This is a genomic window from Streptomyces sp. NPDC046862, from assembly GCF_040704615.1.
Classification (GTDB): domain Bacteria; phylum Actinomycetota; class Actinomycetes; order Streptomycetales; family Streptomycetaceae; genus Streptomyces.
This window is the reverse complement of sequence record NZ_JBEYXP010000010.1, coordinates 172591-229468: the sequence shown is the minus strand read 5'-3', so window position 1 is coordinate 229468 and position 56878 is coordinate 172591. Positions and strand designations below refer to the sequence as shown.

Genomic DNA, 56878 nt, shown 5'->3' with positions numbered 1-56878 from the left:
GGTCAGCCCGAGCAGCACGGGCGGCCAGATCCGGTCGGGCGGCATCAACTGCTCGCCGGTGAACGGGAAGAACAGGGTCGTCACCCCCACGACCACGGCGGGCGGCGCCATCAGCGCGACGGCGCGCCCCCAGTCCCGTACGACGAGGAAGCCGGCGCCCACCACCGCCAGGAACAGCCCCGCGACCGGGCTCGCCGTCGTCGCGAGCGCCGCGTACGCCCCGGCGAGGACGACCCGCCGCTCCCGGGTCAGCAGCAGGCAGGCGGCGAGGCCGAACGCGGTGCCGAGCGCGAAGGTGGTGCGGCCGGAGGCGACGTTGCACCACAGCGCGAGCGACGCGAGGAGGGCCGGCCCCACGGGCCGCCGCACGCCCGCCCGTTCGATGAGGACGGCCGCCAGCCAGGAGGCGGCGAGACCGGACACCACGGTGACCGTGCGCACCCCGATCGCGGCCATCAAGTAGGGCGAGATCAGGCTGTAGTTGGCGGTGTGCATCCCGCCGTACCAGGAGAGGTTGTACGCCGAACCGCCGTGCCGTGACACGAACTCCGCCCACGCCTCCTGAGCCGCGAGGTCCCCTCCGCCGGTGGCGAGGAACAGGTACCACACCACGTACAGCGGGACCGTGGGGGCCGTCGCCAGGAACGGCACGCGGTAGCGCTCCCAGAGGGGGCGGAGGGGGCGAAGGGAGCGTGTCCAGCGCGTGGCCGCGGGGTCCGGCCGGACGACGGAGAGTTCGGCAGGAGCCACGGCTCGGGGTTTCCGTTCGGGGTCTTCGAGGTCGAGGGTGTGCGGGTGTCACAGTCGAAGACGCTGAGCGGAGGGGAAGCGTTCACCGACGTGGGTGTTTGGCGTGAACCCGGTGTTCTGGATGCCGCCGGGTCTGCCGGGTCTGCCGGGTCTGCCGGGTCTGTCGGGCCGCTTCATGACTCGGGGGAGGCAGGGGCGGGGCGTAGGGGGGATGCCCCTGCCTCCCACGGGACGGGCCGGCGGAGCCGGGAAGCCGTCGGCCCGAGTACGTGCCCCCTGGGGGGAGTTCAGCCCGCGCTGACCTGGAGTTCCTTGACGCCGTTGATCCAGGCGGAGCGCAGGCGCCGTGGGTCGCCCGCGAGGCGGAGGTTCGGCAGGGCGTCGGCGATCGCGTTGAAGATCAGGTCGATCTCCAGGACGGCCAGGGACTTGCCGAGGCAGAAGTGCGGGCCTCCGCCGCCGAAACCGAGGTGGGGGTTGGGGTCGCGGGTGATGTCGAGGACGTCCGGGTTCTCGAAGACCTCGGGGTCGTGGTTGGCGGCGGCGTAGAAGAGTCCGACCCGGTCGCCCTTCCTGATCCGCTGTCCGCCGAGTTCGGTGTCCTGGGTGGCGGTGCGCTGGAAGGAGTTGACCGGAGTGGCGAAGCGGACGATCTCCTCGGCGGCCGTCGCCGGGCGTTCCCGCTTGTAGAGTTCCCACTGGTCGGGGTGGGTGAGGAAGGCGTGCATGCCGTGGGTGATGGCGTTGCGGGTCGTCTCGTTGCCCGCGACCGCCAGCATCAGCACGAAGAACCCGAACTCGTCGGAGGCGAGGCTGCCTTCGTCCTCGGCGGCCACCAGCGTGGTGACGATGTCCTTGGCCGGGCACTGCTTGCGGTCGGCGGCCATGTTCATGGCGTACGCGATGAGTTCGGTGGCGGACTCCTGGCCGACCTCCTCGGTGATCGCGTACTCCGGGTCGTCGTACGAGATCATCTTGTTGGACCAGTCGAAGATCTTGGCGCGGTCGTCCTGCGGGATGCCGATGAGCTCGGCGATGGCCTGCAGGGGCAGTTCGCAGGCGACCTGGGTGACGAAGTCGAACGAGCCGGGCTGCGCCAGGGCCTCCTGGGCGATGTTCCGGGCGCGGGTGTGCAGGGCGTCCTCCAGGGCGCGGATGGCGCGCGGGGTGAAGACGCGCTGCACGATCTGGCGGACCCGGGTGTGCTCGGGCGGGTCCATGTTGAGCAGGATCAGTCGCTGGGCGTCGATGGCATCGCGTTCGATGTGCTCGCCGAAGCGGATGATCGCCGTGTTGAGGTACGAGGAGAAGAGTTCCGGGTGCGTGGAGACGTACTTGACGTCCGCGTGCCGGGTGACGGCCCAGTAGCCGTCGTCGTCGAAGCCGGCCAGGCCGTGCGGCTGGGCGATCCAGCGGACCGGTTCGGCCTTGCGCAGTTCCGCGTACTCCGGCAGCGGAACGCGGTGGTGCAGCAGATCCGGGTCGGTGAAGTCGAACCCGTCGGGCAGCGCTGGACAGGGCATGGGCGACTCCCGTCGTTCTGACGGTCCATCAGTTATGGGGAATTGCCGAGACGGTAGTAACGGGTTCTACAAGTCGCAAGAGGTGCGGGCGCCTCAATTACGTGTGGAACTCGTGCGGATCGGGCTCTCGGAGCCTGTTGGGGCGTGCTGGTGCCTGCACGACTCTTGCGGCGACGGACGCGCCGTCAGCACACTGCCAACAGAACTAGAACGCGTACTAGTTCTGCGTGGCGGGTCGGGCCGGGACGCCCCGCGCCGCGCGGGTAACCGAGCAGAGGAGCCCCCCATGGCCGCGGAACCCGTGATCGTCGAAGCCGTACGCACCCCCATCGGCAAGCGCGGTGGCGCGCTCGCCAACCTCCACCCCGCCTATCTCCTGGGCGAGACGTACCGTGAACTCCTCGGCCGCACCGGCATCCAGGCCGACTGCGTCGAGCAGATCGTCGGCGGCACCGTGACCCACGCCGGCGAGCAGTCCATGAACCCGGCCAGGACCGCCTGGCTGACCATGGGCCTGCCCTACGAGACCGCCGCCACGACCGTGGACTGCCAGTGCGGCTCGTCGCAGCAGGCCTCGCACATGGTGGCCAACATGGTCGCGGCCGGCGTCATCGACGTGGGGATCAGCTGCGGCGTCGAGGCGATGTCGCGGGTGCCGCTGGGATCGGGGTCCAAGCACGGGCCGGGCAAGCCCTTCCCGGACGAGTGGAACGTTGACCTGCCGAACCAGTTCGAGGCGGCGGAGCGGATCGCGCGGCATCGCGGCCTGACTCGGGAGAACGTGGACGCGCTGGGGCTCGCCTCCCAGGAGCGGGCGGCCGTGGCGTGGGCGGAGGAGCGGTTCAAGCGCGAGACGTTCGCCGTGCAGGTGCCGACCACGGAGGACGAGCAGCAGGCCGGGCACGGCATGTGGCGCCTGGTCGACCGGGACGAGGGGCTGCGCGACACGTCCGCGGAGGCACTGGCGCGGCTGAAGCCGATCATGCCGACGGCGGTGCACACGGCGGGCAACTCCTCGCAGATCAGCGACGGCGCCGCCGCCATCATGTGGGCCTCGAAGCGGATGGCTCGGGCACTGAAGCTGCGGCCACGGGCACGGATCGTCGCTCAGGCGCTGGTCGGTGCCGACCCCCACTTCCACCTCGACGGGCCGATCGACGCGACGCGGGCCGTGCTCGGCAAGGCGGGCATGTCCCTGAAGGACATCGACGTCGTGGAGATCAACGAGGCGTTCGCGTCCGTCGTGCTGAGCTGGGCGCAGGTCTTCGAGCAGGACCTGGCGAAGGTGAACGTGAACGGGGGCGCGATCGCGCTCGGCCACCCCGTGGGAGCGACGGGTGCCCGGCTCATCACGACCGCGCTGCACGAACTGGAGCGGGCGGACAAGGAGTTCGCGCTGATCACGATGTGCGCGGGCGGCGGGCTGGCCACCGGCACGATCATTCAGCGGCTGTAGTCGTTCTAGTCGTTCTAGTCGTTCTGGTTGTTTCAGTCGCTGTAGTCGCTGTAGTCGCTGTAGTCGCTGTCGTCCGGGTGAGGAACGTGGTGAACGCGGTGGGGCCCGATGGCCGGGTGGCCCCGCCGCGGTCCGGGCGGTGCGCGGGGGAGTGACCGAGTGCGCGTGCGGTCCGCTCAGCACGGCGGACGGTACTCCTGCTGAGTGAAGTACTGGCGCCATTCGGCGCGGGTGATGCCGGGGTCGGCGGTATCGCAGACCCGGGTGGCGACGCGCTGGACACCGGGGTCCCACAGCAGCGTCGTCCAGTCCTCGCTGCCGCTGGCCAGGGTGCGGCCGTCGGGACTGAAGGCGACGGTGTCCACCGGCTTGGTGTGACCGGTCAGCAGGGCCAGTTCCCGGGCGCCACCGCGACCGCTCAGCCCGTACAGCCGCACGGTGTGGTCGGAACTCGCGGTGGCCAGCGTTCGTCCGCCCGGCGCGAAGGCGACCGACATGACGCCGTCGGTGTAGCCGGACAGCCGGTCGCGAGAGACCGGGCGGCGCGGGTCGGCGATGTCCCACAGCCGTACGGTGCGGTCCTCGCTGCCGGTGGCGAGGGTGCGGCCGTCGGGGCTGAAGGCCACCGACTTCACCGCGCCGGTGTGACGGGCGAGGACGGCCAGACGGGTGGGATGCCGTCGCCCGGCCACGTTCCACAGGACGGCCGTACGGTTCCGGGCGGCCACCGCCAGGGTGCGGCCGTCGGGGGAGAACGCCACGGAGTCCACGGCGGCCGCCGCCCGGATCGCGGCCAGGGGACGCGGACGCCGCACGTCCGTCGTGTCCCACAGCCGCACACCGCCCTGCTCGCCACCCGTGGCGAGGGTGCGGCCGTCGGGACTGAACGCCACCGAGTTGACGTTGCCGACACGGCCGGGAACGGTACGCAGCAGACGGGGACGGGACGCCGTTCCCACACTCCACAGCCGCAGCGTGCCGTCGGCACTGCCACTGGCCAGGGTGCGCCCGTCCGGCCGGAAGGCCACGGAGTTGACGGGTCCCGTGTGCCCGGGGAGCACGGCGAGCCGCTGGGGACGGCGCACGTCCGTGAGGCTCCACAGGCGTACGTCCCGGTCGTAGCTGCCGGTCGCCAGCATGCGCCCGTCGGGGCTGAAGGCGACCGAGTAGACCGAACTGGTGTGGCCGGTCATGGCCGGCCCGGGAAGGTCCCACAGGCGTGCGGTCTGGTCCTCGCTGCCGGTGGCCAGGGTGCGGCCGTCGGGGCTGAACGCCAGCGAGCCGACGCTGCCGGTGTGGCCCGTGAGCACGGCATGCACACGGGTGGGTCCCGACACCTCCCAGAGCCGTACGGTGGCGTCGACGCCGACGGAGGCCAGGGTGCGGCCGTCGGGACCGAACCCCACGGCGTTGACCACGTCGGTGTGGCCCTTGAGCACCTTCGTCCCGCGAGCCCGGCGCAGCCCGGCCACGTCCCACAACCGCACCGTGAAGTCGGTGCCTCCGGTCGCCAGCGTGCGGCCGTCCGGAGCGAACGCGAGGGCCCTCACCTCACCGGTGTGACCCGGCGTGACCGACAGCTCCCGCAGCCCAGCGCCCGACGCGGTCACCTCCCACAACCGCACCGTACGGTCGGTGTGGCCCGTGGCCAGCGCCCGCCCGTCCCGCCGGAACGCCATCGCGGTCACGGCGGCGGACACACGCAGCGCGGCGAGGGCGCGCGGACGGCGGGGGTCCGACAACCGCCACAGCCGGATCCCACCGCGGGCGGCCGCCACCAGTGTCCGCCCGCCGGGGCCGAACCCCAGGCCCACGACCGCGCCCCCGTCGGCCGGCAGACGCGAGGCGAGCCGGGGGCGTCGGGCGTCGCCGATGTCCCACACCCCGACCGTCCCGGACTCGTCCCCCACGGCCACAAGACGGCTGTCGGTGCTGACGGCGACCGCGCGGACCGGACCGGCCGTACGCGGCAGCGCGCTCAGCTCGCGCGGCCGGTGGGGATCCACGGCCCGCCACACCCGCACGGTCCCCTCGCCGTCGCCCGTGACCAGCACACGGCCGTCGGCGCCGAACGCCATCGCCGTGACGGCGCTCTCCCGTCCGGGCAGCTGAGTGGCGTACTGGGTGGCGAAGGTGCTGAGCAGACTGCTCCGTGCCTCGGGGGTGGGCGACAGACGGTAGGCGGCCAGACTCAACTGGGCGGCCAGGGCGGGACTGGTCGCCCGCAGCGCCGCGGCCTTCTCGGCGACCCGCTGCGAACTGGCGGCGTCACGCTGGCGGTCCGCCGCCCGCTGCGCCCGCACGGCGATGACCGCGGTGGTGCTCGCCAGCACGAGGAGGACGGTCAGCAGGGCCACCGCTCCGCGCCGCAGCCGTACGCGGCGCCGTACCGCCGCGCGTTCGGCCACCCGGGCGGCCAGGCTCGCGTCGAGGAACTCCCGCTCCCGCACGGACAACGACGCACGGTCCAGAGCCACCGCCATGTCCAGGCGCGTACCGCGGTACAACGCGCCCGGATCGCGGCCCAGCACCTCCCAGGCCTGAGCCGCGCCGGTGAGCTGACGCAGGGTCCGGACGGCCTCACGGTCGTCGGTCAGCCATCCGTGCAGCCTGGGCCAGCACTGGATCAGAGCCTCATGGGCCAGCTCCACCCGCTCCTGGTCCAGCGTCAGCAGCCGCGCCCCGGCCGCACGATCGAGTACGGCACCGACGCCGCCGTGCTCGAACCCGGCCAGCCCGTCCAGCTCCTCCATGCCGGCCGGGCGCCGGGTGTCCTCCGTGCCCTCGCCCAGCGCGGTCAGCCGCACGAACACCCGCCGTGCCAGCTTCCGCTGCTCCGCGTCCAGCTGCTGGTAGAACTCCTCCGCGGTACGCGCCAGACCGCCCTCAAGCCCGCCCGCCCCCTCGAACGCCGCCAGCGTCAGCGCGTTGCCGCGCCGTCGCCGCCAGGTCTGCAGCAGCGCGTGCGACAGCAGCGGCAGCACCCCCGCCTGGCCGTGCGCCTGCGCCGTGAGTGACGCCAGCAGCGCGCCCTCGACGGTCAGTCCGGCCTGCTGGGCGGGCCTGACCACGGCCCGGCGCAGCTCGTCGAGGCTCATCGGCCCGACCGGCACCTGCGCGTCGCGCATAGCCTCCACCAGCGGCGAACTGTGGGTGCAGTGCGCGTAGAAGTCGGCACGCACCCCGAGGGCCACCCGGCACCGGCCACCGTCGTCCGAGGCGGCGGTCACCAGGGCCTCGATGAAACGGTCCCGCTCGACGTCGTCCGGACACAGGGTGAAGATCTCCTCGAACTGGTCGACGACCAGGACCAGACCGCCGTCAACAGCCCCGGACCGAGCGGCGACCTGACGCACCACGCGGCCGAGGTTCGCCGGATCCCGCCGCAACTCCTCGTACAACCCACCCGGAGTGACCCCCGCCAGCGCCCCCAGCCGCACGGCACACTCCTCCAGCGGCCGTGGCCCCGGCGTCAACACGACCACTGTCGTCGAAGCGGCCCGCAGACGCGGCACCAGACCCGCCCGCAACAGCGACGACTTGCCCGAGCCGGAAGCCCCGATCACCACCACGAACCGCTGCCGCTCCAGCCGTTCGGCCAGCTCCGCCACCAGTCGCTCCCGGCCGAAGAACCACTCCGCGTCCTGCTCCCGGAACGAGCGCAGACCCGCGTACGGCGGGGGCGTGCCCGACTCCTCCGCCGGGTCGAGGGCCGGGTGCACCGCGCCGAGCAGCTCCGCGGCCTGCCGCCAGCGGCGCTCCCACTCCTCCACGTCCCCGTCGCAGGCGCGCACGTACGCCAGCGTCACCGCCAGCGTGGGCAGGCGCTGCCCGGACGCCGCGGAGGACAGGGTGGAGATCGAGTAGTGCGCCTGCTCCGCCAGTTTTCGGTAGGGCGGATTGCCGGACTTCTGCCGCAGCTGCCTCAGCCCCGCGGCCAACTCCCGTAACGGACCGTCCCCCAAGTCCAGCGGTCTCTCTCTGCGCGGCACCGCCGCACCTCCCCCTTGTCGGTCCCCGTTCCCCCACGTCACCGCCCGCACGGTCTCGTCACATTTTTCAGGATTTGTTTGTTCGGCACCAGGCTCCGAACGCGAACAACGTGTGGGCCGCTAGACCTGGAGCGGACGGCCCGGCCGCACTCGTGGCGATGAGACGCCGTCACCGTGGACTCGTCCCTTCACATCCACGGATCAGCATCAGTGAGAACCAGGGGGAAAGACATGCAACAGCAGTCCAGGAGCAGAACGCTGCGGGCGACGTTCGCAGCGCTGGGGGCCGCGGCGGCCGTGGTGGCCCTGTCGACGGGCCCGGCGGCGGCTTCGGATGCCCCGTTCCAGGCACCGAAGGCGACCCAGGCCACAGCACGGTCCGTCACATCCGCGGCCGCGGGTTGTGCGGGCGCCGGTCCGACCGTGACGAACCACCTCGGCATCACGTACTCGACGACGTACTGCCACAACTACCAGGCGGGCTACGTCGTCCGTGCCGATCAGCCCTCCGTGACCAACTACAGCGGCTACCTGAACGCGGGCGACAACTGGTTCGTGTGCCAGCGGCAGATCACCGCCTGGGAGAACCCGCCCGTCGGCTCTGCCCGCAACAACTGGTGGCTCTACACCCAGGGCGACGACGGCTACGCCGACGCCGGCTGGGGCTGGTTCCCCGCGACCAAGGTCTCCGGCGGCGGCAACTACCAGCCCATTCCCGGTCTGCGGACCTGCTGACCGTCGTAGAGGGGTACGCATGCGCATCATCGCAAGGACACTCGTCAGTGTCACCGCCGTCGTCGGGATCGCCGCCGGGAGCCTGGCGGGGGCGGGAGCCGCCTCCGCGGCGTCCTCGCCGGCCTCGAAGCCGGTGGTCAGTTCCGAGGCCGCCGTTCCGCTCGCGGTGGTCAACCTGGGCCTCAGCACGGCGCAGGCCCAGGACGTCCAGCGCTGGCTGGCCCGGTACTGGGGGTACACCGGCGCGATCGACGGGCTGCTGGGCACCAACAGCTGGAAGGCGTTCCAGCGCAACCTCCAGGCGTACTGGGGCTACACCGGCGAGATCGACGGAATCGTCGGGAGCGGCACGATCAAGGCGCTGCAACGCCTGCTGGAGCACTGGGGCTACGCCGGTCCGGTCGACGGAATCGCCGGATCGGGCACCCAGGCCGCGTTCAAGGCGTTCGCGGAGGGCATCTGGCCCTGAACCGGGTGGCTTTGAACCGGGTGGCTTTGAACCGGGTGACCGCCCGGTGAGCCACATCCGCCGCTCCACCCGCGCCCTCGCCGTTCGTACTGCGGCGAGGGCGCGGGTGGGCAGCAGGTCGGGATCCGTACCGTGCCCGTAGAGGACAGGTCGGGATCAGTACAGGAAACGGTGCAGCGGAGCCGACTCCGTCAGGAGCATGGTGACCCGGTGGGCGAGCCGCTGCCACGCGTCCTCCTGTGCGTAGGTCAGCCGCACGTCCTCGCCCTCGGCCGCCTCCAGAACCGCGAACAGAGCGGTGGTGTCGGCGTCGGGGGCGAGGTCCACCAGCGAGAGCACGCGCGCCAGCGCACCGACCAGGCCGACCGCGGTGTCCTCACCCGGCCCGGTCGAGGGGAACATGCCGCGCAACGCCGTGACGGCACCTGAGGGACCGGCACCGGGCAGGCCCGGATCGGCCACCAGGGCCGCGGACAGCTCACGCAGCAGCGCGTACAGGACGTCCGTGTCCCTCGTGGATATCTCGGCGATGCGCAGACCCTCGTGTTCCCAGCGGCCGTTCGGTGTCCACACCCGTGGTCCTCGCGCCACGGCGTCGGTCAGTGCCGTACGGATCCGCCGGAAGGCCGCCAGTCCGTCCGCGCACAGGGCGTCGTCCCCGGTTTCCCGGGGCGACGCGGCCAAGGGCGCCAGCAGGCGTTCCTCGACCCGGTCGCACTGGGCGTCGAGGTCCGGGTCGACGACGGTGAGACGGACTGCCGTGCGCTGTTCCTGCTGCTCCATGCCGACCACCCTGCCAGCCGGCTCGGACAATCGAGCGGGGTGGCCCCGGGGTGGCCCCGGGGTGGCCCCGGGGTGGCCTCGGTGCGGCCTCAGTACCAGCCGTTGGCCTGCCAGAAGTTCCACGCGCCGCAGGGGCTGCTGTAGCGGTTGTTCATGTATCTCAGGCCCCATTTGATCTGGGTGGCCGCGTTGGTTCTCCAGTCCGGGCCGGCGGAGGCCATCTTCGAGCCGGGCAGGGCCTGCATGAGGCCGTAGGCGCCGCTGTAGGGGTTGCTCGCGGTCACACGCCAGTCGCTCTCGTGGTCGACGATCCTGGCGAAGCACCGGTACTGGGCCGAGTCGTCGATCATCTCCTTCGCGATCGACCGGGCCCGGTCGGGAGAGGCCTCCCGGGCGGCCTGCGCGGGTGTGGGCGCGAGCAGGGTGCCGAGGGCGGCGGCTGCCACGGCGGCACCCGCGAGGGTCTTCTTCGAGGCGAGGGTCTTCTTCGTGGTGGGGGTCTTCTTCGGGGTGGCGACGGTGCACAGGACGGTGTTGGCGGACATCAGCATGCCTTTCGTCGGGGACAGGACTGTCGCCGGCATGCCTGCGCCACGGGCCGGGTGCACCGGAGTGGCGCGGCATGCGCCGGCGCCGTGCCCGAGGTGGACGTGTTCGGCGCCGTGCGACGTCATCCAGAGAAGCGGGCCCGCCGGACATCCGTGATCTACGCCTATGGGCTAGTTACAGACGCGTGGTCAGTAACTGGCGGCATGTCATCCGGCTTCCGACGCGCAGGTCAGAGCGGGTGTCGCGGGTAGGTGCCGAGAGTTGGTGATTCCCGCTCCCGCTTCCTCCGGGCCCCCGATCCCCTGGGGCGGTTCATGCTTCGGGACCGCGGCCATTCGGCTCGAATGCGACCGGAGCCTCGAACGCCGCCCGTCGCGTGGCACGCCGCAGGGCCTTGAGGACGGGTGCGCCGAGCGTGAGGGTGAGGACGACGGTGACGGCGGCCCGGCCCAGGTCCCAACCGAGGGACGTGGCCAGGCAGTAGGCGAGGAAACGGGCCAGGTTGGTGCCGAGGCCCGCGTCCGGGGCAAAGGCGACGGAGGACGCCAGTTGGTGGAGGAAGGGCCAGCCCGCGAGGTTCATCACGGTGCCGTAGGCGAAGGCCGCCAGGAAGCCGTACGCGGAGAGGAGGACGAGCTCGGACCGGCCGCGGAGGCGCCCCGGCCCCGGCAGCAGCCCCGCGCCCATCGTGAACCAGCCCATGGCCAGCATCTGGAACGGCATCCAGGGGCCCACCCCGCCCGTGAGCAGCGCGGACGCGAACATCGTCACCGACCCGAGGACGAAGCCGAAACCCGGGCCGAGGACACGGCCGCTGAGCACCATCAGGAAGAACATCGGCTCGATCCCGGCGGTCCCGGCCCCGAGCGGCCGCAGCGCCGCCCCCGCCGCGGCCAGCACCCCGAGCATGGCCACCGCCTTCGGGCCCAGCCCCGACTCCGAGATCGTCGCGGCGACGACGGCCACCAGCAGGACCAGCAGGCCCGCGAAGAGCCAGGGGGCGTCCTGCGCGTGGGCGTTCAGCCCCGAGTCGGGCGGCGCGAGGAAGGGCCAGCCGAAGCCCACGACACCCACCGCGCTGACCAGGGCCAGGGCGGCCAGGGAGCGGGGGCCCAGGCGGACCGGGCGGACCGGGCGGACCGGGCGGGCACTCATGCCGGGTCCTCCGCCGCGGCGTGATCGGCCGGCTGCGCGTACGGGTCGCGCAGAGCGCTCCGTACCTGGGCGACCGTCAGCCACTTCTGCGGCGCCAGGACCTTGGCGACCTGCGGCGCGAAGGACGGCGAGGCGACCACCACGTCCGCCGCGGGGCCGTCGGCGATCACCTCGCCCTCGGCCAGCAGCACCACCCGGTGGGCGAGCTCGGCGGCCAGCTCCACGTCGTGCGTGGCCAGCACGATGGAGTGCCCCTCGGCCGCCAGGGCGCGCAGCACACCGACCAGGCGGGCCTTCGCCGCGTAGTCCAGGCCACGGGTCGGCTCGTCGAGCAGGAGCAGGGGCGGACGGGCCGTCAGGACCACCGCCAGGGCGAGGGTGAGACGCCCGCCCTCCGACAGGTCCCGCGGGTGCGTGTCGTCGCCGATGCCCGGAAGCAGCTCGGCCACCAGCGTCCGGCACGTGCCCGCGGCGGCGCCCGCGTCCCGGTCGGCCGCCGCGCACTCGGCGGCCACCGTGTCGGCGTACAGCAGGTCCCGGGGTTCCTGCGGTACGAGGCCGACGCGGCGGACGAGGTCGCGCGGGAGTGTGCGACTAGGGACCGCACCACCCACGCGCACGGTTCCGGCGGACGGCTCCACCAGGCCCACCAGCGCGCCGAGCAGCGTGGACTTTCCGGCTCCGTTACGGCCCATCAGAGCGATCGTCTCGCCGGGGGAGACGGTGAGATCGACGCGGTAGAGGGCCTGGACGCGGCCCCGGTGGACGGTCAGGGCACCGACCTCCGCCGTGCGGGCGGGAGCCGGGGCCGCATCCGGGGTCCGTGCGCGCCCGCGGAAGAGGCGGGGGCGGCGGGACAGCTTGGAGGCAGCCGGAGCCGTGACGGGGTCCGGCACCGTGCCGGCCGCCCCCGCGTTGGCCGCCCCCGCGCTCTCGACGCCCGACGCCGCCGCACCACCGAGCCGCTCCCGCAGCGCGCCCGCCCGCCGCCGCGCGTCCCGTACGGTCAGCGGCAGCGGCGCCCACCCCGCCAGCCGCCCCAGCCCCACCACCGGCGGGTACACCTCGGACACGGCCATCACCTCGGCCGGCGTGCCCAGCACCGGCGGGGCGCCCCGAGCGGGCAGCAGGGCCACCATGTCCGCGTACTGGATGACACGCTCCAGACGGTGCTCGGCCATCAGCACGGTCGTCCCCAGGTCGTGGACGAGCCGCTGGAGGACGGCCAGTACCTCCTCGGCGGCGGCCGGGTCCAGCGCCGAGGTCGGCTCGTCGAGGACCAGGACCCGGGGGTGCGGGGTGAGGACCGAGCCGATCGCGACGCGCTGCTGCTGGCCGCCGGAGAGGGAGGCGAGGGGGCGGTCGCGCAGACCGGCCAGACCGAGGAGGTCCAGGGTCTCCTCCACCCGCCTGCGCATCACGTCCGGGGCGAGGCCCAGCGACTCCATGCCGTAGGCGAGTTCGTCCTCGACCGTGTCGGTCACGAAGTGGGAGAGGGGGTCCTGGCCCACCGTGCCCACCACGTCGGCGAGTTCGCGCGGCTTGTGGGTACGGGTGTCGCGGCCCGCAACGCTGACGCGGCCCCGCAGCGTACCGCCCGTGAAGTGCGGCACGAGACCGCTCACCGCGCCCAGCACGGTCGACTTTCCGACCCCCGACGGACCGGCCATCAGGACGAGTTCGCCCTCGGGAACCTCGAAGTCCACGCCCCTGACGGCGGGTTCGGCCGCTCCCTCGTACGTCACGGAGACATCCTCGAAGCGGATCATGCGGGTTCCTCGGGCGTCGGCGTCGGGGTCGGGGTCGGAGTCGGGGGCGGGGGCGGCTTCAAGGGGCCCTGGAGCGGGCCCTTCAGCGGGGCCGGCACCGTGAACGCGGGCAGCAGGCCGAGCAGGACCGCCCCCGCGGGCCACAGCGGGAGCGACGGCGCCGTCAGGGGGACGACACCGGGGTGCAGCGCGGACGGTTCGTACACGGAGGCGGTGACCAGCAGCGCCGCCACCGCGACCCCGGAGGCGGACACCAGCCACGCCCGCGCACCCCACGCGTCGGGCCGGTAGCGGGTGCGCGGCGAGCGGCGGCCGCCCAGCCACAGCCCGGCCAGCGCCACGGCGAGCCCCGCCAGCAGGACGGGCAGACCGTAGCTCCCGCCCTCGGCGGTGAGCACGCCGTACGTTCCCGCGCAGACGCCGAGCAGACCGCCCAGCGTGAGCGCGGCCGTGGTGCGGCGCACGGCCGGCACCACCTCGGCGGTACGGCCGTACCCGCGCGCGTCCATCGCCGCCGAGAGAGCCACCGAACGCTCCAACGCGCCCTCCAGCACCGGCAGCACGACCTGCGCCAGCCCGCGCAGCCCCCGGTCCGGGCGCCCCCGCAGCCGCCGGGCCGCCCGCAGCCGCCGCACGTCCGCGACGAGATGCGGTGCGAACGTCATCGCCACGACCACGGCCACACCCACCTCGTACAGCGCGGCCGGCAACGACTTCAGCAGCCGCGCCGGGTTCGCCAGGGCGTTCGCCGCGCCCACGCAGACGAGCAGCGCGGCCAGCTTCAGGCCGTCGTACAGCGCGAAGACCAGACCTTCGGCGGTGACCCGGCCGCCGACGCGGACGCCCTGTGCCCAGTGGGGCAGCGGGAGTTCGGGGAGCGTGAGGACCGTGTGGCTGCCGGGGACCGGCGAACCGAGGACGGTGGCGAAGGCGAGACGGAAGAGGAGGACGGCCAGGGCGAGCTTGACGAAGGCGCTGTACGAGCGGGACCAGGGGGCGTCCGTGCGATGGGTGGCCACCACGTAACCCGCCACCGCGACGAGGAGGGTGAGTAGGAGGGGATTGGTGGTGCGGGAGGCGGCGGTGGCCAGGCCCAGGGCCCAGACCCACCAGGCGCCGGGGTGCGGGGTGGCCCGCCGGGACGTCCGCATCACGCTCAGCCCCTGCGGCGGCGCGCCTGCCACACCGCCGCCGCGCCCAGGAGCGCCACGACACCGACACCCGCGAACAGGCCGAGCGACGGGCCCTCTTCACCAGGGGCCCCCGGGACCTTGGGAGCCTCCGTGCCCGCGTCCCCCGGCGGCGCGCCCGCCCCGGTGTCCGACACCGGCTCGCCGCAGCCCTTCTCCGGGTAGCCCGCGATGCCGCACAGCAGGGCGTTCGTGTCGTAGCGCAGCGGTTTCGCCACCGCGGCCAGGGCGTCGGCGGCCGTGGCGTCCTCGGGTACGCGGGCGCAGGCCGTGCGTGGCGCCGGGGGCGTCTCACCGGAGGGCGCGTCCGCCGCCGTACCGAAGTCGATGACGAGGCCCACGCGCTTGTGGCCCTCGCGCGCGGGCGTCCGGGCGCAGAGGGAGGCGAAGTCCGGGGCACGGCGCGGCCGGGCCGAGTCCTTCGAGTCCTCGCTGACCGCGAAGCGGAAGCCCTGCACCTCACCGTCGGAGGGGCGGGTGGTCGAGGGGCCCTGCGTGGCGTACGTCCAGGCCGGGCCGCCGCCGTCCCGCTCCCAGAACGACCAGTAACGGTAGGAGGCGGCCTGCGCCGGGCCGGCGCCTGAGAGAACCAGGAGGACGAGTGCCAGGGCCACGAGCGTCGCGGCGGACACACGACGGCGGGTCACGGCTGCTGCCTCTTCCTACGGCCGCTGAGCAGGAACCCGACACCGATGCCGGCGACCAGGCAGGTCCCGACGACCCACCACACACCGAACACCGAGTCGTCGTCCTGTCCCTTCTCGTCCGCGTCGTCCCTCGCGACCGCGGTGGCGTGGTCGATCACGTCGGCGGCCGGACCGGTCGCGTTCAGCCGCTCGACGAGGTCGGCGCCGCCGAAGTCGCGCGGGTCGGTGCCGGTGGCGTGGGCGGCGAGGATGAGCTGGGCGTACGCGGCCGGGCCCGCCTTGGCCGCCCAGGTGCCGGAGTTCTTCTCCAGCCAGGCCAGGGGCTTCGCGGTGCTGTCCTTCCGGCCGGCGGCGGCGAGTGCGACGACCGCGTCGGCCGTGGTGCCGTGGTCGGGCTGGTCCTCGGCGCCCGCGAGGGAGGACTTCAGGTAACCGTCCTCGGCGAGGGCCTTGCTCAGGTAAAGGGCGCCATTGCGGGCCGCGTCCTCGGGTGAGAAGTCGTCACCGCCGGCGCACTCGGTGGCCGCACGGCCGTCCGCCGCACCGGCCCTCGCCACGAAACCCTGGCCGAGCGCGCCGAGCACTCCGGCAGCCGTGGCGTCGGCGTTCGCGGCGAGCCCGCCCTTCTTGTCGGGCTGGAAGGCGAAGGCGCCGCCGCCGTCCTCGTCGCACGGCACGGACAGGCCGCGCAGGGCCTCGTACGGGGAGTGCTCGCCCTTCCTCTGGTCCTCGGGCTTCTCACCGGCGGCCACGAAGGCGCCGATCACGACGGAGGTGGAGTTCGCGTCGCTGGCGCCGCCGGGCTGGTACCCCCACCCCCCGTCCTTGTTCTGTACGCCCTTCAGCCAGCGCACGGCCCGGCCGACCTCGCTGTCGTGCCCGCCGAGCGCGGCGAGGGCCTGGACGGCCACCGCGGTGCTGTTGGTGTCGACCGCTGTCTTGGCAGCGCACTTCGCGGGGGCGTCGGCACGGTAGGCCGCGAACGCCCCGCTGTCGCACTGCTGCCCCACCAGCCAGTCCACCGCCTTCGCCGCGGGCTTCACGCCCACCGTGTCCTGGGCGAGCAGGGTGAGGGACTGGCGCCAGACACCGTCGTACGTGGGGTCGGCTGAGCCGTACAGACCGCTGGGGACCCCCTGGGACGGGGCGGGCGCGGGCGAGGCGTCGTCGGCGAGGGCGACGGGTGCGGAGCCGGTGCCGAGGACGGCCACGGCTGTGGCGGCCAGCAGCGCGGCGCTGCGGCGAACGTTCATGATCGGCGGATCTCCCCCTGCGGGGAGCCGGACAGCACGGCACAGCCGGGCGGCTCGGCTCCGTATGCCTCGACGGTGCCGTCACCGACCGGTTGCCGGTGACGCGAGCCGGTCACGTCCGCACGGGGCGATCCGGCTCACCGACCCTCGGCCGGGCCGGTTCACGATAGGGGTCTCCCCGGTTCGAGCGAAGCCGAGAACTGGGGAAGGGTCAGCGCCGGATTTGCACCGGCTTCCCCCCGTACGGGCGTGATGACGACCTGACAACTCTACCGGCCCGTAACGACACGCCTGTGGGGCGGCTGCCGGGTGGCCCGGGCCGAGCTAGGTTCGCCCCATGCGGACGGGGAGACTGCTCGGCTCGGGCCGTACGGCCGACGTGTACGAACTCGTGGGCGACGAGCGGTGGGTGCTGCGGCGGTACCGGGACGGCTACGGGGACGGCTACGGGGACGGCTACGGGGACGCCGTGGCCGAGGCGGCGGTGATGGAGCACGTGCGCGGGTATGGCTACCCGGTGCCGGCCGTACGGGCCGCGGACGGTATCGACATGGTGGTGGAGCGGCTGTCCGGTCCGACCATGCTGGAGGCGTTCGGCGTGGGTCTGCTCACCCCCGCCGAGGGCGGCCGGACGCTGGCCCGGCTGCTGCGGGACCTGCACGCGCTGCCGCCGCGCACCTCCACCGGCCCCACCGGCCTCACCGGCCCCGTCACCCGCGTCCTGCACCTGGACCTCCACCCGGAGAACGTGATCGTCACGCCCGGCGGCCCGAGGGTCATCGACTGGGCCAACGCCGAGGAGGGCCCGCCCGGTCTCGACTGGGGCATGTCGGCGGTGATCCTCGACCAGGTCGCCGTCGCCGGTGAACCGCTCGCCGAGGCGGCACAGGAGATCCTCGCCGCGCTCCTCGCCGATCAGGGCGAGGAGTCCGCGCTCACGGAGCAGGGCCTGACGGAGGCGAGGAGACGTCGTGCCGCCAACGTGACGATGAGCGAGCGGGAGGTCCGACTCCTGGGCGACGCCGAGGAGTTGATCCGCGCGCTGGCTCACTGACGGGGCGTGGGGCCGCCGAAGGGGAGGTGCAGGGTGCGGGAGGTGAGCAGCCACTGTCCGTCTTCACGGCGGAAGGTGTCCTCGTAGTCGCCGACCTGGACGGGTGGGCCCGCCGGCACCATGCCGCCCGTCCAGCCTTCGACTCGGTATGTCGTGAAGTACGACGTGGCCTCGGCCGTGTCCGCCGAGCTCACGGTGACCCGGATGTTGGACATGGTCCGCCGCGAGAGCTTGTCCGCCGGCCGGGAGCCGAAGTACCGCCGCAGTGCCGCCCGTCCCTCGGACCGCCGCCCGTCCCCCGGAGGTGGCCACTCCCACCAGCCGTCCTCGGTGAACAACTCGGCGACGGAGCCCGGTTCACCGAGATCCAGACGGTGGACGAAGTCGAGGACGAGGCGCTCGCAGGCGCGTTCGGCGAGGAGTTGCTCCAGGGGGTCCATGACCCTTGGTACCAGTAACGGCCCCTGGTCACGACCGGTTTACACGGCGACGTACGTCACCGGATCGCTCCCCGGTACCGCCTCGGCGCGGCCCAGTTTGACCAGGCGGCGCAGGTGGGACTCGGCCTCGGCGATCGCGATGTTCCTGGATCCGTAGGGGATGTCGGCCCACGGCCGGTTCCACTCCATGCGTTCGGCGAGCTGCCACGGAGTGAGGGGCCGGGCCAGGAGGGTCTCGAGGTCGGTGAGGCGGGTCTCGTGGTGGGAGAGCAACTCGCCCACGCGGGACGCGGCGTCGGTGAAGGCGTACTGGTGGGCCGGGAGGATCTCGGCGGGGGCGAGGCGGCCGATCCGTTCGAGGGAGTCGAGGTAGTCGCCGAGGGGATCGGTGACGGTGACGTCGTCGGGGTCCTCGTACAGGCCGATGTGCGGGGAGATCTCCGGGAGCAGGTGGTCGCCGGAGAACAGGCGGCCGTGGCCGGGCAGTTGGGCCGGGTGTGACTCCTCCAGGTGGAGGCAGACGTGGCCGGGGGTGTGGCCCGGGGTCCAGATGGCGCGCAGGCGGCGGCCGGGGAGGTCGAGGAACTCGCCGGGGACGATCTCGCGGTCGGGGAGGGCGGGGGAGAGGCCGGGCAGGGTGCGCGGCTGGGCCGTGCGCAGGGGCGCCACGTGCTCCTCGGGGGCGCCCGCCGCCGTGAGCTTGGCCGTCATGTACGTGAACCAGCGGCCCGGCCGGGTCTCGCGGGTCCTGCGGACGATCGCGAGGTCGGCCTCGTGCATCGCCACCCAGGCGCCGGAGGCCTCGCGCACCCGCCCCGACAGGCCGTGGTGGTCGGGGTGGTGGTGGGTGACGACCACGCCGAACAGATCGCCGACGGACGTACCGCAGGCGCTCAGGCCCTCGGTGAGCGTGTCCCAGGAGGACGGGTCGTCCCAGCCGGCGTCGATCAGGACCGGGCCGCGGTCGGTGTCGACGACGTACACGAGCGTGTGTCCGAGGGGGTTGTCCGGGATGGGCACCTGGATGCCCCACACGCCCCCGCCGTGATCGGTCACTTGCGTGCTGGCCGCCATGGGCTCCCCAATCGCCGTGTCCCGAGCAACTATAACTAGAACATGTTTCGATGAGAGCCCGAGTCGACCATCCGCGTGCTTGTCCCATCCGTGGACTCCTCCCACTGGAACTGGTATCAGTTCCCCTATCTGATGGATCGTCAGAGAACAGGGACGCGGAGCGTACGTACCCGGGGAGGCAGTCGACCATGGCCGAGCTCGTGGAACACGGACAGCTGTTCATCGGCGGGGAGTTGACCGACCCCCTCGGCGAGGACGTCATCGAGGTGGTCTCGCCGCACACCGAGGAGGTCATCGGACGAGTGCCGCACGCCTCGCGGGCGGACGTGGACCGGGCGGTGGCCGCCGCGCGCCGGGCGTTCGACGAGGGCCCGTGGCCGCGCACCACGCTCGACGAGCGCATCGAGGTGGTGACCAGGATCAAGGACGCGATAGCGGTCCGCCACGAGGAGATCGCGCGGGTGATCTCCTCCGAGAACGGCACCCCGTACACCTCGTCGATCATGGTGCAGGCGCTCGCCTCGATGATGGTGTGGGACACGGCCATCACGACCGCGCGCGGCTTCACCTACGAGGAGAAGCGCGACGGTGTGCTCGGCAAGCTGCTGGTGCGGCGGGAGCCCGTCGGGGTGGTCGCGGCCGTCGTGCCGTGGAACGTGCCGCAGTTCACCGCCGCCGCCAAGCTCGCGCCCGCCCTGCTCGCGGGCTGCACCGCCGTACTGAAGGTGTCGCCCGAGACCCCGCTGGACGCCTACCTGCTGGCGGAGATCGCAGCCGAGGCCGGACTGCCCGAGGGCGTGCTGTCGATCCTGCCCGCCGACCGGGAGGTCAGCGAGTACCTGGTGGGGCACGAGGGCGTGGACAAGGTGTCCTTCACGGGGTCGGTCGCCGCCGGAAAGCGGGTCATGGAGGTCTGCGCGCGCAACCTGACCCGCGTCACCCTCGAACTGGGCGGCAAGTCGGCGGCGGTGATCCTGCCGGACGCCGACGCGCAGACCGCCGTCGCCGGTATCGCCCCCTTCGCCTGGATGATCAACGGCCAGGCGTGCGTGGCCCAGACCCGCATCCTCGTCCCGCGCACCCGCTACGACGAGTTCGCCGAGGCCTTCGCCGCCGTCGCGAGCGCGCTCAAGATCGGCGACCCGCTCGACCCCACGACGGAACTCGGACCGCTGGTCGCACGCCGCCAGCAGCAACGCTCCCTCGACTACATCCGCGTCGGCCAGGAGGAGGGCGCCAAACTCCTCACCGGTGGCGGGCGTCCGGCCGGTTTCGACCAGGGCTGGTACGTCGAGCCGACCCTCTTCGGCGACGTCGACAACTCCATGCGCATCGCCCGCGAGGAGATCTTCGGCCCGGTCATCTGCCTCATCCCGTACGGCGACGAGGCCGAGGCCGTGAAGATCGCGAACGACTCCGAGTACGGCCTGTCCGGCAGCGTGTGGACCGCGGACACCGAACGCGGCATCGAGGTCGCTCGTCAGGTCCGCACCGGCACGTACTCGGTCAACACCTTCAGCCTCGACATGCTCGGCCCGTTCGGCGGCTACAAGAACTCGGGGCTCGGGAGGGAGTTCGGGCCCGAGGGGTACGGCGAGTACTTCGAGCACAAGATGATCCACCTGCCCGCCGGCTGGGAGGGGTGAGGATGGGCGACCGCTGGCACGTCGAGGTCGACCGCTCCCTGTGCATCGGCTCGGCCCAGTGCGTGCACCACGCCCCGAACGGCTTTCACCTCGACACGGGCCGCCAGTCCCACCCCGCCGCCCCCGACACCGACGCCAACGAGAGGGTCCTGGAGGCGGCGGAGAGCTGCCCGGTGGAGGCCATCATGATCACGTTGCTGGGGAGCGGGGAGGCGGTGTTTCCGCCCGAGGAGTAAGAGGTGTGAGAGCGGTGAGAGGAGTGAGACGTCCGTCAGTCGCGGGGTGACGTCAGGTCGATCAACCGGCACACCGTCTCGATGTCGATCTTCACCTGGGCGATGGACGCGCGCCCCGAGAGCCAGGTGATGAGGGCCGAGTGCCAGGTGTGTTCGATGACGCGGACGGCGGAGAGCTGGTCGGGCGTGGGGTTCTCCAGGCCCATCGCGTCGAGGATGATCGCCGTGGTCTGGCGGGAGACCTGGTCGACCTCCGGGCTGACGCTGCGGTCCGCGAACGTCAGGGCGCGGACCATGGCGTCGGCCAGGTGCGGCTCGCGCTGCAGGGCGCGGAAGGCGCGCATCAGGGTCTCCGCCACCCGCTCCGCCGCCGTCTCGCCCGACGGCGGCTTCTTCCGCAGCGTGCCGTGCATGTGCTCCAGCTGGCTCTGCATCGTGGCGACCAGCAGATGGACCTTGGAGGGGAAGTAGCGGTACAGCGTGCCGAGCGCCACCTGGGAGGACTCCGCGACCTCGCGCATCTGCACCGCGTCGAACCCGCCCCGGCTCGCCAACTGCGCGCTCGCGTGCAGGATGCGGCGCCGGCGCGCCTCCTGCCGCTCGGTGAGGGCGGGGGTGTCGGGCTGCGCCGCTGATCGCGCGATACTGGCTTCCACCTTGGCTTCCGAAGGCATGGGTCCCGTTCCGTGACAGTTCGGCGGTTCGCGAGAGGGAACGACGAGTCAGCATGGCAGGGCATCCGGGTGCCGCGCGAATCGGTGGAGTGCGTGATTCCCGCCACCCCGTCGTGGTGTGAATCACCTGATCCACGGCCCACGACGGGGCTACCTGCCGGTAGATTCGAAGCCTCTTGAACGATCAACTCTGAAACTTGTTCTAGATTACCGTCCCGGCGTACCCTCGCGGGAAAGTGCGGGGAGAAGGGGGCCCAGAGTGACCGCTGAGGCCAGGGAGGCGGGTCCCCACGAGGGCCCCGCTGCCGACGGCATGCGACCGCTCAGCATCGCGCTCCTCACCTATAAAGGGAACCCGTTCTGCGGGGGACAGGGCGTCTACGTACGGCACCTCTCGCGCGAGCTCGCCCGGCTCGGCCACCGCGTCGAGGTCATCGGGGCCCAGCCGTACCCCGTGCTCGACGTGCTCGACGAGACCCCGGCCGACGGCCCCGGCGCGCTCTCCCTCACCGAGCTGCCCAGCCTCGACCTGTACCGCCACCCCGACCCCTTTCGCACCCCCAAGCGGGACGAGTACCGCGACTGGATCGACGCCCTCGAGGTCGCCACGATGTGGACCGGCGGTTTCCCCGAGCCGCTGACCTTCTCCCTGCGCGCCCGCCGCCATCTGCGCGCCCGGCGCGGCGAGTTCGACGTCGTGCACGACAACCAGACACTCGGGTACGGACTGTTGGGTGACGTCGGCGCCCCGCTCGTCACCACCATCCACCACCCCATCACCGTGGACCGGCAGTTGGAGCTGGACGCGGCCGAGGGCTTCAAGCGCCGCGCCTCGGTGCGGCGCTGGTACGGCTTCACCCGCATGCAGAAGCGGGTCTCGCGCCGCCTGCCCTCCGTGCTCACCGTCTCGGGCACGTCCCGCCAGGAGATCGTCGACCATCTGCGTGTCGACGCGTCCCGTATCCACGTCGTCCACATCGGCGCCGACACGGACCTCTTCTCACCCGACCCGTCGATACCGCAGGTGCCCGGCCGGATCGTCACCACCTCCAGCGCGGACGTCCCCCTCAAGGGTCTGGTCTTCCTCGTCGAGGCGCTGGCGAAAGTGCGGACCGAACACCCCCGCGCGCACCTCGTCGTCGTCGGCAAGCGCGCCGAGGACGGGCCCGTCGCGCAGGCCATCGAGCGGTACGGCCTCGAAGGCGCCGTCGAGTTCGTGAAGGGCATCTCCGACGCCGAACTGGTCGACCTCGTGCGGTCGGCCGAGGTGGCGTGCGTGCCGTCGCTGTACGAGGGGTTCTCGCTGCCGGCCGCCGAGGCGATGGCCACGGGCACGCCGCTGGTCGCCACCACCGGCGGGGCGATCCCGGAGGTCGCCGGTCCCGACGGCGAGACGTGCCTCGCGGTGCCGCCCGGCGACGCGGGGGCGCTGGCCGCCGGGCTGAGCAGGGTGCTGGGCGACCCGGAACTGCGCGCACGCCTCGGCGCGGCCGGCCGGGAGCGCGTGCTGTCCCGCTTCACCTGGGCCAGGGCGGCGGAGGGCACGGTGGCCCACTACCGGGAGGCCATCGCCCGGGCGGCGGACCGGGACGTGTCCGCGGCGGGAGCACCGGCCGGCGGAGCCACGGGGGCCCACAAGGCCGCCGGGGCGGCCGGGACCGCGTCAACAGCCGCAGCATCCGCAGCAGTTGAAGTAGTTGAATCCAATCCCGAAAGCAGGGCCACGTGCTGACCGTCGACTTCTCCCGGTTCCCGCTCGCCCCGGGGGACCGTGTCCTGGACCTCGGCTGCGGAGCGGGACGGCACGCCTTCGAGTGCTACCGGCGGGGCGCCCAGGTGGTGGCGCTCGACCAGAACGGCGAGGAGATCCGCGAGGTCGCGAAGTGGTTCGCGGCGATGAAGGAGGCGGGCGAGGCCCCGGAGGGCGCCACCGCGACAGCCATGGAGGGCGACGCCCTCGCGCTCCCCTTCCCCGACGAGTCCTTCGACGTCGTGATCATCTCCGAGGTCATGGAGCACATCCCCGACGACAAGGGCGTCCTCGCGGAGATGGTCCGCGTCCTGAAGCCGGGCGGCCGCATAGCCGTCACCGTCCCGCGCTACGGACCCGAGAAGGTCTGCTGGACGCTCTCCGACGCGTACCACGAGGTCGAGGGCGGCCACATCCGCATCTACAAGGCGGACGCTCTGCTGGCGAAGATGCGCGAGGCCGGCCTGAAGCCCTACGGCACCCACCACGCCCACGCCCTGCACTCGCCCTACTGGTGGCTGAAGTGCGCGTTCGGCGTCGACAACGACAAGGCGCTGCCGGTGCGGGCATACCACAAGCTGCTCGTCTGGGACATCATGAAGAAACCGCTGGCCACCCGGGTCGCCGAACAGGCGCTGAACCCGCTGATCGGCAAGAGCTTCGTGGCGTACGCGACCAAGCCGCACCTGCCCGGCCTCTCCGGGGAGACCGAGCTCTCCGGGAAGACCGAGGCGGACGCCCGGTGACCACCCCCCGGACAGAACACCTCGTCCTGCCCGGGGTCCTCACCGCGCAGGAGGCCGCCGAGACCGTCCGCGGCATCCTCGCCGTGCAACGGGACGACGGCGCCATCCCGTGGTTCCGCGGACACCACCTCGACCCGTGGGACCACACCGAGGCCGCCATGGCCCTGGACGCCGCGGGCGAGCACGACGCCGCCGAGCGGGCGTACGACTGGCTGCGCCGGCACCAGAACGACGACGGTTCCTGGTACGCGGCGTACGCCGACGGCGACCCGGACGACGTCACGGACCGCAGCCGGGAGACGAACTTCGTCGCGTACGTGGCCGTGGGCGTCTGGCACCACTACCTCTCCACGGGCGACGACGCGTTCCTGGACCGCATGTGGCCTACGGTGTACGCGGCCGTGGAGTTCGTGCTGGGCCTTCAGCAGGCCGGCGGACAGATCGGCTGGCGGCAGGACGACGACGGCACGCGCACCGCCGACGCGCTCCTCACCGGCTCCTCCTCCATCCACCACGCCCTGCGCTGCGCCCTGGCCATCGCCGAACAGCGCGAAGAGCCGCAGCCGGACTGGGAGTTGGCGGCGGGCGCACTGCGGCACGCGATACGGCGCCACCCCGAGCGGTTCCTGAACAAGGACCGCTACTCGATGGACTGGTACTACCCGGTGCTGGGCGGGGCGTTGACGGGCCCTGAGGCCAAGTCCCGCATAGGGGAGGGCTGGGACCGTTTCGTGGTCCCGGGTCTCGGGGTCCGCTGCGTGGTCCCCAACCCGTGGGTGACCGGCGGCGAGTCGGCCGAACTCGCCCTGGCCCTCTGGGCGATGGGCGAGTCCGACCGCGCCCTGGAGATCCTCCAGTCGATCCAGCACCTGCGCGATCAGCGGACCGGCCTGTACTGGACGGGGTACGTCTTCCAGGACGGCGCGATCTGGCCGGAGGAACTGACCACGTGGACCGCGGGGTCGCTGCTGCTGGCTGTGGCGGCGCTGGGGGGTGACGAGCCGACGTGTGCGGTGTTCGGTGGGGAGCGCCTGCCTTGCGGGCTCGACGCGGAGTGCTGTTAGAACGCCGCTGCTCTTCCGCCTCCCCCGGCACGGGTGTTCCACATTGAGCCGGGCGCGCTCCCGGATGCGCGGCACACTGCCGCAGCGCGCCCTGTTCGGGGGCCACGGCCGATTCCCATGATGGGGAAATGAGCAGGCCAGCCGGAAAGCCGGCGAACGATCCCGAATCCCTGTATGCGGCGCTGCGGTCGACGGAACGCCTCAGCCGGATCGGTTTCCTGATGACCGTCCTGATGCCGACCTGGTTCGCACTGGTCGTCCCGCTGCCGGACGGGCAGGACGGTGTCTGGTGGCCGCGGCTGGCATGCGCGGCCACCGTCTCGTTGCACCTGTACGGGCAGCACCGACTGATCCTTCGGCGCACGCTGCCCGCCCGGCAACGCATGCGGCGCCGGATCGACATCTACGTCCTGGTCGCCGTCCTTGTGACGGTCAGTCCCGTCGGCGAGTGGCTGGCGGGCCTGTGGAGCGGGCTGCCCGGCCCCGTCGCCCTGGGGCTTCCCCTCCTGTTCACCGTCGTCGTCGGCATGAGCAACCTGCGGCCGCTCATGTGGACTCAGAGCGGAGGGGGCAAGGCGCTGGCCGCGTGCCTGTCCGGCCTGCTCCTGTTTCCGGCCAGGATTCTGTGCGCGGACGGCATCCCGGCCTTGCTGATCGCAGGATTCCGGCACCCGGACCGGTCCCTGAGCCTGGCGGCCTGCGGGATCGCGGTGATCGCACTGATCATGTGGGCGTGCAGGACCGCCGCCGAGCACGATATATACGGTGCTCTCGCCGACGCCCATGCCCTGCGCAGGACACCTGGCGTCATCGCGGAGGCGGAGGTGAGGCACTGGGTGCGGCAGCGTGCCGTGGGCCGGACCGGCGGGATCGACACCTCGCTGATCCTGGGGCTCACCACCGTCGCGCAGTCGGCCGTCATGTTCAGCGATCTGAACGGCAGGATGCCCATTCGGGTCCGCCACCCCCTGACGCTGGACCAGTCAGAGCGCCTGCTCCACCTCGCACGGATGGCGCTGGACACCCTCGACGAGATGCGCACTCCCGACGGGGGCGGGCAGCCCTCGGCCGACCGGGACGTTCTGTTCGCGCGTGCGATGGTCCACCAGGTGAGCGCGACCCTCGCCCAGCGCCTCCACGAACGGGAGGACGCGGCATCGCACTACTTCGCCGCCGCGGACCACTACGCCGAAGCGGAGATGACGAACTCGGCGGCGCTCTGCCGGATATGGGGTCACGTCGAACTGGGGGCGGCCTTCTTCGTCCCGGCCGACGCCCTGGAAGGGCTGGAGGCCGTCAGGGACGACGAACGTCTGGTCCGTATCGTCCGCAGGCTGGCCGGGACGATAGCGGAGATCATGCGCGCCGTTCGTGATCACGGGCCGGACGGGCGCGTGAACCTGCGCAGGCAGGCGAAGCAGGTGGTGCGTGAGGACTACACCGGGGACGTCCGGGTGTTGTGCGCGGAGGCACCCGACGGTATCCCTCAACTGATGACGAGGAGCACGCAGAACGTCCTGACCGAGTCGCTGCGCATGCTCGACGAAATGGCGACCCACGGCGTGATCCTGAAGCAGGGCACGGGTGAGGGCTACGGGGGCATGGCCCGGGCCGTGCGCCGGACCGACGATCTGCTGGAGGGAGCCAAGAACTCCGCCGCCGCGGGACGGGAGGAGCACGCCCGGTACCTGGCCGTGCGGGCCCAGGCGGAAGCGCTGCGCTACGGCGACTTCATGGCGTACACGACCGCGAGTGACTTCGTCATGGACCTGGAGCTGGAGGGACAGCGGTGGTCCGCGCTGTACCAGGAGATGACGGACGCCGCGGAGGTGGCCGAGCTGGCCCGCCAGCAGACGCTCGAGCCGCAGCGGAAGAGCGCAGCGACCTTCACCCAGCAGCAGCGGTACGCCGCCATCGTCGCGCTCCTGCTGGAAGGGTGGCAGGACGTGGACTGGCCGCCGCCGGACGCGGAGGCCAGGGCGCTGGAGGTGGTGGAGCGCTCGCGTTCCCGCGCCCTGCTGGACGTGCTGGGCGAGACCCTGACCATTCCCGTGTCGGGTGAGCTGGAGCCGCTGGCCCGCCGCGAACGGAAGGCACTGGACGAACTGCGGTCCCGGCGCGCGGCGTTGGTGTCGATCGGCGGTACCGCCGCGGAGGACGCCGACGCGCTGGCCGGGGTGCGGCGGGCCGAGTACCGGCTCCGCGCGGTTCAGGACGAGATCGAAGCCACCGGGGACGCGGGCGCCGAGTACCTCCAGTTGCGGCGCGGCACCCCGATCGGCTTCCCGGAGATCCGGGCTCTGCTGCGCGAGGCGAGCGGCATGGATCAGCCGGGCGCGAGCAGCAGGTGAACCTCGCCCTTGGGCCGGGCCGACATGACGTCACGCAGTGTGGCGAGCGTGCCGGCCAGTACGACGCCGCGGCCGCGGTCGAGCACGTCCAGGACGGTCAGCCCCTCGACGACGCGGGTGGCCCCGCGTGAGGGTACGACCAGCGCCGAGACCGTGGCGCCGCGCCGGACGGCCGGGGGAGGGGCCGAGGCGGGCTTCACGGTCAGGACCACCTCGCCCCCCGCCAGCGCGGCAGGGGGAAGCCGGGGTCCCAGGGCATCGGAGGCCACCGCTTTGTGCGCCTGGACGGGACGCAGCAGATAACGCCCCAGCAGCATCGTGCAGTTCGGTCCACGCACATCGTTGCCGGTGAGCTGGTGGTACGCGGTCAGGGTGGCCCGTGCCCGGCACGGGGGCTCCCCGCCCGGCCGCAGTACCGCCAGGACCGAGGCCACCACCGTCAGCGCCAGCAGGAGAGCGGCCAGCCGAGGGCCCAGGCGCAGGGGAACCACGGTGTTCGGCGCGGGCGCGGGTACCGGCAGCGCCGGCATCGGGGCGGGGGTGTGCGCCCCGGCGGCGGGAGCCGTGTAGCCGAGCTCGCCGACGGAGTCCGTGTCGATGGCGCCCAGCACCCACAGGCGGGTCAGGGCGCGCCACTGGCGGCGCTCCTGCGCGTATCCGGTGGGACGCGTCAGACCCATCGTGTCCAGGAGCGTCCACCGGTGGACGTCGAACGCGGCCCGGTAGAGCTGGCCGTAGGCCTGTGCGGCGCCGATCGCGCCCCGGTAGCCCGCCCAGGCGGCGGCCCCGCCGCCGAGTACGCAGACAGCCGCCCCGTACCAGGGCAGGAGGAACACAGCCAGCGTGCCGCCGACCACGACGAAGGCGACGCCGAGGCCGCTGACGGTCACCATCGTCTCCAGGCCGGCGGCGGCGGCCACAAAGAGCTGTGTGAAGCTGTCGGGCAGTGTCGGGTAGAGCCGGGGCCAGGCCGACACGCCGTCGAGGTCGTAGCGGTAGAGGCTGTGCATCTCCGCCCCGCGCAGCACATTGCCCAGGGTGGTGGGCATCAGATGCCGGTCGGCCGACGGGTACTCCCGCCGGCGCAGGTCCTGCTCACCGGCCGCGTCGCGCAGCTCCTTGTGCCGCCGGCGGCACCGCGCGGCCAGACTGCAGCCGCCCGGCAGCCGGTCCCAGTAGCCCTCCAGGAGCCGCACCAGCCCGAGCCGCCGGGCCTCCACCAGCCGACCCAGCAGCACAACCGCGCCCAGGACGACCAGGGGTACGAGGAGTTTGGCCGCGGGGTCGAGGGCGCGCCAGGCCCGCAGGGCGGGAGACCAGCCGGCCCCGGAGGCGATGACCGCGCCGACAGCGGTGAGAAAGCCGAGCACCGGGGCGTAGGTGCTGGTGAGCTGCCTGCGGTCCAGCAGGCCCGTGATCGTCTCGACGAGCCCGCCCATTCACTCGGCCCAGAACGGTACGAACAGGTGGCCGCCCGCCGAGCACTCGACGTCGGTGTCGGGAGGCCACCGCGGGAAGGAGTTGGTGGCGCGGCACACACTCACACCGCAGCGCAGGCGCAGCGGTGCCGACGGATCGGGCGCCTCGGGCACGCCCGGGGGCGTGACCTCCAGCCCCAGGACGTTGCCCGGCCCGGTCGCCGCCAGCTCTGCCGCGAGCAGCTCGGTGACCGTCCCCGCCGCGATGACTCCGACGGGCCGTCCTCCCCTGGTCACGACGACAGCGGGGACTCCGTCCAGCAGGGCGCGCAGAACGGGCGCGTCGGTGAGCAGCGCCTCGACGGCCAGGTCGTCCGGCACCACCACCGCGGGCCAGGCGCCCGTGGGGCCGACCAGGCCCGCGGGCTCGCCGTCCCGGCCGGTCAGTACGGCGCACTCGTCCATGCGGCGCGCCAGACTCAGCCGCAGAAGGGGCGCCTCGGTGCCGGAGAGGAAGTCGGTGGCCATCGCGTCGGCCACGTTTCGTCGAACCGCCACGGTCATACCCAATCGCCGGTGAGGAGGAACGGGGCCCAGTAGCGGGGATCGGCGAACGGATGCCGGTCCGCGGTAGGTGAGCCGGTCCCTCTCCGCGACAGCAACGCCGTCTGCGTCTGGAGCAGTTCCAGGCGCTCGCGCTCCGTGTGCGGCAGCGCCGGATCCGCCGCCAGGCCGCGGTAGAGGGCGAGGGCGCCCGCGAAGTCGTCGGACGTGAGGCGCAGCCACGCCTCGTGTTCCCTGACGATGCGCGCGAAGCCCGGTTCGTCGCCCAGGCGTCGGCAGGCCGTGTCGGCGTGGACGAGCACGTCCGCGGAGCTGAGACCGCGCAGCCACATCTGGGCCACCCGCAGGGCGTCCGCCTTCGACAGCCCCGCCTGCAACTCGGTGTAGAAGCGGGTGAGCAGCATGCTGGTGGACAGTTCGTCCACGCGCCACAGGCTCACCAGTGCGGTCGGGGTGCCCGCGTAGAACAGCGACCAGGCCAGACCGATCATGTCGTCGCCCGCGGTGCTCGCCCCGACGCCGCTCTCGCACGCCCCAAGGGTCACCAGGTCGACGTCGAGCGACAGCCCGAGGATGTCGGCCGCGGTCAGTCGGCCGTCCGACAACTCGATGCCCGACTGCATGGGGGCTTGCGGGTCGTAGACCCCGTGCGCGGTGAAGTGCAGGATGTCCGGCCAGTCCTGCTGTCCCCTCAGGGTCCGGATGAGCGACTCCCGGGAGGCGTCCGGCCCCGAGACGAGCCGGCAGTGATCGAACTCCTCCGCGATCGCCAGTGCCTGCTCACGCGCGAAAACGAGGGGCGCGGGCGCCCCGGCCGGATCGGCCACAATCAGCGCCGAACGCCGGCGCCCCTTGCGCTTGGCCCGGCAGTAGCGCAGCGCCGAGGCGCTGGGTACGGTCACCACCGGGTGCCGGTCGATCACCGGTGCGCCGTCCACCTGCACGGCATGGAGCGGAATCCTGTGCAGGACGTTGTGGGGTACGAAGTACAGCAGGTCACCCGGAAGCGCGGCGGTCAGCGCCGGCCTCACCAGGGTGGCCAGTGCCGGATCCCGCAGCACCTCCGCCGTGTCCGCCCCGCCGACCTGTTGGGCAAGGCGCTCCAACACCGCCTTCGTGACCCGGGACTTGGTGACCTCCGGAGCGTGGCCTTCGGGCGTCACCACGAACACGTAGGTGTCGTGCTCGCTCACGCTGTACTCCACGAGAACGACACGCCGACCGGAGGTCCTCACGCACACCGCCGTGGTGCACACCACTTGGCCACGAGACCCCCGTTTCCTGGCAGACCATCTGATTGTGTCGAAAGATCCGCGTCTGGACAGGGGCGCAAAGCGGTGGGTGGGCGCGCCGTCCGTGGCCGCGCGCGCCCCCCGGTCGAGCCGTCTTCCGGTCAGTGCCGGTAGATCCGGTTCGCGACGGCGTGGCCCACCATTAGGTAGACCACCGCTGCGAGGCCGTAGCCCGCGACGACGCGTGCCCATTCCTCGTCGAAGGTGAACAGGTCGTGGGACCAGCCCGCCAGCCAGCGGGCCGTCTCGTGGATGAACTGCACGAAGTCGTTCGCGCGGTTCGCGTCCAACAGGTACATCAGGATCCACAGGCCGAGGATGAAGGCCATGATGTCCGCGATGATCGCGATGATCCTCCCGGCCTGGGTGGAGCGATAATGAGGGGACATATCCTCCGGGTTGCCCTTGAAGCCCGGGCCAAACCACACGGGCGTAACGCAGCCCCCCGCCGCGAGTGTTCGGCCGTCAGTCGCCCTTTGTTCAAACGGTGTTGGCCCGCAGGACCGCCAGACGTAACCCCCGTCACCGACGATCCTGGCCCACCCTGGGGGAGGTGCTGGTGTCCGTCGACAGACCCATGCAGGAAGAGCCCCGCTTAACCGTCATCAGACCCACGCGCCGCAGGCTGCTGCGCACCCTCGCGGTCGCGTTGCCCGTCCCGCTGATCGGTCTCGTTCTCCTCATGGCCTCGGGGAACCTGCTGCTGCCCCTGCAGAGGGTCGTCACCATCGAGGCCAAGATGGCCTCCAAACGGGACTTCTTCCAGGACCCGGAGGTCGAACGGCTGCTGATGAAGCACGGCTTCCGCGTGCACATCACCAACATGGGCTCCCGCGAGATCGCCGTCCAGGACGTCGAGGGCTACGACGTCGTCTTCCCGTCGGGCCAGCCCGCCGCAGACCTGATCACCCGTGAGCGCGCACGGGCCAACCATCCGGCGCTCACCTACCGCCCGTTCGTCAGCCCCATCGTGCTGGCCACCTACCGGCAGTACGCCGAGACGCTGGTGGACGCGGGGGTCGCCGAGGCGCAGCCGGGCTCGGGGGACCGGCCCCTGTACTACCGGCTCACCATGGACCGCTTCCTGAACCTCACCAGCGAGGGCAAGCGCTGGTCGGACCCGGACCCGGACATCGGCATCGGCATCGAGCGCCACGGCGTACGCAACTCCAACAAGATCCTCGCCCAGACCTCCGACATCTGCGAGTCCAACTCCGCCGGCACCTATCTCGGTCTCGTCGCCTTCGTCGAGAACGACAACGACGCCCCGGACGACACCAGGACGGCCGACAGGATCGCCCAGCGGATCAAACCGCTCCTCGTGGAACAGGGCCTGCCCTCCTCCGAGCGCGCCGAGACCTATCTCTCCGTCGACGGTCAGAGCCTCGCGCCGATCTCCGTCATCTACGAGCACCAGTTCCTGGCCCACCAGATCCAGTACAAGGCCGACGAGGGCAGGACGGACGACGACCGTGTCCTGCTCTACCCCTCGACCCGCTTCGTCACCGAGCCCCAGCTCGTCGCGCTCACCAAGGACGGCGCCCGGCTCGGCGAGCTGATCCGCGACGACCCCGAACTCCAGCACCGTGCCATGGAACTGGGCTTCCGGGGACGGGACGCCCGGCGCGACGCGACCAGCGACCAGCTCGCCGAGTTCCTCACCGACCGGGGCATCCCGGTGCCCGTCACCTCCTCCGACGACACCCGGGCGGTGCTGCCCCGGCTGGCCCTGCTGGAGCGGATGATCCAGCGAGTGGGGGGCTGCCCGCCCGCCGAGGCCGGCGAGTGAGCGGGGGAAGACGGGCCCCGACCCCGCGTCCGGTTCTGTCCCTGCGTCTGGTTCCCTCCCTGCGTCTGGTTCTGGCCCTGTCTCTGTCCTTCTCCCTGCTCGCCGCGCTCACCGCCTGTACCGGCGGCAAGGGCGAGCACGACCCCGTCACGTTGCGCGTGCTCGCCGGCCCCGACCTCGCCGTACTCGCCCCGCTGCTGGGGGAGTTGAGGGACGCGACCGGCGTGGAACTCGACATGGACTACCGGGCCACGGCCGAGCGGGAGATCCCGGCGGACGCCGGATACGACCTCGCCTGGCTCTCCGACGACCGGTACCTGCGGCTCAGCGGCCGGAAGCCCACCGAGCGGTTCCAGCGGACCCCGACCATGACGTCCCCGGTCGTGGTCGGCCTGGAGCCGGACGTGGCACGCAGGTTGCGCGCCGGAGTGCCCGGCGGCCGGCTCACCTGGGCCGACATCGCGGACGCCGCCGCCACCGGCACCGTGCGCTTCGGCATGGCCGACCCCCGCCGCACCGGCAGCGGACTCGCCGCGCTCGTCGGAGTCGCCACCGCGGCGGCCGGCACCGGAGGAGTCCTGCGCGCCCAGGACGTCTCCTGCGACCGGCTGCGCGGCTTCCGCTCCGGCCAGGCGCTCACCGCGTCCACCGCGCCCGACCTGCTCGACGCCTACGTCGAACGCCAGAACGGCACGGCCGAGCCCCACACGCCCAACACGCCCAACACGCCCAACGCGCTGATCACCTACGAGTCCGACCTGCTCGCCCTCAACGCCTCCGGCCGCCTCAAGGACGACCTCGACGTCATACGCCCCGAGGACGGCATGGTCCTCTCCGACTTCCCGATCCTCCTGCTCGCCCCAGCCCACCGCGCCGCCTACGACCGGGTCACCGAGTGGATCCAGCGGGACTCGGTCCAGGAGGAGATCATGCGGCGGACGCTGCGCCGCCCGGTGAAGGCGACCGTGACCCGCTCCGCGCAGTTGCGCGCGCCGGTCGGCAATGCGCTGTACTTCCCCGGCGAACTCGCCGTTCTGAGACGGTTGTTGGACGACTACGGTGACCCGAACCGGCGCGTCGCCGACCAGGTCGTGTTCCTCCTCGACTTCTCCGGATCGATGCGCGGCGCCCGCATGGCCGAACTCCGCGACGCCTTCGCCGGTCTGAGCGGCGCGGACTCCTCGGCGACCGGCAAGTTCACGCGGTTCCACCAGGGGGAGCGGCTGACCGTGGTGCGGTTCGGCGGTCGGGTCCTTCAGGAGCGGACCGTCACCGTCCACGGGCCCGCCGACCTGAAGACCCTCGCCGACACCGTCGCCCGCGGCGGTTACGGCGACGCCACCGCCGTGTGGACCGCCCTCGACCACGGCTACCGCACCGCGGCCCGCACCCTGGCCGACGATCCCGAACGGGCCGTGTCCCTGGTGCTGATGACGGACGGCGAGAACAACGCGGGCATCACCTATGAGGAGTTCGTGCGGCGTTACGAGGCGCTGCCCGGCCGGGCGCGCGCCGTCCACACCTACCCCGTGCACTTCGGCGAGGCCGACGCCGGCGAACTGCGGCGCGCGGCGGCGAAGACCGGCGGGCACATGGTGGACGCCGACCAGTCGTCCCTTTCCGAGGCGTTCAAGGAGATCCGTGGCTGCCGTTGACGCACTGTGGTGGAGAGCGTGGTGGCCGTGGATGACGGTCTGGCTGATGACGGCCGCCGGGGTCGCGGCCGTCGCCGTCGTGCTGGTGCGCCATGTCCGCGAGCGGCGCAGACGCACGAACAGGACCCCGTACAGCATCTGCTTCTTCCTGGACGAGCAGTCCGTGATGGACCTGTACCGGAGCAACTTCGGGGCCGCACTCGAACAGGCGGTGGAGCACCAGACCAACGTCAACACCAGCGTCGGCCTTGTCGGCAAGCTCCTGCCCTGGACGGTCAAGGCGAACAGGGACGTCTCCCAGGCGAAGTTCACCTCGTACGTGCAGAAGAACGAGCCCATCACCGTGATCGGGATGCTGATGGACGCGTTCGAGCGGGAGGACGCCGTCGTCCACGCCGACCTGCGCGGCGGAACGATTCGCCCGAACCGGGCCCTCGTCGACGCCCTGGACGGCGACGGGCGGGTGGCGCTGAGCGACATAGAGGAGTTCGTGTCGGTCCGGGGCCGTTTCCTCATGGACCCGGACACCTCGGAGGGCATCGTCCTGCGCGCCTCGTACGACGAAGGCCCGGAAGCGCCGTACGTACGGGTCGTCGGCGCGCGTGAGGGCCTGCGCCGCGAGACGATACCCGACGGCACCTTCCGGGCCCGCTGCCTGGGCAAGATGACCGGCTGGCACCCGGACTCCGGCGAGGTCACCCTGGAGGCCATCGCCATCTTCCGCTAGCGGGTGGCCGGTGGCCGGTAGCGGGTGATGGGGGGCCGGTAGTAGGTCAGGAGTTGAGCTCGGCCAGCACCCGCAGCGTGGTCCGGTCCGGGGACAGGAGCAGCAGGTCCGTCACCGGGCCCTTGCGCCACAACTCCAGGCGCTCGGCGATGCGTTCCCGAGGCCCGACCAGGGAGATCTCGTCGGCGAACGCGTCCGGGACGGCCAGCACGGCCTCCTCGCGACGGCCCTCCAGGAACAGCCGCTGGATCCGCCGCGCCTCCTCCTCGTACCCCATACGCGCCATGAGGTCGGCGTGGAAGTTCCGCTTGGCGTGCCCCATTCCGCCGATGTAGAAGCCGAGCATCGTCTTCACCGGCAGCAGCCCTTCGGCCACGTCGTCGCAGACCTGGGCGCGGGCCATGGGCGCGACGAGGAAGTCCTCAGGCGCGTCGGTGAGCGAGGCCTCGTACACCTCCGAGCGCGTCGGGGACCAGTACAGCGGGAGCCAGCCATCCGCGATACGCGCCGTCTGCGCGATGTTCTTCGGCCCCTCCGCGCCCAGCAGGACCGGCAGGTCGGAGCGGAGGGGGTGCGTGATCGGCTTGAGGGGTTTGCCGAGGCCGGTGCCGTCCTCGCCGCGGTACGGGTGGGAGTGGAAGCGCCCGTCCACGGCGACCGGGGCCTCGCGCCGGAGCACCTGGCGTACGACGTCGACGTACTCCCTGGTCGCGGTGAGCGGTGACGACGGGAACGGGCGCCCGTACCAGCCCTCGACGACCTGGGGGCCGGAGAGCCCGAGGCCAAGCATCATCCGTCCGCCGGAGAGGTGGTCGAGGGTGAGGGCGTGCATCGCGGTGGTCGTGGGGGATCGGGCCGCCATCTGGGCAACCGCCGTGCCCAGCCTGATCCTTGACGTCTGAGCCGCGATCCAGGTCAGCGGGGTGAAGACGTCCGAGCCCCACGATTCCGCCGTCCACACGGAGTCGTAGCCGAGCCGCTCGGCCTCCTGCGCCAGCGGGACGTGGTCCGGGGAGGGGCCGCGCCCCCAGTAGCCGAGTGCGAGCCCTAGCCGCATCGTATGCCTCCTGACGATCCGTCAGCCGACTGGGAGGACGACTGTACGGTAGCGGCCCCCCCGCCCGGAAGGGCAGTTCCATGGGTAGCCGACCTGGCCGCTCAACAGCGCAAAGTCATCAGGCGTCGTACCCGCCCCTCGCTCTTCTCCTGGTCTGCCCATCCCTTCCAGTGCGACGCACCTGAAGGCGATGGCTAAAAAGCTACTCACGCAGTGTCATTGGAGTTTTTACTATTTTCACACTGATAACGGAAGTCGCGAGAGCCTCATCTCGGACTTCAGTGGGATATTCGCCTGCTTACGCGGCATCTGGTACGTGCTCGGTATTCATCGCACAAGGAGAAACGTTGAGGCGTCGAATCATTTGGACTTTGCCGACTGTGGCTGTGGTCGCTGCGTGCTTGCCCGCGTCCTTCTCAGGCTCGGCTTCGGCAGCCGTCGCGTGTGGCGTGGGCTATGCCGACAAGGACTCCAGTTCCTGGAAGGCCACCGCCACAGCAACCATAACGTGGATGTACAGCGGACCAAGAACGTCCTGTTCGGGAACCGATGCCGCAAACCCTTGGGAGCGCCTCGACTACCATTGCGCTGCCCAAGGCTCGGACGGAAACTTCTGGACCTACCTTCGTAACGACAGCTCCAACAAGTACGGCTGGGTCCGTAATAGCAATTTGAGCGACGGTGGAAGTTATGTGAACTGCTGACGCGCCATAGCGGCCTCGTCTTCTCTTGCGGCTGATCGAGGGGCGATCCCGGGCGAAGAACAAGGGTCAAGCGCCGGGCGGGCACGCCTCGCCCAAAAAGGACCACAGCCATTTGCTGGTAGGCTCATTCTGTCCCCGGCTTCGGGCTTCTCCCCACTGCAGGATCACCAGCCTGTCAGCCGATGTGAATGCAGAACTCATCGCGGAGATAGGTCCGTTGTGGCGCGAATGGTACCAGGCCAAGCTCGTGTCCAGACCGGGGAAACGGGCTGTGGGTGTCGGAGCGAGGCACCGGCTGGTGTTCATCGACCGGCTCCTGGCCACTCTCGTCCAGCTGTGACACGGGACCACCCACGATGTGCTGGCCTGCCGGTTCGGCGTGGACTGCTCCGCCATCACCCGGGCGTCGGCGAGGTGCGCCCCTTGCGCGCCGAGTGATGGTGCACTGTCAGTCCGGACGTACGGCTGCAAACCCTGGCCGAGGTCATCGACCATCTCGGCGAGGCGGAAGTCCGGGATCATCGATGGTGCCGAGATCCGGGTCCGGCGGCTGGCTGCCCGACGCACGGGCCGGGACAGGCGAATCTCCGGCAAGAGCAAGCAGACGCCGCCAAGACCATGGTGAGAACTGCCCGGGCATTGGCCCGTCACTTCGGTCACCTCGAGCACATGAACGCCATGGTCCAAGCTGTCGCGGTCTGTTGCCGCTCCAGCAGACCGCGAACCTAATCCCGGGGACGCAGAGGGGAACCGATCGCGCCCAAGCGTCCTCGACGTCTCACCGCCAACCATGCATGAGGCCGTGGGGAGCTTGATCGATCGCCAGCCAAGGGCTGCGGTGGTTGATGTTCCATCAGTTGGCGCGCAGAACCTTCGGACATATTTCGCTGAATGAGAATGGGCGACCGTGTTGAAGATGGGCCCCGTCTAAAGCAGGGGCCCATCGAGGACGGTAGGGCTCAGCCGCGCTGGATGCCCGACGTGTCCTGCAGGACACCGCGGCGGCCGTCCTGTGTCTGCGCGACCAGCGCCGGACCGCGCTGCTCGACGGCCAGGTACCACGTACCCGGCGCCAGCTCGGCGATCGTCGCCTGCGAGCCGTCCTCCGCGAACAGCGGACGCGGCACCGGCACCGCGAACCAGAACGGCGAGAACTCGCTCGCCGGCGGCTGCGGGGTCTGCGCCTGCTGCGGCTGGGCGCCACCGTACGGCTGCTGGCCCTGCTGGCCCTGCTGGCCCTGCTGGGGCTGACCGCCGAAGGGCTGCCCCGGCTGTCCCGGACCTGGCTGCTGGGCGCCGGGGTAGCCGTAGCCGCTGGCCGGCTGTGCGCCGTACGGCTGCGGGGCCTGCGGGCGCGGGGCGGGGACGAGGGCGCCCTTGAGGGCGGGGACGAGGGGGGTGGCGACGGCTCCGGCGGCCATGATCAGGGTGGCGATGAAGGCGATGATCATGCCGGTGCCGGGGCTGACGCCGATGTCCGCGCTGCTGCTGTTGTCGGCTCCGCCCATCACGTCGAAGATGTTGCCCAGCGCGCTCCACGCGGCGAAGATCGTGAATGCGACACCGAACTGGCCGAGGTCGAGGCCGGCGACCTTGGGCGTCTGGGGCAGACCCCGGGAGACGACGACGAGCGCGGCGCCGATGATCCCTGCCAGGACGACGCTGAGCAGGACCGGCCCGCTTCCCCAGAGGTTCGGGAGGTCGGCGCTGTCGGAAGCCCCGTCGACGGAGTAGAGGTCGAGGAACGACGCGATGAACAGCAATACCGCTGCTCCGATCACCACGCCGTCGCCTCTAGTGAGGGAGCGGATATTCACTTCAGGTCCTTCGTCAGTCGTCACGTCATCGGTGGAGGCGTCGCTGACACCATGTCGCCGTGTGGCTGTGGTGCGAAGCGCAGGGGTGGCCCCTCATCGTAGGGACGACACTATCGTCCGACCGGTGATGGCGTCCGCCGGGATCAGCCCGCGAATCACTACCGTGCAGAAAACTCACGATTCCGTTACTCGAAGTCTCAGTGACTCGGCATCCCAGGCGTTTCTGCCTGAAAGGTCCGTGGCGGTGTCACCGGAGCGCGAGCTGCGCTTCGGTGTCCTGACGACGGTCTCCCGTTTCCTTCCGCCGCGGATGCGGCAGGCTTGCGCCACCTGCCCGCCCGCCTCGGCCGCTGTTTCGGCCGGGGCGTTGGCGGCGGGTCTTGTGGTCGGCTCCACGGGGTTTCGACACGCTCTGCGTGTCCTGGTCTCCGGCCACTCCGGTACCAGTGGTGACAGCCGCCGCGAGGGCGACCAGGTTGCGGGCCGCGTTCTCGTCCCGGTCCAGGACCAGGCCGCAGGCGTCGCAGGTGAAGAGCCGAACGTGCAGCGGCAGCTTGGCTTTCACCGCGCCGCAGTTCGAGCAGGTCTTGGAGGAGGGATACCAGCGGTCTGCGACGATGGTGCGGCAGGCGTTCCACCGGCCCTTGTAGGTGAGCTGACGTCGGATCTCCCCGAACCCCGCATCGGCCACGTGCCGGGCCAGGCGGCGGTTGCGGAGCATTCCAGCGACGTTGAGGTCTTCGACCACCACGGTGCCGTACTCCGCGAGCACTCGGGTGGTGAGTTTGTGCAGCGTATCGGCGCGCAAGTTTGCCACTCGATGGTGGATCTTGTTGCGCTCGGCGTTGGCCTTCTCCCATCGTTTCGACGGCTTCTGACCTGTCCTGCGGTCCGGTCCCTGCCGCCGAGAGGCTCGGCGGGAATGGAACCGCAGCAGCTTGAGGGTGCCGTCCAGGTGTTTTGGGTTTGGCACGTAGCGGATCTCGCCCGAACTGTCAGTCAGTACTGCCAGGTGTTTCACACCCAGGTCGATCCCGACTGCGGTGTCCGGGCGGTCGATGCGGGTGATCTCCCGTGCGGTCTCAACCTGGAGGGAGACAAACCAGCGTCCGCGCTCGTGCCGGACAGTCGCGGAGAGGATGCGTGCCGTCCCGGCCTGAACGCGAGTCAAGAGCTTGAAGGTGTGTTCGTGGGTGCGGATCGTGCCCAGCCGGGGCAGGGTGACGTGCCGACCGGCTGGATCGACACGGATCGTGCCGGTGGTGAAGCGGCAGGCCAGGCGGCCTCTTCGTTTGGACTTGCGCCGCGGCATGCCCACTCGGCACCCCTTGCGCTTGCCCTGCTTGGACTTGGCGTAGTTGTCGAAGGCGGCGGCCGCGTTCGCTAGCCCGGTGTTGTAGGCCTCCTTGGAGTTCTCATGCCACCAGTTGACGAACCTGGGGTCGGTGGTCTTGACCCGGTTGAACTCCTTGCGTAGCGCGGGCAGCGACCACGGCCGCCACGGGGTCAGACCCTCCTCGCCGATGCCGTAGGTGGCTTCGGCTTTACGCTGCCACCACGAGTCGGTCACCCAGGACACGGCCCAGTTGTAGGCGGCGCGGGCGGCACCGCAGTGCGAGCGCAACGCCTGCTCCTGTGTGGAGTTGGGGTCGAGGGCGAACCTGTAGGCCTGCATCGTGTAACCGGGCCGCGGCCGGAACTTCCCGCTCACTCCCCTCCCCTCCAAGAAGATCCCCTTACTGAACCCAACGCGCACCCCGCCTAAAGGCCACGCATTCGATGAAAGAACTTCTGTTCTAGCCCGGGGGGCAGGGCCCGGGGCCTACCCCGCACAGGGCGTGCCATGACGGCCGTCCCGGTCGCAGGGTTATGCCATCACTGCACAGGCCGGGGAGGCTGAGAGCACCATGGATTGCTCGGCAGCTGTCGTCTACTTGCTCAGGAAGCTTGAGATGCCCTCAGAGATCCCCTGCGCCGCCTTCTGCCGCCAGGCACCACTGGTGAGGAGTGCCGCGTCCTTGCTGTCGCGCATGTTGCCGCACTCGATGAACACCTTGGGAACCGTTGACAGATTGAGACCGCCCAGGTCCTGACGTGTGACGAGACCGGTGCCGCCGCCGACGTAGTTGGAGGGCGCGCTGCCGGTGTTGCGGACGAACCTGCCCGCGACCCGCTCGCCCAGGTCGCGGGAGGGGGCGACGATCGGCCGGGTGTCGGCACCGCCGGAGTGCACGGCGCCCGGCAGGATCACATGGAACCCGCGGTTCCCGGCGCCCGACCCGTCGGCGTGGATGGACACGACGGCGTCGGCCTTGGCCTCGTTCCCGATCCGGGCCCGCTCGTCGATGCACGGTCCCCACGCCCGGTTCCCGTCCTGGGTCAACTTCACCGTGGCGCCCTGCTCTTCGAGGATCTTCCGAGCCCTCCGTGCCACGTCGAGCGTGAAGTCGGCCTCGGTGTAACCGGAGTTGGTGGAGGTCCCCGTCGTGTCGCATTCCTTCCAGTTCGTGCCGATGTCGACCTTGCGGTTGATCTCGGTGGTGTGCCGGAAGTTGCCGGGGTTGTGACCGGGGTCGAGGACGACGACCTTGCCCTTGAGGGGGCCGGAGGGGGCGGGGTCGGAGGACGAGCGGGATTCCGAGCGGGAGGCCGAGGGGCTCGGGACCTTGTCGTCGTCGCCAGGCCCGGTGGAGGCGGTCCTGTTCGAGGGTGCGGACGTCTTCGCCGAGTTCGAGGTGCCGGGGGCGCCCGCCGAGGACGACGACGCCGCGGCCGCCGTGCTGCCGGAGCCGCCTCCGTCCCCCGAGCTCCCCGTGGCCTGCCACAGCAGCCACCCCGCCAGTGCCCCCGGCACCAACGCGGCGACCGCGACCACGAGAGGGCGGCGGAGCGGGGAACGGCGGGGCTGGGGCGGATCGAAGTCCGGGCCTACGTACGACACGTGTGCCACCTTACGGGGCGGCCATGGGCTCCGCAGGCCGGTGACACCGCTCGGGTGAACGTCCCGTCAGATCCCCGCGCCCGTCCGCCGCAGCACCCGCAGCGAGCCGGTCACCGAGACCTCCGTGAAGGCGCCGGACCCCAGGGCCCTGAGGTAGACGCGATACGGGGCCTGACCGGTGAACTCGTCCTCCGGGTCCGGGAACACGTCGTGGATGAGGAGCAGGCCGCCCTCCGCCACATGAGGTGCCCAGCCCTCGTAGTCGGCGCTGGCGTGCTCGTCGGTGTGGCCGCCGTCGATGAAGACGAGGGCGAGGGGAGTGCCCCAGATCTTCGCGACCTGCGGGGAACGGCCGACCAGGGCGACGACGTGGTCCTCCAGGCCGGCCCGGTGCAGGGTGCGCCGGAAGGTGGGGAGAGTGTCCATGATGCCGAGGTCGGGGTCCACGGTGGACGGGTCGTGGTAGTCCCAGCCGGGCTGCTGCTCCTCGCTGCCGCGGTGGTGGTCGACCGTCAGCGCGGTGACCCCGGCGGCCCGGGCCGCGTCGGCGAGCAGGATCGTGGAGCGGCCGCAGTACGTGCCGACCTCCAGGAGCGGCAGCCCGAGCCGACCCGCCTCGACGGCCGCCGCGTACAGCGCGAGCCCCTCGTCCGTGGGCATGAAGCCCCTCGCGGCCTCGAACGCGGCCAGGGTCTCCGGCTTGGGGGCGGCGGATTCGGCGGGTGCGGCGGTCATGGGGCTCCTGTCGGTCGTACGAGCGTGTCGTACTGATGTCCGGCTGATGTCCGGGCGCCCATGCTGCCGCACCCCCGAGCCGGAGACGGACAGGGGGTGCGGCCAGGAGTTGGGGTCAGGCCTTCACGGCCGTACCCGGCAGGGGCAGGTCCACGTCGACCGCGTTCTCGCCGCCGGTGTGGGTCGCGGACGAGGCGAGGGGGCCGTGGCCGGTGGCGCGGGCCGCCAGGACGTAGGTGCCCCCGGTGGGGATGGCGAGGGCGTACGAGCCGTCCTCGTCGGAGACCGTCGCGCCCGCCCGGCGTCCACGCCGGTCGATCAGCGTGACCCTGGCGCGGGCGACCGGGGTGCCCTCGGAGTCGAGGACACGGCCGCGGAAGCCCCCCAGTACCTCGGTGGCCCGGCGCAGGTTCGCGTCCTCCTCGCTGCTCGCGCGCAGCTGCGGTCCGGTCGCGGGGCGGCGGCCCGGCAGGAACAGGGCGAGCACCAGGCCCAGCGCGACCGCGGCGGTGGCGATCAGGAAGGAGACCCGGAAGCCGTGCATGGTCGGGATCGCGACGCCGTTCACGTTGTTCGCGGTGTTGGCGAGGACCATGCCGATGACGGCGCTCGACACCGACGTACCGATGGACCGCATCAGGGTGTTGAGGCCGTTGGCCGCGCCCGTCTCGGAGGCCGGGACCGCGCCGATGATCAGCGCGGGGAGCGAGGAGTAGGCTAGGCCGATGCCGGCGCCGAGGAGCACCGAGATGACGAGGCTCTGCCAGGCGGCGCTCATCAGGCCGAGGCCGGCGCCGTAGCCGATCGCGATGATGAGCATACCGAGGATCAGGGTGACCTTGGGGCCGTACTTCGCCGACAGGCGGGCGTAGACGGGTGCCGTGAACATCATCGTCAGGCCGAGCGGCGCCACGAGCAGACCCGCGACGACCATCGACTGGCCGAGGCCGTAGCCGGTGGCGGTGGGCAGCTGGAGGAGCTGCGGCAGGACCAGCGAGACGACGTAGAAGGAGACGCCGACCATGATGGAGGCGAGGTTGGTGAAGAGCACCGCGGGGCGGGCCGTGGTGCGCAGGTCGACGAGGGGCGCCTTGGTGCGCAGCTCGAAGATGCCCCACAGGAGCAGGACGAGGGCGGACGCGGCGAACAGGCCGAGCGTGGTGCCCGAGGTCCAGCCCCAGTCGCTGCCCTTGGTGATCGGCAGGAGGAAGAGGACCAGGCCCGTGGAGAGGCCGAACGCGCCCAGGACGTCGAAGGATCCCTCCGCGCGCATCGGGGACTCCGGGACGACGAGCAGGGTGAGCGCGATGGCGAGGACGCCGAGGCCGGCGGCGCCGTAGAACAGGGCGTGCCAGTCGCTGTGCTGGGCGATGAGGGCCGCGGCGGGCAGGGCGAGGCCGCCGCCGACGCCGATCGATGAGCTCATCAGGGCCATCGCCGAGCCGAGCCGCTCACGGGGCAGCATGTCGCGCATCAGGCCGATGCCCAGCGGGATCGCGCCCATGGCGAAGCCCTGGAGGGTGCGGCCGACGATCATCGGGAGCAGGGTGCTGGTGAGCGCGCTGACCAGAGCGCCGACCACCATCACGGCGAGGCTGAGGACCAGCAGGCGCCGCTTGCCGTAGAGGTCGCCGAGGCGGCCCATGATCGGCGTGGCCACGGCGCCCGAGAGCAGGGTCGAGGTCAGGACCCAGGTGGCGTTGCTCGGGGCGGTGTCCAGCAGCGTCGGCAGGTCCTTGATGACCGGGACGAGCAGGGTCTGCATCACCGCGACCACGATCCCCGCGAAGGCCAGAACCGGAACGACGGCTCCGCTCGCTCTCCGGGTGGGTCGGTCTGCGGTCGTGTGCGTCATTGCGTGGGGCCTCCGGGCCGGGTGGGAGAAGGGGAGTCCGGGCGGCCGGACTCGGAATCGTGCGGGGTTGTGTCTTACGGGTCGTGCGGGTCGTGCGGGTCGTACGTTGGTCATGCGGGTCGTACGTGTCATACGGGGTCGTGCGGGGTACGTGAGTGGTGAACCCCGTGTGCCTGGGCAACTATTCCGATGCTTCGGGTCACTAACGAATTCTTGACCTTCGCATGGGTTTCTGACGCCCCATCAAGGTCCCTGGGGCCGGACGGCGTGCCCGCGGGGAGGGGCGTAGGTCTGGCGCCCGAGGCGGACCGGCGCGAAATGCCGATGCCGTCGCGACGGGTGGTTGAGACCATGAGCCCCATGCTCAGAGCCGCCGAAGACACGCGCGTATCCGGTCGTACCGCGCCACCCACCTGGCTCCTCGTCGCGCTCGCGTGCGCCGGGCAGTTCCTCGTCGTCCTCGACGTGTCCGTCGTCAACGTGGCGCTGCCGTCGATGCGGACCGACTTGGAGCTCGGCGTGACCGGACTGCAGTGGGTGGTGAACGCGTACACCATCGCCTTCGCCGGCTTCATGCTGCTGGGCGGGCGGGCCGGTGACCTGTACGGGCGCAAGCGGATGTTCCTGACGGGGCTCGCCCTCTTCACGCTGGCCTCGCTCGGCGGCGGCCTCGCGCAGGACGGCTGGCACCTGCTCATCGCGCGGACCGTCCAGGGGCTCGGGGCCGCGGTGCTCGCGCCCTCGACGCTGACCATCGTCACCTCGGCCGTACCGGAGGGGCCCGCCCGCGCACGGGCCATCGCCACGTGGATGGCGGTCGGCGCCGGCGGGGGAGCGGCGGGCGGCCTGGTCGGCGGGTTGCTGGTGAACGCCCTGTCGTGGCGGTGGGTGCTCCTCATCAACGTGCCCGTGGGCGCCGTGGTGCTGACCGGCGCGGCATGGTGGCTCGTGGAGAGCAGGGCGAGGGACGGGCGCCGGCTCGACCTGCCCGGCGCGGTCCTGGTGACGGCGGGCCTCGCGACCCTCGCCTACGGCATCGTGCAGACCGAGGCCGAGGGGTGGACGGCGGCCGTGACGCTGGTGCCGCTGCTCGCCGGACTGGGGCTGATCGGCGCCTTCCTGGCCGTCGAGGCACGGACGCGGGCACCGCTGATGCCGCCGAAGCTGCTGCGGCTGCGGTCGGTGGCGTCGGCGAACGCCGCGATGTTCCTGTGCGGAGCGGTGATGTTCTGCACCTGGTACTTCATGACCCTGTACGCGCAGACCGTGCTGGGCTACGACCCGCTGGCCGCCGGGCTCGCCCTGGCGCCGAGTTCGCTCGCGGTGGTGCTCGGCGCCCAGCTCGCGCCCCGGCTCATGCGGGTGCTCGGGGCACGCCATGTCGTGGTGCTCGGGGTCCTGGTGGCCGCCGCCGGGTTCGGGTGGCAGTCGACGATGACGGCGGACGGCCCGTATCTGACCGCGATCATGATTCCCGGCATCCTGATGATGGCGGGCGGCGGCCTGTCGGCGACCCCGCTCGCCGCGCTCGCCACCTCCGGGGCGGCCCCCGAGGACGCCGGCCTGGTGTCCGGGCTCGTCAACACCTCGCGGACGATGGGCGGTTCACTCGGCCTCGCCGCCATGTCGACGGTCGCGGCGGCCCGTACGGCGGGCGGTACCTCGCCGGAGGCCCTGACGGAGGGGTACGCGCTGGTGTTCCGCACGGGCGGGACCGTGCTCCTCGTGGCGTCGGTGCTGATGTTCGCGTGGCTGCCGCGCAGCACGTCGGCGGACTGACCTCGGCCTCCGGCCCTAGGGCCCTTCTGATGGATCTCCGCGGCGTCGCGACGCCCGGCACGCACTCTCGCCGCACCGGACAAAAGCCCTAGTAGCTCCGCTACGAGGGCTTCCGCCCGGCACGCCGAGAGCACGCACCGAACGCCGCTCCTTCTCCCACGGAGATCCATCAGAAGGGCCCTAGAGCCACCCCTGCTGCCGGGCCTCCCGCATCGCCTCCATGCGGTTGCGCGTGGCCGTCTTGCCGATGGCGGAGGAGAGGTAGTTGCGGACGGTGGACTCGGAGAGGTGGAGTTTCGCGGCGATGTCGGCGACGGTCGCACCGTCCGCGGAGGCCTTGAGGACGTCGCACTCGCGGGCCGTGAGCGGGTTGGGGCCCGCGCTCAGGGCGGCCGCGGCGAGCGCCGGGTCGATGACGGTCTCGCCGGTCAGCACCCGGCGGACGGCCTCGGCGAGCTCCTCCACGGGTCCGTCCTTGACCAGGAACCCGGCGGCGCCCGCCTCCATGGCCCGGCGCAGGTACCCCGGCCGCCCGAACGTGGTGAGGATCAGCACCCGGCAGTCCGGCACCTGGTCGCGCAGCTCGGCGGCGGCGTCCAGGCCGCTGATGCCCGGCAGTTCGATGTCCAGCAGCGCCACGTCGGGGCGGTGGATGAGCGCGGTGTCCACGATCGTGTCCCCGGTGGCGATCTGGGCCACGACCTCGATGTCCGCCTCCATGCCGAGGAGCAGCGCGAGGGCGCCGCGCATCATGCCCTGGTCCTCGGCGAGCAGCACTCTGATGGACTTGGCGGGCCGATGCTCCCGCGGCATCTCGTTCACGGCCCAAGAGTAGGGCGCTCACGGCAGGGCGCGAGGGCGCGTGCCGGGTTGCGGCACAGCGGGGTGCGCCGACCTCGCCCGCGACGCCGTCAACGCCCGGACGGGGAGGGAGGCGTGAGCACCGGTTCCAGTGCCCTGACCAGGCGACCGAGCCAGTCCTGTGCCGTACCGCGTATCCAGGGGTGCTCCGCGCGGAATCCGTTCCAGTCGACCTGCCAGGAGGCCATGGTGTCCGGGCCGAACGCGTCGGCCGCGTTGCCCGGAGTGCGGCGCAGCACCTTCCGCAGCAGCCGCGGGGACAGCCGGGTCCCCGGGGCCTCCGCGAGCAGGACCGCGTCGTACAGGTCCTTGCCCTGGGCCTCGCCCTCACCCGCGCAGTCGGTGTGCAGCCACTGGATCTTCCAGGCCAGTGACAGTTCCCGGCTCGCGGTCCGTACGGCGACGGGGGCGCCGCCGTCGCCCCTGGGAACCAGCGTCCAGACGGGAGCCTCCGGGAGCACTTCGTCGCGGGCGAAGTCCAGCCGCACGTCGCCCGACAGCACCCCGTCCGTGCGCCAGGGCACGACCAGACGCACACCAGGTGTGTCGTACTCGGCGTACGTCCAGGTGCCGTCCGGTTTCGCGGCGTCCGCGTCGAGCAGCACCCCCGGGGCCGCCTCCGGGCTGGTGCGCACCCGGTCCAGCAGGTCCATGTACGGAGGGCCCGGCTCGGCGGTCTCCTCGTCGGCGACCATCCAGCGCAGACCCTCCGGCGCCAGGAGAGGGCGCCGGCCTCCCGGGTCGCACTCCTCGTACCCCCACATCTCGTAGCGGGCCGCGCCGTCCGCTGCTTCCGGCCACTGCTGAACGACGTCCACCGCGTCGACGTACGGGTACGGGTCCAGGGGATCCACCAGGACCTCGTCCTCCAGGACCACCCAGTCCAGGTCGGCCGGTTCGCGGGCGGCCGGCCCCGCCCAGGCGGCCATGGTCATGCTCCCGCGCAGCACCAGGCACGAACTCCAGGGGGCTTCCGCGATCAGAGTGAGGAGATGGTCGAGAGCGGCGCGGTGGGCCGCGCTCCGCTCGGGGCCGCTCACCGCGGCAGCCTTCCGGGGGACCCGGGAACGAGACCGTCGTCGATCCACCCGGCGTCCAGGACCGGGTTGTCGTCGTGCACGACGAACTCCTCCTCCGTCTCCACGGCCGTGTGCCCGGCGTCCGCGAGCGCTGACAGGAGGGCGTCGAGGCGGTCCCGCGCCTCGGACCGGCCGACGCCCCTGCAGCGCTGTGTGACGAAGCGTTCGTGGCGGCCCGCGTCCAGCGCCCGGCGGGCGTTGCGGGAGACGTGCGCGGCGTGGGGGACGACGAGGGCGCGCAGGGAGTCGAGACGAGCGGCGTCACCGATCAGGACGAGTTTGATGTGGTGCTCGAAGTAGCACTCCCGCGGGGGCAGGGCAGCGGCGTCCGCACGCGTCCGCGGCACGTCGTCGTTCCACGGTGCTGCCTCGATCTTCACCCGCGTCACGTCGAACCCGTCGCCGCGCAGCCGGTCCACCCACGCCCGTGCCGCCGCCCGCTGCCCGGCCAGGGTGCCGCTTCCCCGGCAGGTCACCATGGGCTGGTCGGGGCTCTGGCCCCGGTCGAGCACGATGCGTGTGTACTTCAGCCCGTGGTCCCGCGCCCACCGGCGCAACGGCTCGTCGTGGCCACCGCCGGGGTCGGCGCCTATCGTCAGATGCGTCTCGAAGTCGCCCGCGAAACACCGTGCCGGGGCCTCGGCGCCCCTGGGTCCGTTCACGGCACGCGACGCTACCAACGTGCACTGACAACGCCGCCTGCGGCCGAGCTCGCCCACCGGTCAGGCGTGCCCCGGGCAGCGCCGGGCGACCCGGGCCTCGCCGACGCGGTCCAGGAGGAGGAAGAAGGCGGGGAGGCAGAGCAGCGGGACGCACACGAGCAGCAGGAACGGGTGGTCCGGCCGGTCGGTGAAGACCAACCAGGTGTCGAGGACGAACATGGCGGCCGCGACGACCAGGCCGGCGGCGACCGCCCGCTGCCACGCCGTGCGCCGTCGCGCCGCGCGCCGGATGCGCTCCTCCACCTCGGGCCGTGTCTCCGGGTACGTGAGCCCGAGCCGTACGGCCGCGGCGCACAGGTCGGAGACCTCGGCGACCGGGTCGTCCAGCTGAAGCTCGTCGAGGTGGGGGAGGCGGACCCTGCGCCCGTCGGTGCCGTAGAGATACGCCGGCCAGCGAGGGCTGCCAGGGCTGCCCCGCCTGCCCTCCTCGACCCGGATGCCGTAGACGCCGGCCCAGGGCCAGGTGCGCGTGCGCAGCGGCCCTCGCACGGTGACCCCTTCGGCCGTGACGTACGTACGCGCCCGCCACTGCTCCAGCACCACCCGGCCACCGGCGAACAGCCAGGCCGCCAGGGCCGGCGTCTGCCAGGCCATCGGCCGGGACGTCGTCATCGCGCTCAGTGCGTTGACGACGACCAGCACCGCCGCGGTGGCCACGGAGAAGTTCGCCGCCGGCACCCCCCGCCGTCTGCGGTACTCCCGCTCGATCCCGCCGCTCATCGCAACTCCTCGGCCGTCATGGCACACCCATGAGGGCGCAGGGATGCTACAGCCGGTCCCTGCGGGGGTCGTCATCGGGTGGAGCGGGTCGCTCCGGTGCCCGGACGGCCTGTCCGAACGTCTCCAGGCCCTGGGCGCGAGCCGCGTCCTCCACCCTCACCAAGTCGGCCGGTTCCACGGGGAGTTCCGCGCGCACCACGAACCCGGCCCGCGCCCCCGGCCCGGCTTCCAGGGATCCGCCCGCCGCGGAGAGGCGTTCGGTGAGCCCCTTCAGCCCCGTCCCGCCGCCGGCGGACTCCGAGGCAGGGGCCGCCGGCCCCGTACCGTCGTCGGAGACCACGAGCCGGACACGCTCCTTCGTCCCCGTGAGACTGATGGCGCAGTGGGCCGCCCCGCTGTGCCGTACGACGTTGGTGACCGCCTCCCGCACCACCCAGCCCAGCAGGGCCTCGGACTGCGGGGACAGCGGCGGCCCGGACATCCGTACGGAGGACGTGACCCCGGCGGCCGTCAACGCCGACTGCGCACGGTCGAGTTCCGTGGACAGACTGCCCTCCCGGTAGCCGGTCACGGCCTCGCGGATCTCCGTCAGGGCCTGACGCCCGACCGACTCGATGTCCCGCACCTGCAGGAGCGCCGCGTCCAGGTCGCGCGACGCCAGCCGACGGGCCGCCTCCGACTTCACGACGATCACCGACAGGGTGTGGCCGAGCAGGTCGTGCAGGTCGCGGGAGAACCGCAACCGCTCCTCCGCCACCGCACGGCGCGCCAACTCCTCACGGGCGGCGCGCAGTTCCCGTACCGCTTCGGCCAGGGACAGGATCGCCGCCGTCACCATCGTGGAGATCCAGGTGGCGTACGCGGTGTCGAGACCGCCCCAGCCGTCGTGGAACACGGAGGCCGCACCGGCGATCACAGCCACCGCCGTCCCGACCCAGCGCAGTTGCGGCATCCGCACGACCGCGCCGGTCGCGAGCCCGAACAGGGGGAAGAACAGCAGCCAGTTGCCGCCGTAGGTCATGGCCAGACCGCAGGTCACCAGGCCCAGCAGCACCAGTGCCACCCGCGTGGAGACCGCCTCCCGCGTCTCCTTCCGGAAGGCGCGGAACGCCACGTAGATGTAGAGGGAGTTGAAGGTGAACAGCCCGAGGCCGCCGATCCAGGGGTTGGGGGTCTCTCCCTGGAAGAGGTTGGAGAAGGCCCCCATCCCCATCAGGAGCCAGGGCAGCAGGCTCAAACCGGTGGGAGCCGGTCCCTGGTTCTCCGGGACGTTCCCCGCCTTCCGCGCGGCCTTGTACTCGGCCTTGAGGCGCTCCTTGTTCTCCTTCCAGTACCGCTGATGTTCCCGCGCCTCCCGGACCGCCCGGCGGTGGGCGTCCACCCGGTACGAGAGCTTGCGCGACCAGGACATGACTGGTTCCTCCGCTCGACGTTTCCGCTCAGACGTTTCCGCTCAGACGTTTCGCTCAGACGTTTCCGGCGTGGCGCCGGTACGACAGCACAGCGTACGAACCGAACACCAGCATCCAGACCCCCAGCACGAGGACCGCCCCGGCCGTGGGGGCGTGGCCCGAGGCGACCGAACCGCCGAGCTGCGCGAAACGGTTCGTGGGCGTGTACGCCGACAGCGTGCGCAGCCAGTCGGGGAAGAGGGAGACCGGGAACCACAGGCCGCCGACCACCGCGAGACCCAGGTTGCAGACCATGTTCGCCACGCCCGTGGTCTGGGCTGTCAGCCGGTACCCGTTGCCGAGGCCCAGCAGCGTGAACGGCACCGAGCCCAGCCACAGCAGGACCACCACCGCCGCCCACTGCCACGCGTCCAGCCGTACGCCGTTGACGAGACCGCCGGCGGCCAGCACCGCCACGATGGCCGGGACCACGGTCACCGACCCGGTCAGCGCCCGGCCCAGCACCACCTCGCGCGGCGTCATCGGAGTGACGCGCAGCTGCCGCAGCCAGCCGACGGTGCGGTCCTCGGCGACCCCGCCACCGGTGTTCAGCGCCGAGCCCACCGCTCCGTACGCGGCCATGCCGACCATCGAGGCGGTCTTCCAACCGCCCTCCTGGTCACCGAGGTTGGTGAACAGCAGGTACATCATCACGGGCATCGCCACCCCACCGATCACGAACCCCGTGTCGCGCAGCGTCCGGCGCACTTCGAGCCGTAGATAGTCGAGCATCAGACCGTCTCCCTGTCCTGCGCGATGCTGGGGTCCTGAGGAGTGCTGCGGCCGCCCGTCAGGGCCAGGAACGCGTCGTCCAGCGACGCCGGGGCGACCTCCAGGCCCCGTACGGCGTCCCTCCGCGCCAGCGCGAGTACCGTCGCGTCCGAGTCGTCCGTCCGCAGCAGGGCCCGCCGCCCGCGCACCTCGACGGACACGACACCCGGCAGCAGTTCCAGATCGTCCGCCGTACCGCCCGCCAGGTCGATCGAGACGAGGTTGCCGCCCGCCGCCCGCCTCAGCTGCTCGCCGCTGCCGTCGGCGACGATCCGGCCCCGGTCGATCACCACGATCCGGTCGGCGTGCGCGTCGGCCTCCTCCAGGTAGTGCGTGGAGAACAGCACGGTGTGCCCGCGCCGCGCGTACGCCCCCATCGAGTCCCAGAACGCGTGCCGCGCCTCCACGTCCAGCGCGGCCGTCGGCTCGTCGAGGACGATCAGCGCCGGGTTCCCGGCCAGCGCCACCGCGAAGCGCACGCGTTGCGTCTGACCACCGGAGAGCCGGTCGACCCGGCGCTCCGCCAGATCCGTGACCCCGGCCAGCTCCAGCGCGTCGGCCACCGGCAGCGGCTCCGGATAGCGCCCGGCCACGAAGGAGACCAGCTCGCGGACGGTGACCCGGGGCACCGCCCGGGCGTCCTGCAGCATCGCGCCGACCCGCCCGGCGCGCACCGACTCCTCAGGCGGGGCGCCGAACAGCTCCACCCGCCCCTCGTCCGGCTCGTTCAGGCCGAGGAGCAGCGAGATGGCCGTGGACTTCCCGGCACCGTTGCGGCCGAGCAGGGCGACCGTCTCGCCGCGCGCGACCTCCAGATCCACCCCGTCGACGGCCCGTACGGCACCGAAGGCCTTGACCGCGCCGGTGAAGGACACGGCGTGAGGCGATGTTCCAGCTCTGTCCGTCATAGCCATGACGCTACGAACTTCCGGGTGGGGCACGGCAGATGTCGCTTGTACGCAGTCGGGCAGGACAAATGTCACGGGGGTCGTCGACAGCCATGGCGGCACCCCTTGCGACACATCCATCTGACGCCACGTCAGTAGTCTTCACAACTCCACGCGCCTGGGCTATACAGGGGTCGCCGGACTGGAACGCGTTCTAGGGAGGGCGGGTTCCTCGGCCTCGTGACGACCTCGGTGCGGCCGACGGTGCGGACGGTCGTGCCGAGGTCTCCCCCGTGAGTCAGGAGCCCCATGCCCATTGACGCAGCCTTGGCCCTCGCCGCCGAGCCCCGGTCCGGGGAGATCTCCTGGACCTCGAAGGACGTCCAGCTCTACCACCTCGGCGTGGGCGCCGGCGCGAACCCCGACAAGCGAAGCCCCGCCACCGACCCCGACGAACTGCGCTACACCCTGGAGTCCCGGCTGCACGTCCTGCCGAGCTTCGCCACCGTCGCGGGCGCGGGTTCACCCGGGGTGATCAGCGGCCTGTCCATGCCCGGCGTCGACGTCGACCTGGCCCGCGTCCTGCACGGCGGCCAGACCGTCCGGGTCCACCGCCCCCTCCCGGTCGAGGGCACCGCGACCGCCACCTCACGCATCGCCGCCGTGTACGACAAGGGCAAGGCGGCCGTCCTCGTCATGCGCACCGAAGTCACGGACACCGAGGGCCCGTTGTGGACCAACGAAGCGCAGATCTTCGTCCGCGGGGAGGGCGGCTGGGGCGGGGACCGCGGACCGTCCGCCCGGCTCGAACCGCCGGCCGGTGACCCCGACAAGGTCGCCGAGCGGCCCATCCGCGAGGACCAGGCACTGCTCTACCGCCTCTCCGGTGACTGGAATCCCCTGCACGCCGACCCGGAGTTCGCCAAGGTCGCCGGGTTCGAGCGGCCCATCCTGCACGGGCTGTGCACCTACGGCATCACGCTCAAGGCCGTCGTCGACACGCTGCTCGGCGGCGACGTGAGCCGGGTGCGCTCGTACGCCACGCGCTTCGCCGGGGTCGTGTATCCGGGGGAGACGCTGCGCATCAGCATGTGGCGCGGCACCTCGCCGGCGTCGGACGGCCGGATCCAGGTGTCGGTGACGTCCGTCGACCGCGACGACGCGCCCGTCCTCGCCGACACCCTCGTCGAACACTCCTGATACTCCCGACACTCCTGATACTCCGGACACTCCTGAGCCCCACCCACAGTTGAGGGGAGCCGCACCATGCGCGCAGCCGTACTGCACGAGATCGGCCAGGACAAGCTCGAGGTCCTCGACGACGTCGAGGCGGTGGGCTTCGGGCCCGGCAAGGTGAGGATCCGGGTACGGGCCACGGGCCTGTGCCACTCCGACCTGTCCGCGATGGCCGGTGTCCTGCCGCAGCCCGGTCCGTTCGTGCCCGGCCACGAGGGGGCGGGCGAGATCCTCGAAGTCGGTGAGGGAGTACGTCACTTGAAGGCGGGCGACCGCGTGGTCGTCTGCTGGCTCCCGGCCTGCGGCGCCTGCCCCGCCTGTAAGCGCGGCCAGACAGAGCTGTGCCTGGCCGGGTTCATGAACGCGGGCACCCCGAACTTCAAGCGGCCCGGCGGGGACGTCTTCGGCTTCGCGGGCACCGGCACCTTCGCCGAGGAGGTCGTCGTCGACGCGGGCTGTGCCGTACCGATCCCGGACGACGTGCCCTTCGACATCGGCGCCCTCATCGGCTGCGGGGTCACCACCGGACTCGGCGCCGCGCTCAACACGGCGGACGTGGAGGCCGGTTCGTCGGTCGCCGTCATCGGCTGCGGCGGCGTCGGCATCTCCGCGATCCAGGGCGCACGGCTCAAGGGCGCCGCGGAGATCGTCGCCGTCGACCCGGTCGTCTCCCGGCGGGAGTCCGCGCTGAAGTTCGGCGCGACGAAGGCGGTGGCGCCGGAGGAACTGGCCGACGCCAAGCAGTCGGTGACCGGCGGCGAGGGCTTCGACTACGTCTTCGAGGTGGTCGGCAAGTCCGCGACGGCACGGACGGCGTACGAGACGACACGGCGCGGCGGCACGCTCGTCATCGTCGGCGCGGGTGCCATGGACGACTACCTCCAGCTCAACATGTTCGAGCTGTTCTTCGACGAGAAGCGCATCCTGCCCTCGATGTACGGCGGCGGGGACGTGCTGAGGTCGTACGAGCGGACGATCGCGCTGTGGCGTGCCGGGCGCATCGACCTCTCGGGCCTGATCACCCACCGGGTGCCGTTGTCCGAGGTCAACGAGGCGCTGGACCAGATGCGGACGGGCACGGCGCTGCGGACCTGCGTCGAGATCTGAGCCCGGCCGATCTCTCCTCCTGACCTGCTGCGAAGGGACGTTGATGTCACTGCCACTTGAGGGCCGGTCCGCGATCGTCACGGGCGCGGGGCGTGGGCTGGGCCGGGCCGAGGCGCTGGAGCTCGCCCGGCTGGGCGCGGCCGTCGTCGTCAACGACTACGGGCAACCGGGCCGCGACGGCTCGGGGGAGGCGTCCGCCGGGCCGGCCGACGAGGTCATGGCCGAGATCCGAGCGGCGGGGGGCACGGCCATCGCCCACACGGGAGACGTGGCGGACCACCAACAGGCGCGACAACTGGTCGAGTTGGCGACAGCCGAGTTCGGCAAGCTGGACATCCTCGTCAACAACGCGGGCATCCTGCGCGACCGGATGGTCTTCTCCATGTCGGAGGAGGAGTGGGACGCGGTGATCCGCGTCCACCTGAAGGGCCACTTCAACACGACGCGCTTCGCGGCGGCGCACTGGCGGGCACGCAGCAAGGCGGAGGGCGGGCGTCCGGTGTACGGGCGGATCGTGAACACGTCGTCGGAGGCGTTCCTGGCGGGTTCGGCGGGGCAGCCCAACTACGCGGCGGCGAAAGGCGGAATCGTCGGCCTGACGACGTCCACGGCGGCGGCCCTCGCCAAGTACGGCGTGACGGCCAACGTGATCTGTCCGCGTGCGCGGACGAGGATGACGGCGGACGTGTTCGCGGGTGCCGCCCAGCAGGCGGACGCGGACGACGGTGGACTGGACCCACTGGCCCCCGAGCACGTGGCACCGCTCGTCGGCTACTTGGCGTCCCCCGCGGCGGCACACGTGAACGGGCAACTGCTCGTCGTGCACGGGGGGATGGTCGCCGTTGTCGAACGACCACGGGTGGCCGCCCGGTTCGACAGCAAGCAGGACACCTTCACGTACGACGAACTGGACGCGCTGCTCGGCCCGTACTACGCCGAACGGCCTGAGGGCGAGACGTTCGCGGCGGCCGAGGTGCTGGGGCTGAGGAGGGAGCGGGGCCGCTAGGTGTGCTGTCCGGGGACGCTGGGCACGGCACAGGACGGCCCCGCCGGTCCTGGACCGGCGAGGCCGTGTGCTGCGCATGGTGTGCGGTGTTCCGTTGCTGCTGGTCCCGCGTGGCTCGACGTCGCGTCGGAGCCGCGTGCCAGTCAGGCAGCCGATTCGCTCTGCTCGGCCGACTGCTTGCGGTGCCGACCCCGAGGGGTCACCTCGGCGTCGTTCGCGGAGACCGGTCCGCGGTGCTTGCCGTGACCGGAGGCCTTCTGGGCGGCGGCGTCGGCGGCGTGCGGTTCCGTGGTGTGTGCGTCGCTCATGTGACAGTGTTCACCCCGTAAGCAAGATCTTCGTACGAGCGCTGAGTCTAACGGGCGGGTCTGACAACTGTGGCGCCGACCACGGCCGCCAACACCACCCGTATCTCCGCCCCCGCCGCCCCTAAACGGGCTCATCGCGGTAGAGGGTGTCTCGGGGTCTGAAGCCACCGGCGTCAAGCCGGCCGCGCGTGATGTAGTTGGTCAGGTCGCGGAAGCCGAGGACGGTGCCGCGCAGGGCTTCGAGTCGGCCGTTGATGGCCTCGGGCGGGCCGTTGGACGTGCCGGGCCGGTCGAAGTAGGCCAGCACGTCAGCGGCGCGCTGTTTCGGTGTTCTGCCGAGTCGACTCAGTTCGGGCAGTCCGGCCGGGACGCCCCTGGCTGATCGTCTTGATGACGGCGGCGAGTTCGGTCTTGCCGGCGCGGCGGTCGGGTTGCCGGCAGGCGGACACGAGGCGCTGCTGGGCACCCCGGGTCGCCTCGGCCGCGGCGTGCTCATCGGCAGTGAATACGCTGGTGGGTCCGGTGTGTTGGCGGTCGGTGAGCAGGCTGACACCGGTGCGCGGCACTCTGCGGATGTCGTCGAGCGGATCACCGACCGGGCCGCGGCGCCCGCGGGTGTCCTGCTGGACGCGTTCGCGGCATCGGTCCAGCGCATCCCCGGCCAGGGTGACGAGCGTCAGTCGGCGCAGCACGCTGTCGCGCGGCACCCCCGGACAGCCGCAGGCATGGCACCAGTCATCAGGGTCGGCCACTCGACAGAGCAACACGGTCAGCAGGGCGGAAGGTGGCGTCACGCAGGAGCCTGGGGCGCAACCGCTGATGATCGTCCGGTGGCGTTCGGTCGATCAAGCGCGGTCGTGGAGCGTGACCTGGTAGCCGTCGGGGTCGGCGAAGGTGAAGGTCCGGCCGAAGGGGCCGTCGATCGGTGCGGAGACGATGGTGTGACCGTCGGCGACGAGCGCGTCGTGGATGGCCTGGACATCGGTGGCGTGGAGCCAGATCGCGGCACCGATGCCGGGCTGGGCGACGGATGCGAGGTCGGTGCCGGGAATGACGTCGCGGACTGCGAACGCGATCGGCTTCGTCTCGAA

The 56878-nt window shown here is 71.7% G+C and carries 49 protein-coding genes and 1 pseudogene (2 of these 50 running past the window's edge); 17 read left to right on the top strand and 33 right to left on the bottom strand.

Annotated elements, in window-relative coordinates; translation table 11 throughout:
- Positions 1 to 750: the beginning of a glycosyltransferase family 87 protein gene (locus AB0959_RS14080; protein ID WP_366826639.1), read on the bottom strand. The gene continues 876 nt to the left of window position 1, outside the view; only the first 750 of its 1626 coding nucleotides appear in the window; it begins with the start codon at positions 748 to 750; its stop codon lies beyond the left edge, outside the window.
- A gap of 287 nt (positions 751 to 1037) precedes the next feature.
- Positions 1038 to 2273, bottom strand: coding sequence for a cytochrome P450 (locus tag AB0959_RS14075; RefSeq protein WP_366826638.1), 1236 nt, complete (start codon positions 2271 to 2273; stop codon positions 1038 to 1040).
- A gap of 286 nt (positions 2274 to 2559) precedes the next feature.
- On the opposite strand from AB0959_RS14075, the gene AB0959_RS14070 reads away from it, so the two are divergent.
- Positions 2560 to 3729 carry a steroid 3-ketoacyl-CoA thiolase gene (locus AB0959_RS14070; protein WP_366826637.1) on the top strand — a complete coding sequence of 390 codons (1170 nt, stop codon included), beginning with the start codon at positions 2560 to 2562 and terminating at the stop codon, positions 3727 to 3729.
- Positions 3730 to 3905: 176 nt separating this feature from the next.
- Here the strand turns inward: AB0959_RS14070 and AB0959_RS14065 are convergent, their stop codons facing one another.
- Entirely contained in the window at positions 3906 to 7721 is a 3816-nt protein-coding gene (locus AB0959_RS14065) for an XRE family transcriptional regulator (protein ID WP_366826636.1), read from the bottom strand.
- A 231-nt stretch (positions 7722 to 7952) separates the two neighbouring features.
- Between AB0959_RS14065 and AB0959_RS14060 the strand changes: the two genes are divergently transcribed.
- A complete protein-coding gene (locus AB0959_RS14060) occupies positions 7953 to 8456 on the top strand; it encodes a hypothetical protein (protein ID WP_366826635.1) in 504 nt (167 codons plus the stop codon).
- A 19-nt stretch (positions 8457 to 8475) separates the two neighbouring features.
- A complete protein-coding gene (locus AB0959_RS14055; protein ID WP_366826634.1) occupies positions 8476 to 8925 on the top strand; it encodes a peptidoglycan-binding domain-containing protein in 450 nt (149 codons plus the stop codon).
- A gap of 156 nt (positions 8926 to 9081) precedes the next feature.
- Here AB0959_RS14055 and AB0959_RS14050 read toward each other — a convergent pair whose 3' ends face one another.
- The 7 genes from AB0959_RS14050 to AB0959_RS14020 all read right to left on the bottom strand — a co-directional run bounded on the left by AB0959_RS14050 (position 9082) and on the right by AB0959_RS14020 (position 16271).
- Entirely contained in the window at positions 9082 to 9708 is a 627-nt protein-coding gene (locus AB0959_RS14050) for a hypothetical protein (protein ID WP_366826633.1), read from the bottom strand.
- A gap of 89 nt (positions 9709 to 9797) precedes the next feature.
- Complete coding sequence (locus AB0959_RS14045) at positions 9798 to 10253, bottom strand: transglycosylase SLT domain-containing protein (protein WP_366826668.1); 456 nt, start codon at positions 10251 to 10253, stop codon at positions 9798 to 9800.
- Positions 10254 to 10569: 316 nt separating this feature from the next.
- A complete protein-coding gene (locus AB0959_RS14040) occupies positions 10570 to 11412 on the bottom strand; it encodes an ECF transporter S component (protein WP_366826632.1) in 843 nt (280 codons plus the stop codon).
- Complete coding sequence (locus AB0959_RS14035) at positions 11409 to 13181, bottom strand: ATP-binding cassette domain-containing protein (RefSeq protein WP_366826631.1); 1773 nt, start codon at positions 13179 to 13181, stop codon at positions 11409 to 11411. Before AB0959_RS14035 ends, AB0959_RS14040 begins: the two co-directional genes overlap by 4 nt.
- On the bottom strand, positions 13178 to 14332 hold the full coding sequence (locus AB0959_RS14030) for a CbiQ family ECF transporter T component (protein ID WP_366826667.1): 1155 nt from the start codon (positions 14330 to 14332) through the stop codon (positions 13178 to 13180). The genes AB0959_RS14035 and AB0959_RS14030 overlap by 4 nt, the downstream gene beginning before the upstream one ends.
- Positions 14333 to 14337: 5 nt before the next feature.
- Entirely contained in the window at positions 14338 to 15018 is a 681-nt protein-coding gene (locus AB0959_RS14025; RefSeq protein WP_366826630.1) for an SCO2322 family protein, read from the bottom strand.
- On the bottom strand, positions 15015 to 16271 hold the full coding sequence (locus AB0959_RS14020) for a prenyltransferase/squalene oxidase repeat-containing protein (RefSeq protein ID WP_366826629.1): 1257 nt from the start codon (positions 16269 to 16271) through the stop codon (positions 15015 to 15017). Before AB0959_RS14020 ends, AB0959_RS14025 begins: the two co-directional genes overlap by 4 nt.
- Before the next feature lie 337 nt (positions 16272 to 16608).
- Here AB0959_RS14020 and AB0959_RS14015 point away from each other — a divergent pair, with 337 nt between their 5' ends.
- Positions 16609 to 17325 carry a phosphotransferase gene (locus tag AB0959_RS14015; protein WP_366826628.1) on the top strand — a complete coding sequence of 239 codons (717 nt, stop codon included), beginning with the start codon at positions 16609 to 16611 and terminating at the stop codon, positions 17323 to 17325.
- Here the strand turns inward: AB0959_RS14015 and AB0959_RS14010 are convergent.
- Both AB0959_RS14010 and AB0959_RS14005 read right to left on the bottom strand, forming a co-directional pair.
- Entirely contained in the window at positions 17319 to 17765 is a 447-nt protein-coding gene (locus AB0959_RS14010; RefSeq protein WP_366826627.1) for a nuclear transport factor 2 family protein, read from the bottom strand. The genes AB0959_RS14015 and AB0959_RS14010 overlap by 7 nt on opposite strands.
- A gap of 39 nt (positions 17766 to 17804) precedes the next feature.
- On the bottom strand, positions 17805 to 18839 hold the full coding sequence (locus AB0959_RS14005) for an MBL fold metallo-hydrolase (RefSeq protein ID WP_366826626.1): 1035 nt from the start codon (positions 18837 to 18839) through the stop codon (positions 17805 to 17807).
- Positions 18840 to 19027: 188 nt separating this feature from the next.
- Between AB0959_RS14005 and AB0959_RS14000 the strand changes: the two genes are divergently transcribed.
- Together AB0959_RS14000 and AB0959_RS13995 are read left to right on the top strand one after the other, a co-directional pair.
- Entirely contained in the window at positions 19028 to 20485 is a 1458-nt protein-coding gene (locus tag AB0959_RS14000; protein WP_366826625.1) for an aldehyde dehydrogenase, read from the top strand.
- A gap of 2 nt (positions 20486 to 20487) precedes the next feature.
- Positions 20488 to 20721: a ferredoxin gene (locus AB0959_RS13995; RefSeq protein WP_366826624.1), complete on the top strand. Its 234-nt coding sequence runs from the start codon at positions 20488 to 20490 to the stop codon at positions 20719 to 20721.
- A gap of 35 nt (positions 20722 to 20756) precedes the next feature.
- Here the strand turns inward: AB0959_RS13995 and AB0959_RS13990 are convergent, their stop codons facing one another.
- Positions 20757 to 21395, bottom strand: coding sequence for a TetR family transcriptional regulator (locus tag AB0959_RS13990; RefSeq protein ID WP_366826623.1), 639 nt, complete (start codon positions 21393 to 21395; stop codon positions 20757 to 20759).
- Between the two features lie 259 nt (positions 21396 to 21654).
- On the opposite strand from AB0959_RS13990, the gene AB0959_RS13985 reads away from it, so the two are divergent.
- From AB0959_RS13985 to AB0959_RS13970, 4 genes are all read left to right on the top strand, one after another.
- Positions 21655 to 23127 (top strand): glycosyltransferase family 4 protein, encoded by a 1473-nt coding sequence (locus AB0959_RS13985; RefSeq protein WP_366826622.1) that lies wholly within the window; start codon positions 21655 to 21657, stop codon positions 23125 to 23127.
- Positions 23121 to 23891: a class I SAM-dependent methyltransferase gene (locus AB0959_RS13980; protein WP_366826621.1), complete on the top strand. Its 771-nt coding sequence runs from the start codon at positions 23121 to 23123 to the stop codon at positions 23889 to 23891. The genes AB0959_RS13985 and AB0959_RS13980 overlap by 7 nt, the downstream gene beginning before the upstream one ends.
- Positions 23888 to 24955, top strand: a complete 1068-nt coding sequence (locus AB0959_RS13975) for a prenyltransferase (protein WP_366826620.1) — start codon at positions 23888 to 23890, stop codon at positions 24953 to 24955. The genes AB0959_RS13980 and AB0959_RS13975 overlap by 4 nt, the downstream gene beginning before the upstream one ends.
- Before the next feature lie 128 nt (positions 24956 to 25083).
- Positions 25084 to 27306 (top strand): hypothetical protein, encoded by a 2223-nt coding sequence (locus AB0959_RS13970; protein WP_366826619.1) that lies wholly within the window; start codon positions 25084 to 25086, stop codon positions 27304 to 27306.
- Here AB0959_RS13970 and AB0959_RS13965 read toward each other — a convergent pair.
- The 4 genes from AB0959_RS13965 to AB0959_RS13950 form a co-directional block, all read right to left on the bottom strand.
- Positions 27282 to 28745 carry a hypothetical protein gene (locus tag AB0959_RS13965; RefSeq protein ID WP_366826618.1) on the bottom strand — a complete coding sequence of 488 codons (1464 nt, stop codon included), beginning with the start codon at positions 28743 to 28745 and terminating at the stop codon, positions 27282 to 27284. The genes AB0959_RS13970 and AB0959_RS13965 overlap by 25 nt on opposite strands.
- Complete coding sequence (locus AB0959_RS13960) at positions 28746 to 29282, bottom strand: hypothetical protein (RefSeq protein ID WP_366826617.1); 537 nt, start codon at positions 29280 to 29282, stop codon at positions 28746 to 28748.
- Positions 29283 to 29284: 2 nt separating this feature from the next.
- Positions 29285 to 30481, bottom strand: coding sequence for a CHAT domain-containing protein (locus tag AB0959_RS13955; RefSeq protein ID WP_366826616.1), 1197 nt, complete (start codon positions 30479 to 30481; stop codon positions 29285 to 29287).
- Between the two features lie 200 nt (positions 30482 to 30681).
- On the bottom strand, positions 30682 to 30969 hold the full coding sequence (locus tag AB0959_RS13950) for a hypothetical protein (RefSeq protein WP_366826615.1): 288 nt from the start codon (positions 30967 to 30969) through the stop codon (positions 30682 to 30684).
- A gap of 170 nt (positions 30970 to 31139) precedes the next feature.
- On the opposite strand from AB0959_RS13950, the gene AB0959_RS13945 reads away from it, so the two are divergent.
- The 3 genes from AB0959_RS13945 to AB0959_RS13935 are packed head-to-tail and all read left to right on the top strand — an operon-like array spanning position 31140 to position 34751.
- Positions 31140 to 32369: a hypothetical protein gene (locus AB0959_RS13945; RefSeq protein ID WP_366826614.1), complete on the top strand. Its 1230-nt coding sequence runs from the start codon at positions 31140 to 31142 to the stop codon at positions 32367 to 32369.
- Positions 32366 to 34024, top strand: coding sequence for a VWA domain-containing protein (locus tag AB0959_RS13940; protein WP_366826613.1), 1659 nt, complete (start codon positions 32366 to 32368; stop codon positions 34022 to 34024). Before AB0959_RS13945 ends, AB0959_RS13940 begins: the two co-directional genes overlap by 4 nt.
- Positions 34011 to 34751 (top strand): hypothetical protein, encoded by a 741-nt coding sequence (locus tag AB0959_RS13935; RefSeq protein ID WP_366826612.1) that lies wholly within the window; start codon positions 34011 to 34013, stop codon positions 34749 to 34751. Before AB0959_RS13940 ends, AB0959_RS13935 begins: the two co-directional genes overlap by 14 nt.
- Before the next feature lie 46 nt (positions 34752 to 34797).
- On the opposite strand, the gene AB0959_RS13930 is transcribed toward AB0959_RS13935, so the two are convergent.
- From AB0959_RS13930 to AB0959_RS13905, 6 genes are all read right to left on the bottom strand, one after another.
- Positions 34798 to 35808 carry an LLM class F420-dependent oxidoreductase gene (locus AB0959_RS13930; RefSeq protein WP_366826611.1) on the bottom strand — a complete coding sequence of 337 codons (1011 nt, stop codon included), beginning with the start codon at positions 35806 to 35808 and terminating at the stop codon, positions 34798 to 34800.
- Positions 35809 to 37471: 1663 nt separating this feature from the next.
- A complete protein-coding gene (locus AB0959_RS13925; RefSeq protein ID WP_366826610.1) occupies positions 37472 to 38329 on the bottom strand; it encodes a hypothetical protein in 858 nt (285 codons plus the stop codon).
- Between the two features lie 247 nt (positions 38330 to 38576).
- Positions 38577 to 40040, bottom strand: a complete 1464-nt coding sequence (tnpB, locus tag AB0959_RS13920) for an IS607 family element RNA-guided endonuclease TnpB (protein ID WP_366826609.1) — start codon at positions 40038 to 40040, stop codon at positions 38577 to 38579.
- 219 nt (positions 40041 to 40259) lie between these two features.
- Positions 40260 to 41270 carry an N-acetylmuramoyl-L-alanine amidase gene (locus AB0959_RS13915; RefSeq protein ID WP_366826608.1) on the bottom strand — a complete coding sequence of 337 codons (1011 nt, stop codon included), beginning with the start codon at positions 41268 to 41270 and terminating at the stop codon, positions 40260 to 40262.
- 66 nt (positions 41271 to 41336) lie between these two features.
- Entirely contained in the window at positions 41337 to 42005 is a 669-nt protein-coding gene (locus AB0959_RS13910; protein WP_366826607.1) for a class I SAM-dependent methyltransferase, read from the bottom strand.
- 115 nt (positions 42006 to 42120) lie between these two features.
- Positions 42121 to 43860: an MFS transporter gene (locus tag AB0959_RS13905; protein ID WP_366826606.1), complete on the bottom strand. Its 1740-nt coding sequence runs from the start codon at positions 43858 to 43860 to the stop codon at positions 42121 to 42123.
- A gap of 351 nt (positions 43861 to 44211) precedes the next feature.
- Between AB0959_RS13905 and AB0959_RS13900 the strand changes: the two genes are divergently transcribed.
- On the top strand, positions 44212 to 45639 hold the full coding sequence (locus AB0959_RS13900; RefSeq protein ID WP_366826605.1) for an MFS transporter: 1428 nt from the start codon (positions 44212 to 44214) through the stop codon (positions 45637 to 45639).
- Between the two features lie 180 nt (positions 45640 to 45819).
- On the opposite strand, the gene AB0959_RS13895 is transcribed toward AB0959_RS13900, so the two are convergent.
- From AB0959_RS13895 to AB0959_RS13865, 7 genes are all read right to left on the bottom strand, one after another.
- A complete protein-coding gene (locus AB0959_RS13895; protein WP_366826666.1) occupies positions 45820 to 46452 on the bottom strand; it encodes a response regulator transcription factor in 633 nt (210 codons plus the stop codon).
- Between the two features lie 98 nt (positions 46453 to 46550).
- The gene (locus tag AB0959_RS13890) at positions 46551 to 47540 is read right to left on the bottom strand and encodes a nucleotidyl transferase AbiEii/AbiGii toxin family protein (RefSeq protein ID WP_366826604.1); all 990 of its coding nucleotides are present in this window, start codon (positions 47538 to 47540) and stop codon (positions 46551 to 46553) included.
- A complete protein-coding gene (locus AB0959_RS13885; RefSeq protein ID WP_366826603.1) occupies positions 47537 to 48241 on the bottom strand; it encodes a hypothetical protein in 705 nt (234 codons plus the stop codon). The genes AB0959_RS13890 and AB0959_RS13885 overlap by 4 nt, the downstream gene beginning before the upstream one ends.
- Before the next feature lie 60 nt (positions 48242 to 48301).
- On the bottom strand, positions 48302 to 49021 hold the full coding sequence (locus tag AB0959_RS13880) for a PH domain-containing protein (protein WP_366826602.1): 720 nt from the start codon (positions 49019 to 49021) through the stop codon (positions 48302 to 48304).
- Positions 49022 to 49067: 46 nt separating this feature from the next.
- Positions 49068 to 50432 carry a sensor histidine kinase gene (locus AB0959_RS13875; protein WP_366826601.1) on the bottom strand — a complete coding sequence of 455 codons (1365 nt, stop codon included), beginning with the start codon at positions 50430 to 50432 and terminating at the stop codon, positions 49068 to 49070.
- 55 nt (positions 50433 to 50487) lie between these two features.
- Complete coding sequence (locus AB0959_RS13870) at positions 50488 to 51204, bottom strand: ABC transporter permease (protein ID WP_366826600.1); 717 nt, start codon at positions 51202 to 51204, stop codon at positions 50488 to 50490.
- The gene (locus tag AB0959_RS13865; protein WP_366826599.1) at positions 51204 to 52151 is read right to left on the bottom strand and encodes an ABC transporter ATP-binding protein; all 948 of its coding nucleotides are present in this window, start codon (positions 52149 to 52151) and stop codon (positions 51204 to 51206) included. Before AB0959_RS13865 ends, AB0959_RS13870 begins: the two co-directional genes overlap by 1 nt.
- 288 nt (positions 52152 to 52439) lie before the next feature.
- On the opposite strand from AB0959_RS13865, the gene AB0959_RS13860 reads away from it, so the two are divergent.
- The 3 genes from AB0959_RS13860 to AB0959_RS13850 all read left to right on the top strand — a co-directional run bounded on the left by AB0959_RS13860 (position 52440) and on the right by AB0959_RS13850 (position 55479).
- Positions 52440 to 53330 (top strand): MaoC/PaaZ C-terminal domain-containing protein, encoded by an 891-nt coding sequence (locus tag AB0959_RS13860; protein WP_366826598.1) that lies wholly within the window; start codon positions 52440 to 52442, stop codon positions 53328 to 53330.
- A 66-nt stretch (positions 53331 to 53396) separates the two neighbouring features.
- The gene (locus AB0959_RS13855; protein ID WP_366826597.1) at positions 53397 to 54473 is read left to right on the top strand and encodes a Zn-dependent alcohol dehydrogenase; all 1077 of its coding nucleotides are present in this window, start codon (positions 53397 to 53399) and stop codon (positions 54471 to 54473) included.
- Positions 54474 to 54516: 43 nt separating this feature from the next.
- Positions 54517 to 55479: a 3-oxoacyl-ACP reductase gene (locus AB0959_RS13850; RefSeq protein WP_366826596.1), complete on the top strand. Its 963-nt coding sequence runs from the start codon at positions 54517 to 54519 to the stop codon at positions 55477 to 55479.
- A gap of 143 nt (positions 55480 to 55622) precedes the next feature.
- Here AB0959_RS13850 and AB0959_RS13845 read toward each other — a convergent pair whose 3' ends face one another.
- The 3 genes and pseudogenes from AB0959_RS13845 to AB0959_RS13835 form a co-directional block, all read right to left on the bottom strand.
- On the bottom strand, positions 55623 to 55787 hold the full coding sequence (locus AB0959_RS13845; protein WP_366826595.1) for a hypothetical protein: 165 nt from the start codon (positions 55785 to 55787) through the stop codon (positions 55623 to 55625).
- Positions 55788 to 55908: 121 nt separating this feature from the next.
- Positions 55909 to 56482: pseudogene (locus tag AB0959_RS13840) on the bottom strand (transposase); the annotation flags it as partial.
- 150 nt (positions 56483 to 56632) lie between these two features.
- A protein-coding gene (locus tag AB0959_RS13835; protein WP_366826594.1) for a VOC family protein crosses the window boundary here: on the bottom strand, positions 56633 to 56878 show its 3' portion. Its footprint extends 123 nt past the window's final position; 246 of the gene's 369 nt are visible here — the last part of the coding sequence; its start codon lies beyond the right edge, outside the window — the gene reads right to left on this strand; the stop codon is at positions 56633 to 56635.

What these genes read in the sequence shown, in the direction of transcription:
- AB0959_RS14075 (WP_366826638.1), bottom strand. Translation starts at nt 2,273, where the DNA reads ATGCCCTGTCCAGCGCTGCCCGACGGGTTCGACTTCACCGACCCGGAT.
- AB0959_RS14070 (WP_366826637.1), top strand. Translation starts at nt 2,560, where the DNA reads ATGGCCGCGGAACCCGTGATCGTCGAAGCCGTACGCACCCCCATCGGC.
- AB0959_RS14060 (WP_366826635.1), top strand. Translation starts at nt 7,953, where the DNA reads ATGCAACAGCAGTCCAGGAGCAGAACGCTGCGGGCGACGTTCGCAGCG.
- AB0959_RS14055 (WP_366826634.1), top strand. Translation starts at nt 8,476, where the DNA reads ATGCGCATCATCGCAAGGACACTCGTCAGTGTCACCGCCGTCGTCGGG.
- AB0959_RS14050 (WP_366826633.1), bottom strand. Translation starts at nt 9,708, where the DNA reads ATGGAGCAGCAGGAACAGCGCACGGCAGTCCGTCTCACCGTCGTCGAC.
- AB0959_RS14045 (WP_366826668.1), bottom strand. Translation starts at nt 10,253, where the DNA reads ATGTCCGCCAACACCGTCCTGTGCACCGTCGCCACCCCGAAGAAGACC.
- AB0959_RS14040 (WP_366826632.1), bottom strand. Translation starts at nt 11,412, where the DNA reads ATGAGTGCCCGCCCGGTCCGCCCGGTCCGCCCGGTCCGCCTGGGCCCC.
- AB0959_RS14035 (WP_366826631.1), bottom strand. Translation starts at nt 13,181, where the DNA reads ATGATCCGCTTCGAGGATGTCTCCGTGACGTACGAGGGAGCGGCCGAA.
- AB0959_RS14030 (WP_366826667.1), bottom strand. Translation starts at nt 14,332, where the DNA reads ATGCGGACGTCCCGGCGGGCCACCCCGCACCCCGGCGCCTGGTGGGTC.
- AB0959_RS14020 (WP_366826629.1), bottom strand. Translation starts at nt 16,271, where the DNA reads ATGAACGTTCGCCGCAGCGCCGCGCTGCTGGCCGCCACAGCCGTGGCC.
- AB0959_RS14015 (WP_366826628.1), top strand. Translation starts at nt 16,609, where the DNA reads ATGCGGACGGGGAGACTGCTCGGCTCGGGCCGTACGGCCGACGTGTAC.
- AB0959_RS14010 (WP_366826627.1), bottom strand. Translation starts at nt 17,765, where the DNA reads ATGGACCCCCTGGAGCAACTCCTCGCCGAACGCGCCTGCGAGCGCCTC.
- AB0959_RS14005 (WP_366826626.1), bottom strand. Translation starts at nt 18,839, where the DNA reads ATGGCGGCCAGCACGCAAGTGACCGATCACGGCGGGGGCGTGTGGGGC.
- AB0959_RS14000 (WP_366826625.1), top strand. Translation starts at nt 19,028, where the DNA reads ATGGCCGAGCTCGTGGAACACGGACAGCTGTTCATCGGCGGGGAGTTG.
- AB0959_RS13995 (WP_366826624.1), top strand. Translation starts at nt 20,488, where the DNA reads ATGGGCGACCGCTGGCACGTCGAGGTCGACCGCTCCCTGTGCATCGGC.
- AB0959_RS13990 (WP_366826623.1), bottom strand. Translation starts at nt 21,395, where the DNA reads ATGCCTTCGGAAGCCAAGGTGGAAGCCAGTATCGCGCGATCAGCGGCG.
- AB0959_RS13970 (WP_366826619.1), top strand. Translation starts at nt 25,084, where the DNA reads ATGAGCAGGCCAGCCGGAAAGCCGGCGAACGATCCCGAATCCCTGTAT.
- AB0959_RS13965 (WP_366826618.1), bottom strand. Translation starts at nt 28,745, where the DNA reads ATGGGCGGGCTCGTCGAGACGATCACGGGCCTGCTGGACCGCAGGCAG.
- AB0959_RS13950 (WP_366826615.1), bottom strand. Translation starts at nt 30,969, where the DNA reads ATGTCCCCTCATTATCGCTCCACCCAGGCCGGGAGGATCATCGCGATC.
- AB0959_RS13930 (WP_366826611.1), bottom strand. Translation starts at nt 35,808, where the DNA reads ATGCGGCTAGGGCTCGCACTCGGCTACTGGGGGCGCGGCCCCTCCCCG.
- AB0959_RS13910 (WP_366826607.1), bottom strand. Translation starts at nt 42,005, where the DNA reads ATGACCGCCGCACCCGCCGAATCCGCCGCCCCCAAGCCGGAGACCCTG.
- AB0959_RS13905 (WP_366826606.1), bottom strand. Translation starts at nt 43,860, where the DNA reads ATGACGCACACGACCGCAGACCGACCCACCCGGAGAGCGAGCGGAGCC.
- AB0959_RS13900 (WP_366826605.1), top strand. Translation starts at nt 44,212, where the DNA reads ATGAGCCCCATGCTCAGAGCCGCCGAAGACACGCGCGTATCCGGTCGT.
- AB0959_RS13895 (WP_366826666.1), bottom strand. Translation starts at nt 46,452, where the DNA reads ATGCCGCGGGAGCATCGGCCCGCCAAGTCCATCAGAGTGCTGCTCGCC.
- AB0959_RS13880 (WP_366826602.1), bottom strand. Translation starts at nt 49,021, where the DNA reads ATGAGCGGCGGGATCGAGCGGGAGTACCGCAGACGGCGGGGGGTGCCG.
- AB0959_RS13875 (WP_366826601.1), bottom strand. Translation starts at nt 50,432, where the DNA reads ATGTCCTGGTCGCGCAAGCTCTCGTACCGGGTGGACGCCCACCGCCGG.
- AB0959_RS13870 (WP_366826600.1), bottom strand. Translation starts at nt 51,204, where the DNA reads ATGCTCGACTATCTACGGCTCGAAGTGCGCCGGACGCTGCGCGACACG.
- AB0959_RS13865 (WP_366826599.1), bottom strand. Translation starts at nt 52,151, where the DNA reads ATGACGGACAGAGCTGGAACATCGCCTCACGCCGTGTCCTTCACCGGC.
- AB0959_RS13860 (WP_366826598.1), top strand. Translation starts at nt 52,440, where the DNA reads ATGCCCATTGACGCAGCCTTGGCCCTCGCCGCCGAGCCCCGGTCCGGG.
- AB0959_RS13855 (WP_366826597.1), top strand. Translation starts at nt 53,397, where the DNA reads ATGCGCGCAGCCGTACTGCACGAGATCGGCCAGGACAAGCTCGAGGTC.
- AB0959_RS13850 (WP_366826596.1), top strand. Translation starts at nt 54,517, where the DNA reads ATGTCACTGCCACTTGAGGGCCGGTCCGCGATCGTCACGGGCGCGGGG.
- AB0959_RS13845 (WP_366826595.1), bottom strand. Translation starts at nt 55,787, where the DNA reads ATGAGCGACGCACACACCACGGAACCGCACGCCGCCGACGCCGCCGCC.